We start from the raw sequence: 47439 nt of genomic DNA on the forward strand, positions 1-47439 counted from the left end.
TGCTCTCTGATCTGGGCTTTTATTACTGTCATGGCACTGTTATGAGTGATTGTTGCCAGAGCCGACAGGAATTCTGCACTCAAATCTTGCTGGGCGGAATCCGGAAAGAGCGTGGCCGGCGTGCCCCTGTTGTGGACTGGCCTTCCAGAATCTGTATAAATTTTTACCAGGCACGATAGTGAGCTCGTCTCTCAGATCGAGGTATAGTATCTATATGTAATATTTATTCATAACTTATACTAATTAATAACTATTTTAGCTTTATTTCTCCTGACTTCTGGCTCCTGATTTCTGACTTCCGGTTTCTGACTCCTGACTTCGCTCTCCTGACCACGGACCATTGACTTTTGGCTCCTGACTCCGGGCTTGGATCTCCTTAACTTGTAATTTACTAAATTTTACAATAAGTTTCTTACATAGCTGTCTGAAAAACTAGTTGACAAAGGGGTGGGCATGGTTTAATATACGTTCCGAAAAGCTGGCAAGAAATTATTACAATTAATTCAACTTCTACACTATAGTATGTCAATTATCAAATGAGCTTCCTCGGGTGACAATTATCAACTAATTTTACTCACTTTTTTCTCGCTGTACAGAGTTTCGCGGATATTTTTGCCTGGAGGAGAGATTTCCCCGGTCACGAGTGCCCAATACGATAACTCCAATACGGGAAGGGGATGAGAATGCTAACTATACTTATATTTATGCCTATGCTCCTGAAGGTCGGCTTATTTTCCTGGGCTAGAGCTTGCTTTTTCTTCTCTGTTCAATTAAGGCGTCTGGCAGCGGTTCTCTTTTCCCTGGTTATCACCTGCCTTATCTCATCATCTTCCATCTCCATAGAGTTGAAGGATTATTCTATAGGTCCTCAGGATGTTTTAAAAATCGAGGTCTGGGATAATCCCGATTTATCGAGGGAAGTGACGGTCTCATTGAAAAATACCATTTCCTTCCCGCTGATAGGAGAAATGCAGGTTGAAGGGTATACCGTAGAGAATCTCCAGCAGAAGATCCGGACCCGTCTGGCAGATGGTTATCTGGTTAATCCCCAGGTTACGGTAACGGTCAAGGAATATAACAGCAAAAAGGTTTATGTGCTGGGAGAGGTCGAGAAGCCCGGCTATTATCCCTTCTCCAAAGTAACCACCATGGTCGAGATCATCTCGATGGCTGGCGGACTTACTCCCGATGCCGGGCAGGAAGCTTATATTATCCGGTCTCCGGAGAAAATTGACCCTGACGATATCAAACACCTCATTCAGGGAGGAAAAAACGACCTTCCCTCCGAAACTGCAATCAACAGCTCAAACACCATCCCCGGCAAGGGTTCTGCATCCGAGGGTGCAGTCAAAAACCAGGTTATTACTCTTAACCTGAACGACTTTAATCAGGGCATCAATCTCAATTTCGAGCTTCAGAATAATGATACTCTCTACATTCCCAAGGCCCAGTTTTTCTATGTGATTGGGGAAGTGAAATCTCCCGGACGGTTCAAGCTGGAAAAAGAGGTTAATGTACTGCAAACCATCTCGATGGCAGGCGGGCTTACTCAGAAGGCCAGTGAAAGAAAGATCAGGATCATCAGGACCCTGGATGGCAAGGAGCATGAGATAAAAGCCAAAATGACGGATCTGGTTTTGCCGGATGACATAATCAAGGTTCCTGAGAGTTTCTTTTGAATTTAGCTGTTTATCCATCAAAGTTTATCTCCTCATAAGTTATATCTCAAGGTTTGGGTTTTCCCTTTCAGCATCACCATGCAGCGTTTTATTTGAAGTATGTATGTGCAGGAATAATTGTCGGTGTGGTTGTATGGCCGGGTTATCATTGCATCAGGTAACTCACAGGGCGAAGCTATTTTCAGGAGTCAGAATCCAGAAGTCAGAAGTCAGGAGAAGAGGATTGCTTATTCTGACTCCTGACTCCTGACTCCAGGGTACGATATAGTTCAAACTTAAGGATAGTTGCCACAATCAGTATAGGGGAATACTTATCTATGGAGCATCAACAATTGAGCTTTCAAGAGGAAGAGATACATCTTCGGGACTATTGGCGGGTCGTCATGAAGTATCGATGGACCGTCGTCACCCTCTTTATCATCGTGTTCGTAACCGTAGCTATAGCTACTTTCAGCGCCGAGCCGGTCTACAAGGCCACTGCCCAGATTCTCATCGATAAGGAAAACCCCAATGTTCTCTCAATCCAGGAGGTCATGTCCCTGGATGCTCAGGATCTTGACTACTATCAGACGCAATATAAAATTCTCCAGAGCCGGTCCCTGACCAGGGCGGTCATCAAGGCCATGGACCTTGCCCATCACAAGGAGTTTGACAGTACTCAGCAGGAAAAAGGGCTGATTGCCACAGTCGCCAGCTCTATCAGGGAATCGCTCAGCTCCCTGCTGCATACCTTCTTTCCTTCCCGGCCTGATTCTTCGGCAACAGCCACTCTGACTCCTCAGGAGATCCGTGACCGGGAGGAAGGCAGGCTGATCGATGCCTTTCTCGACAAGCTGCAGGTCGAGCCGATCAGAAACAGCCACCTGGTCAACATCAGCTTTCTGGCCCATGACCCGACCCTGACGGCAAGGGTTGTCAATGTCCTGGCCGATCAGTACATTCAACACAACCTGAAGCTCAAGTTCGAGGCCTCGATGGATGCCTCCGAGTGGTTGAACCGGAATGTGGGCGAGCTCAAGAAGAAGGTGGAAACCTCCGAGGAGGCCCTTCACTCCTATAAGGAGGAGAATAAGATTGTCTCTCTTGAGGAAAAGCAGGACATTATCGTCCAGAAGCTTTCCGAGCTCAACACCGCAGTCACGGATGCCAAAACCAAGAGGATCCGTCTTGAGACCCTCTATAATCAGGCAAACAAATTTAAAGCCAGCGGGGAGATGCTCGAATCCCTCCCTTCGGTCATGAATAACCCTCTCATCCAGGAGCTGAAAAAGGATTATATCTCTCTTCTGGCCGAGTATAACCGGGAGTCCAAACAATATGGTTCCAAGCATCCGCACATCATCAAGATCAGCTCTCAATTGACCTCTCTCAAGAACAGGATTCAGTCCGAGGTTCAAAAGATTGCCAACAGCATCAAGACCGAGTATGAAATCGCCGTAGCCCAGGAGCAGGTCCTGATCGAGGCCCTGAACGAGCAAAAGGAAGAGGCCCTGGAGCTGAACAAGAAGGCGATTCAATACAACGTCCTGAAGCGGGATGCCGAAAGCAACCAGCAGATGTTCGAGGTGGTCCTGAACCGCCTGAAAGAGACCGATCTGACCCGCGGCCTGAAGAACAGCAACATCCGGATCATCGACCGGGCCGAAGTGCCCGAATTTCCGATCAAGCCCAATAAAAAGCTCAACCTGTTACTGGGTGCGATCGTCGGGCTGTTTGCCGGTATCGGGCTGTCCTTCTTCTTTGAATATCTGGATAATACTATCAAGACCCCGGAAGACCTCAAGCGCTATCTTAACCTTACCTTTCTCGGTCCGGTTCCCCATCTGGATTTATCCGAAACAGAGGGACTTCCCTGCCCTGAGATGATAGCCCTGCACAAACCCAAAAGCCATACCAGTGAGGCCTACAAGGGCCTGCGGACCAGCGTCCTGTTCTCCTTCCCCGACCATGATCCCAAGGCATTGCTGATTACCAGCGCCTCTCCTTCTGAAGGAAAGACCATTACATCGACCAATCTGGCCATCACCATGGCCCAGGGAGGCTCGCGGGTGGTCATGATTGACTGCGATATGCGCAAACCCCGTCTTCACCGCCTGTTGAATATGAAGAATGAAAAGGGAATTTCGAACCTGCTCATCGGCCAGTGCCCGATCGAGGATGTTCTGCAGAATGGACCGGTGGACAATCTCAAGATTATAACCTGCGGCCATCGCCCTCCCAATCCTTCCGAGCTTCTGGTTTCTGATAACCTGAAAAATATCCTGACTGAGCTTAAAAAACGGTTCGATCATATCATCATCGACTCACCCCCGCTGGTTGCGGTAACGGATTCGGTAATCATCAGCCGCATTGTCGATGGTGTCATTCTGGTGATCCACGGAGGTGTGACCAGCAGGGAAGTCATCAAGCGGGGTTATGACCTTTTGAAAAATGTCAATGCCCCGATGCTCGGTGGAATCATAAATAATATTGACCTTGGCAAGCGAAGCTACTATTATTACTACCAGTATTATTATTACCAGTATTATGGAGACGGGGAAACGAAAACACACAAGCGGCGCACGAGGAAAAAACGCGTACAGCATGCTGAGCACGAGGTAAACGAAAGCCGGGAGGTTGCCTGGAAATAACCCGTGCAGGATAAGGCAAAATACGAAATACAAAATGAAAATACAAAGGACACCACAGAGACACAGAGGCACAGAGAAAAGCGAAGATAGATCAGGGAGATCATGGTGAAAATTTTGCTGATTGGATCCGGCGGCCAGGTTGGATGGGAGCTTGACAGGACATTGCAGGTTCTGGGCGAGGTCATCGCCCTGGATTATCCGGCAATCGATCTGACCAGCCCGGAGCAGATACGGAAAACGGTACGGGATATCCGTCCCGCGCTCATCGTCAATGCCGCCGCCTACACAGCCGTGGACAAGGCGGAGGAAGAGCCCGATGTCGCCCTGGCGATCAATGGCCGGGCACCGGGCATTCTGGCTGAAGAGGCAAAAAGGGTCGGGGCCGCTATCGTGCACTACTCCACCGACTATGTGTTCGATGGCCGGGGAAGCTCCCCCTATACCGAAAACGATACACCCAATCCCCTGAATACTTACGGTCGCACCAAGCTGGAGGGTGATCTGGCTGTCCAGGCGGCGGGTGTGCCGCATCTCATCCTGCGGGTCAGTTGGGTGTACGGAGCCCGGGGGAAGAATTTCCTGCTCACCATGCTGAAGCTGGCCGGGGAGAGGGAGGAAATCCGGGTGGTGGATGACCAGATCGGCAGCCCCACCTGGTGTCGGATGATCGCCGAGGCCACGGCCCAGATTCTGGCCCAGGGAGTGAGTGACCTTTCGGGGTTCCTCCGGGACCGGGGCGGGCTCTATCACCTGACCGCCGCAGGAAAGACAAGCTGGTTTGGCTTCACCAGGGCGATTCTGGCCGCAGATCCTCACCGGAATGAGCACAAAGCCGTGCGGCTCATCCCGATTTCAACGGCTGAATATCCCACCAAAGCCAGGCGGCCTGCTTATTCGCTGTTATCATCCGAGGCTGCCCGTGCAGCGTTCGGTATCCGGCTTCCCGGATGGGAAAGCTCACTGAACCAGGTGTTATCAACTACAACCTAATAGAGTCAAGATAGAGTAAAGATAGAGTAACGCCAATGGGAAGATCATCTTTTGTGCAATTTTCGCCAATACCCCGGTCTCCGCAATCTCATCAGGTTATTCTGGTCACCGGCGGGGCGGGATTCATCGGATCGAATTTCATTCGCTCCGCGCTTGCCAGCCGGCCCGGCTGGCGGATCGTCAACCTCGATGCCCTGACCTATGCCGGGAATCTGGCCAATTTCAGCGACCTCCCCCCCCAAGATGCGCAGCGGCACCGCTTTGTTCAGGGCGATATCAGGGACACGAAGTGTCTGAAGCAGATTTTCGAACAGGAAGCGATAAGCGCAGTCGTTCACTTTGCCGCCGAGTCCCATGTTGACCGCTCCATCCTCGGCCCCGATGCCTTTGTCGATACCAATGTCCTGGGAACCTTCCGGCTGCTGGAAGCGGCACGGGCCTGTTGGGAAGGCAGGGGCAGGCCCGAAGCTTTCCGGTTTCTGCATGTCTCGACCGATGAGGTATATGGAAGCCTCGGCCCCACGGGCCGCTTCCATGAGGACACCCCCTACGATCCTTCGAGTCCGTACTCGGCCTCGAAGGCTTCTTCGGACCATTTCGTGAGGGCATATTACCGCACCTTCGGTCTGCCGACCCTGGTCACGAACTGCTCCAATAACTACGGACCCTATCAGTTTCCCGAAAAGCTCATTCCGCTGATGATCATCAACATCATCGAAAAAAAGCCCCTCCCGGTCTACGGGGACGGGAAAAACGTCCGCGACTGGCTCTACGTGCTCGATCACTGCGAGGCCCTGCTCAGGGTTCTTGAGGCAGGGGTGCCGGGTGAGACCTATAATGTCGGCGGAGGGGCCGAGCGGGGGAACATCGATATCGTCCATCAACTGTGCGACCTTCTCGACCGCCGCCTGATGAGACCGGCAGCGGATTCGAGCCATCAGCTCATCCGCTTCGTTCCCGACCGCCCCGGCCACGACCGGCGCTACGCCATCGATTCCTCGAAGATTCGGCGGGAGCTGGGCTGGTCGCCGCAGCATGATTTCGAGCAGGCCCTTGCGGCCACGGTTGACTGGTACCTGAACCACCTCGATTGGGTCGAGGCTGTCCGCAGCGGAGAATACCGCACCTGGATCAGCCTGAATTACCAGAACCGGGAGGAATGGTGTAAAAAAGAAGACACGGTGGGGTAGGTATAATCCCTCCCCGTGGAGGGCACCCTCATCTCGTGGAAAATACACTCCCTCGCCCCTTGGGGGAGAGGGTTGGGGTGAGGGGGATGGCAGTTAGCAGGGTTTGGGGAAGGATTTTCGTCAGGAAGGAAGGATAAGGAAGGATTATGAAAGGTATCATTCTTGCCGGGGGGTCGGGAACACGGCTGTATCCCATCACCCAGGTTGTGAGCAAGCAGCTTATGCCGGTGTATGACAAGCCGATGATTTACTATCCCTTGTCGGTACTCATGCTGGCCGGGATCCGGGAGATTCTGGTCATTTCCACGCCGTCGGATTTGCCCCGGTTCCGGGAGCTTCTGGGGGACGGGACCCAATGGGGTCTTTCCTTCTCGTATGCCGAGCAGCCCCGTCCGGAGGGCCTGGCGCAGGCTTTTATCATCGGCCGGGAATTTGTCGGCAGCGACTCGGTTTCCCTGATCCTGGGGGATAATATCTTCTATGGCCATGATCTGGTGAAAATCCTCCGACGGGCAGCAGCCCAGAGCGAAGGAGCGACCATTTTCGGCTATTGGGTGCGGGACCCGGAACGCTACGGGGTGGTGTCCTTCGATGAGAGCGGGCAGGCAATAAGCATCGAGGAAAAGCCGGCCCGGCCGAAATCTCACTATGCCGTGACCGGCCTGTATTTCTATGACAGCCGGGTCCTGGACATAGCCCTTGGCCTGAAGCCTTCGGCCAGGGGAGAGCTGGAAATCACCGATGTCAATCGGACGTATCTTGCATTGGGGGCTCTCAAAGTGGAAAAACTGGGCCGGGGCATTGCCTGGCTGGATACCGGGACCCATGAGTCCCTGCTTCAGGCATCGAACTTTATCGAAGTCGTCGAGCACCGCCAGGGGCTGAAAATTGCCTGTATCGAGGAAATCGCCTACCGCCTCGGCTATATCGATGCCAGCCAGGTGGAGAGCCTGGCCGGATGTCTGGCCAAGAACAGCTATGGTCAATACCTGCTGCATATGCTGCAAGCAACTGACCGGGAACAGGACATAGCGCCATGAACGTTTTCCGTACGTTAGATGTTCCCCATCTTGTATAGAAGTATCCAATACACTATAATGATACAAGCAGTGGAGAACTTTCCAGGAGGCAAGCTATGAAACAGGATATAAAAATCACTTCTCAGCACGAGCAAAGCCTTGTTGAGAAGATCCGCAGTCTTTCGCCTGAGAGGATTGCCGAGGTGGAAGACTTTATTGACTTCCTGTGTCAGCGCGACCTGGATCATCGTCTGACCCAATCGGCTGCCAGGCTCTCTGAACCAGCATTTCAAAAGGTATGGGATAATCCTGACGATGCAGACTATGATCAGCTATGAATTTGGTGATGTTGTCCTTGTCCCGTTTCCTTTCACCGATCAGTCAGTCAGCAAAAAACGCCCGGCCATAGTCGTCAGCTCCAGCGCTTATCACCGGGAGCGTCAAGATATTGTCCTCATGGCGGCGACGAGCCAGATAAAACCATCGGCATCTTTTGGCGAAGTTACGATCGCTCAATGGGAGCAAGCCGGTCTCCTTAAACCATCAGTAATTAAGCCGATCTTTACCACGATCGAGAAGCTGCTTGTCTTGAGAAAGCTCGGAAGGCTCGATAAACGAGACAGGCGGAATCTTCAAGAGAGCCTTCGAGAGATTCTGGGCGAAGACGATGGTCACGGTTAACCAGGTAAGTTTAGTAGGATAGGAAAGAGCATGAATATTTATCATACCTCACTCGAAGGAATACTGCTGATCGAGCCGCGTGTTTTCGAGGATTACCGGGGGTTCTTTCTGGAAACTTATCACCAGCGAAGGTTCCAGGAAGCGGGAATCAATCAGGCTTTTGTCCAGGATAACCATTCCCATTCCGTGCGGAATACGCTGCGGGGCCTGCACTACCAGCTTCAGCACCCGCAGGGGAAGCTGGTCTGGGTGGTGCGGGGCACGATCTTTGACGTGGCGATCGATATCCGCCGGGGCTCTCCGACCTTCGGCCAATGGCTCGGCGTCCACCTGAGCGCCGAGAACCACCGCCAGATATTCATCCCGGAAGGATTTGCCCACGGCTTTTGCGTCCTCAGCGACCAGGCTGACGTTATCTATAAGTGCACGGACCTCTATACCCCCGGAGACGAGTACGGCATCCGATGGAACGACCCTGCCCTGGCCATCAACTGGCCGGTGCAGGAACCTGTCCTGTCGGAAAAGGATGCCCGCTACCCCGCCCTCGTCCAGGTGGAGGAAGATATGCTGCCCCGGTGGAAGGGGCGCACAGGGGCAGGGTTTTAGGCAATGTATTGAATTTGCTGGCATTAAAGTTCCTCCCCCTTGAGGGGGGAGGTCAGGTGGGGGTGAATGATAGAATCCACCTTGGATAGAGGAATAATTGGGAGTTCCCTTAAGTGCCTGGACCTGGAGAGTCCCTGATTGCTGAGCAAGGCTCCCAACGGTATTTCCTTCGAGCCGAACCGCTGTTGTCAATGCGGTGTCTGCCTTTCCGTATGCCCGCACGGTGCCCTTACCGCCTGCATCGACGATAAGCTGCTCATCTACCGGATTGACTGGCAGCGCGAAAAGTGCAGCCTGTGTGGAAGGTGTGTTAAAACCTGTCCGGCTTCTGTCACCAGCACCTGGTCGGTGCAGCAAAACCCGCCTGAAATACCGGCGACATATCTGGCCTGGATAACCGATGAACGGTTGAGATATTGTTCCTCGTCAGGGGGTGCATGCCGGGGATTGATTCAGGCGGCGCTCGATTGCGGGCTGGCCGATTACGCTTACACCCTGCTCAAGACCGACGCCTTCCCCTGGGCACAAGGCCGCTGGATGCGGAGCATCGAGGACCTGTCGGCAATAGCCAACTCCCTGTATCTTCCGCTGATGTTCGGGAAGAACCTCTATCCTCTCCCTGCAGGAAACCGCCTCCTGGTGGCAGGGCTCCCCTGCCAATTGGCAGCTTTCACCAGGTCCCTGGGCGGCAGCAGGAGCCTGAGCAGCAACAGGAGCCTGAGCAGCAGCAAAGTAAAGGGTGATCTTTTCACTATAGCTATCTTCTGCAAGCAGCAAAAGACCTTCGGCTTTGCCAGATTTTTCGCCTCGCTGGCCGGGTATGAATTCCCCTCCTGCCCCCCGATAACTTTTCGGGGAAACGGCTGGCCGGGCCAGGTTTCCATTGGCTCTTCCCCTGGCTCTTACTCTGAGCCCTGGGAGCAAATAGCAGGCCTGATCTTCGGCAAGAAACTGTGGCGGCTGCCTGCCTGCGCCCTGTGCGCCGACCCCTTTGCCAGTGGCGCAGACCTTGTTCTCGCTGACCCCTGGGGTATTTCCGGGCAATCCATCGATGCCGGTAAAACCCTGGTCTTTGCCATGTCGATGAGGGGCCGGTCTTTCCTTGAGTCTCAAAAAGGGCAAGAGGCTGGGAAAAGGCAGGAGGGTGGAAAAAAACAAATGGCCTGGAATGAAATTCCCGGCAAGGTTGCCTTTGATTCAATAGACTGGCCAGGCATGGTGAGGAAAGCCCGGTTGAAGAAACTGTATGCCGGGCAAGCCACCGGCGCTGGCACTGGAACTGGCGATGATGCTGGCACTGGTACTTCCGGCATGGAAAGGTTGTTCTTTTTCCTGGCAGAAAAGCAAAAACGAGTCTACGAAAGCCTCCTGGACTGTTTCAAACCACCAGTATGGTTACAGAAAGTTATTGGCAAATTACCCGATCTGGAGCGATTGGTAAGGTAAGGGGGCGGTGCGGCTTGTGCGTTCTCAGCGCCCTCTCGCACAATCCATGTCATGAAGCTTGTGTTTTGAGTAATCAAGAAAGAAGAAGAGGAGGTACTTATTCATGGTCGTAGCATCACCCATCCGTTCCAAAGAGCGTTTCCTCGTGTTTGGTTCTCCTGCTATAGAAGATGCCGAGATTCAGGAAGTTGTTGCCAGTATGCAGAGCGGCTGGCTGGGTACCGGCCCAAAAGTGGCCCGGTTTGAAAATGATTTCAGGATTTATAAAGGTATAAAACATGCGGTAGCTGTCAACTCCTGCACCGCAGCCCTGCATTTGAGCATTCTGGCTGCCGGACTCAAGCCGGGTGATGAAGTCATTACCACGGCCATGACGTTCTGCGCTACGGTCAATGCCATCGTTCACGCCGGTGCTACCCCGGTACTGGTAGATATCGATCCCGTAACCATGAACATGGACCCGGAGCAGGTCGAGGCCAGAATCACTCCCAGAACCCGGGCCATTCTCCCGGTGCATTTCGCCGGTTGGCCATGTGATATGGATGCCCTCTGCGCCATTGCGAAGCGGCACGGTCTGAAGCTGATCGAAGATTGTGCTCACGCCATCGAGGCAGAGTACAAGGGCCGCAAGAGCGGCTCATTCGGAGACTTTGGCTGTTTCAGCTTTTATGTCACCAAAAATATCGTGACCGGTGAAGGCGGCATGGTCCTGACAAACCGTGAAGAGGACGCTGCCCGGATTAAGGTTTTGGCCCTGCACGGCATGACCAAAGATGCCTGGAAGCGGTTCAGTGACGAAGGATATAAACATTACCAGGTCGTAGAGCTTGGATTCAAATACAATATGATGGATATCCAGGCTGCAATCGGGATTCATCAACTGCAGCGCATTGAGCAGTACTGGCAGAAACGAAGAAAAATCTGGCAGCGGTATAACACGGCATTTCGCGGCTTGCCGATCGGTTTGCCGGGAAACCACGGACCGGAAATCCGGCATGCCTATCACCTCTATACGATCATGGTCGATAAAGCCCGCGCCGGTATCAGCCGCGATAGTTTTCTGAACGCCATGACCGCCCATAATATCGGTGTCGGCGTGCACTACCTGAGCATTCCCGAACATCCCTACTATCGAGAGACCTTTGGCTGGAAACCGGAAGATTACCCGAATGCCCTGCGCATTGGCCGCCAGACAGTCAGCCTGCCGCTCTCAGCCAAGCTGACGGATGAGGATGTCGAGGATGTGATCGAGGCGGTCAGGAGCTCTTTGAGTTGAGTCATTGGACTAACAGTATTGCTTTTGCTGGCCGGAACCAGATGAGAAACCTTAAGAATCTGGTGTTAGGCAGGCCGGTGATACTGCCTTCGCTCGGTTCAATGACCCTGGACCAGGATGATGTTGATCTTGCGCGGAATTGGTTGCAGAACCGTTCACAGTGGATGGACCCAGGACTTGTTACTCAATACGAGACTCGGTTTGCTCATTGGAACGGTTCAAAGCATGCTTTTGCCTTTATGGGTGGGCGAGTGGCTCTCAGCGCATGTATCCATGCGCTTGGGCTGCAACCCGGAGATGAGGTAATTCTGCCTGGCTATACCTGTGTTGTTGTTCCCAATGCATTTCATTATGCTGGAATCAAGGTAGTTTATTGCGACATTGAGCTCGATACCTATGGATTGGATGTTGCCCAAATTAAAAGCAAAATTACTGCCAAAACCCGTGCTATCTTACTGCATCACCTGTATGGCCTGGTTTGCCGAGACTATGAAGCTATTATCGAGTTGGCGAAACACCATGGGTTAAGAGTAATTGAAGATTGTGCACATTCAACAGGAGCAGAATATCGAGGGCGGAAAGTTGGTAATTGGGGCGATGCAGCCTTTTACAGTAGTGAACAATCAAAGGTTTTTACTACTATTCAAGGGGGAATAGCCGTTACTAATGATGAGAAAATTGCAGAAGGACTCAGGGAATATTATGATCAGGCCCCCTTGCCGGATGAGGATTGGCTAGACAAGCAACTGCATAATGTAATCTTGAACTATTATCGATTCAAGCATCCTCATCGCTGGTGGCGTGGAGATCTGATCAACATAAGATATGGTGACAAATCCCTTGTCTCTACCACCTGTGAGGAAGAGCAAGGGATTTGTCCCGGTCACTACGGACGGAAAATGATAGCGCCTATCGCTGCCATTGGGATTAACCAACTTAAAAAAATTGACCACTATAACGAGCGGAGACGACAGACCGCAAAGAGGTGGGATCAATGGTGTATGGCGAGAGGATACAAGCAGCCAGTGGTAATCGATGGTTCGGTTCCGGTTTATCTGCGCTACCCGGTATTAGTTGAACCAGAAAAGAAGCAAGATCCATTATGGGCTGTTAAGGAACTCGGTGTTAACATTGGGGTCTGGTTTGTTACCAATATCCATCCTGCACAGCGGGTGGTAGAAGGGTGTCCGAATGCGAATTTGGCTGTGAAGCAGTGTATAAATTTTCCGTGCCTGATCGAATAATGTTAAAACGGATTGTGCGCTTTTTGTTTAAATGCCTTGAATTTGCTTACCAGCTTTTTGGGGGAGCAATAAGAGGTAATGATTCCGCGGCCGCGTCATTTGTTAGGAAGAAGGTGTACGGTAGTACATGTGAGATTGATACTAACGTTTTTATAAAGAATAAACGCAATTTTATAACTGGCTCTGGCTGCTGTCTCTATCATTCGTGCTATATTTTAAATAACAATGGTAAGTTTACCATGGGCAATAATTCGCACCTAGGTGCTTTTTGCTATGTAAATGTGTGCTTTGGAACGGTAACTATAGGTGATGATGTCGCTATTGGTCCGGGGACAAAAATAATTGCTTACTCTAATCATTATCAGTATGGAAAGAAAATCACGGAGGTAAGAATCACCGAGGATGTTACCATTGGAAACAATGTCTTTATTGGAGCAAATTGTATTATTCTCCCGGGAACGATTATTCCTGATAATACCATTGTTGGTGCTGGCTCTGTAGTGAAAGGTAAACTGGAGTCAAACTCCATATATGGCGGTGTTCCCTGTAAAAGGATAAAAACTGGCTGGTATGAATAATTTTAACTTTCTCATAAATGATATTAACCACAGGATTGCGCAGTCCCTTCCTTATAAAGGTCGTGTGATTGACCTTGGATGCGGTACAGCACCTTATAAGAAATACATATTAAAAGTAGCCGATAAGTATATTGGTGTAGATTGGAAAAGTAGCTTTCATGACCAAAGTAATGTCGATGTATTCTGTGATCTTTCCAAGCAATTCCCTTTCGAAGACAATTGTGCCGACACGATTGTATCCTTTCAGGTTATAGAGCATTTGCCGGAACCAGGCTCTTTTCTAGCCGAATGCTACCGAATCCTACGGCCGGGGGGCAGGTTATTTTTTACCGCGCCATTTATGTGGCATATTCATGAAGCGCCTTATGACTACTATCGGTATACCAGGTATGGATTTATTCATTTACTTGAAAAGAGTGGATTCGTTAACATTAAGGTGCATGAAAATACGGGATTTTGGCAGATGTGGGTACTTAAATTCAACTATCATACAAGTCACTTTACCCACGGACTGCTTAAGTACTTATTAATTCCAATCTGGTATATAGGGCAGATCATATCTCCAATCCTAGACAAATATGATAGCCATCCGCAGGAAACTGCCAGCTATACTGCTTTTGCGAGTAAGCCTTAATGTCTCTTAAACGGTCCGCTGTTTCTGGAGTCAAATGGATGGGCATGTCCAAGGCTCTGGCTACTGGTGCTGATTTCCTCAAGCTGGCTATTTTGGCTCGTTTATTGACCCCATCGGATTTTGGTCTGATGGGTATGATAAGGGTAATCATTGGCTTCGCGCAGGCCTTCAGTGATATGGGTTTTAGTAATGCTATTATCTACAGGCAAGATGCTAATCAGGATCAGCTTTCCACAATCTACTGGCTCAGTATATTGACCGGCGTGTTAGTGTTTGCTCTGGTGTGGGTGGCAACACCGCTCTTGGTTTATTTTTATCATGAGCCCAGACTGAGGGATTTACTCTTTTGGGCAGCGTTAAGTTTTATCATTACTTCCATTGGTAATCAATTCCAGGTTTTGCTACAGAAGGAATTGCACTTTAATTGCTTGGCTGGGATAGAGGTAACAGCAGTCATCATTGGGGCTACTATTGCGGTCGTATCGGCTGTAGCTGGTCAGGGTGTCTTTTCGCTTATTTGGGGTCAATTAGCCTCGGCTGGTTCAATGGCTCTCTTGCTGACAGTGTTTGGAAGTAAGACGTGGCGCCCTCATCTACATTTTAAACGAGATGATTTAAAAGGCTATATGAGCTTTGGCCTTTATCAAATGGGTGAACGGGCAGTAAATTACTACACCGCCAATGTAGACTATTTGATAATTGGCCGGTTTTTAGGAGCTGATATCCTCGGAATTTATACTATAGCCTATGAGCTGGTGGTTAGACCTATTTCAACCATAAATCCAGTTGTGACTCGTGTCGCCTTTCCTCTCTTTGCCAAGAAGCAGGCAGACAATGCAGCCTTACGTCGGGGCTACCTTGAAGTAATCAGGCTGCTCGCTTTTATTATCTTTCCTCTCTTGATAGGACTAGGAGTGACTGCTCCCTTGGCCATACCCGTATTTTTCGGGAAACGCTGGGTGTCAGCTATTCACCTCGTTCAAATTTTAGTAATACTCGGGATGCTAAAGTCCATAGAGAATCCAATAGGTTCTATTCTATTGGCCAAAGGACGGGCAGATATAGGATTTGGTATGAATGCCTTTTGTGCCGCAGTGAATACTTGCGTATTTTGGTTTGTAGTGCGGTATGGCGTATATGCTATGGCTTGGGCAGAAGTTGCTTTATGCTTGGTTTACTTTATAGTTGGCTTAACGATTTTGTATTTTATCATCGGACTTGGCCAGTCTGAATATTTTGCTGCTTTAATCAAACCAACAGTGGCAAGTTCAGCTATGGGTGCAATTGTGTTTAATGCTTATTTTTTACTTTCTAGGTTGGCTTTGAGCAGATCCATCCTGCTGCTTGGGTTGGTTATGCTCGGCATGACGGTGTTCGGATTATTGATGTCAGTTTTTGAGCGCAATTACTTAGTAGGGGTATGGAATTTAGTGACTAACAGGAAACAGGAGATACACTGATGCCAGGGCTGGTAGGATTTGCGATTCTCCATAGTAAACGGATGATGAATCCGATTGGCCAGGTCGATCCCAAGAAGGTGCTTTACAAGATGCAGGATTTAATCACTCATGAGGATTTCTATAAAAGAGATGAACTCTTTTATGACGGTTATCTCGGTGCAACGCGGTCTCATATCAATATTATTCAAAAAGAATCTCAGCCTTATTGCCGTGATGGTATCTACATATGGCTGGATGGAGAGTTTTATAATCGAGAAGAAATATCCAGGCGGCACCGGATCACCGCAAAGACTGACCTTGAGTTACTTCATGTACTTTTTAGGCAAGAAAGCACTTTCTCTTTCCTTAAAGGAATAGATGGTATTTTTTCAGCTATTGTTTATGACTCACTTCAGCAGAAGGTATATTTGATAGCTGATCGCTATGGATTGCGGCATTTATATTGGACTGTATATCGGGGGTGCCTTGCTTGGAGTACAGAAATAAAAGCCATAACAGCAATACCTGGCTTTGAACCAAAAGTTGATCATCGGGCTATGAAAGAATTTTTAGGCATCGGCTATATGCTGGAGAACCGTACTTGGTTTGAGCAAATTGAATTGCTGCCATCAGGGACTGTCCTGGCTTGGGATATTAAGAATGGAGATATCTGTAGCAAACATCGCTACTGGTGGTGGGATGAAATTAAACCTATGACCGGAAAGATTAATGAAGATGATGTCGCGAGGGAATTAGGGCGACTTCTGGTCGATGCGGTTGAGAGGCGATGCTATAGAGGGGATCGCGTTGGATTAACGTTGAGTGGTGGGTTAGACTCGAGGGCATTGTTGGCTGCTATGCCAGATCAGGGGAATCAAATCCATGCAGTTACCTTTGGCAGAGCAGGCTGTGATGATGTGCGGATTGCAGCCTTGGCCGCCAAGGTCAAGGGTGCTGTACACCATAATATTGAATTAAATAGTACCAATTGGCTAATGCCACGCCTTGCTGGAATATGGTGGACTGATGGGCAGTTGAGCCTTATGCATATGCACGGTATAGAAGCAAGAAGTATGATTAGAAATATATTCCAGGTAAATCTTAATGGGTTTGCTGGTGACCTTATCTTGGGTGGAAGTTATCTCAAAGATAGAAGGTTCTTATCTGTCAATAATGATAGAAATCTGATCGCCAGTATTATGGATTGTGATCCTTCTCTTATTGAGAATTTTCCTCAATATTCACCATTAGGTAAATTTGATTTTTATTTCCTTCAAAATAGGGTTAGAAGGTTCACTTTCTGTGGAACGAAACATTGGCTGACCTCCGTGGAGCAAAGAAAACCATTTTATGATAATAAACTTATCGAGTTGGTCTATTCTTTGCCAGATGCAATGAGGTTTAACAGTCACATCTACAGGCTTATGCTCCTTAAAACATTTCCTGACTTTTATCAAAGGATTCCGTGGCAAAGAACGGGTGTTCCTATCAGTAGGTCCGCCTCAATGGTGGAAGCGGTCACACTCCTTCGTAAAACCAGGAATAAGGTTCAGCGGAAATTGAGTTCGCTTGGTATTCAATGTAATAACCTTATTAATTATACAGACTATCCAAATTGGTTACGGCAAGAGCCAGCCCGCTCTTTTTTTGATAAGGTTCTAAATAGCCCATCAGCGATATATCCTGCCTACATTTCAAAGGAACAAGTATATGATAAGTTGGCAAGACATCAGCATGGCGAAGATCATGCTGAGATGTTGTGTCGATATGCAACCTTTGAAATTTGGCTGCAACAGATATATGAAAATCACCATAGACCGGGTAATGAGGCGATTTGTGAATTAACTGCTTGTTAATGCATTTGGAAGTTGAGTCACTTGAAAAGGCTGTGACTCAATCCTCAATTCAACCAGAGAGACTTCCCAAGGCCACAATAAATAAAGCACAACAACTAAAAAGGTAATAGTTTATGAAAGCATTACATTTGGTAACCATGTATTTACCCCTTACTGAGGGGTGGATATATTCTCAGATAGCAGACCAAAATTCATTGACCAGCACCGTAGGAGCCATCCATCGGTCTGATATTGATTACTATCCATTTCCCGACACCCATGTATTTACTGATCAGTGGCCGATTTTTAAAAGAGGAAAAATGAGGAAGCTATTGTACAAGTTTCCCCAAATTGCTATTTATTGGCTTAAGCATAAGTTAAAACAAGGTTCTTTTGACCTTTTGCACTGCCATTTCGGCGACTTAGGATTTTATGCCCTCCCTTTGAAAAAATATTTACAGATTCCCATGGTCACCATGTTTTATGGATATGATGCAACGCAACTCCCTGCTCAAAAACCGATCTGGCGTAAACGGTATTTAGAATTGTTCCAGCATGGGGAAATATTTTTGGTCGAAGGAAACCATATGAAAAAAACCTTGATGAAACTGGGATGCCCCGAAGAGAAGATCAAAATTTTTCATCTTGGGGTTGACCTCCAAGGTATTCCTTCACAAGCAAAGTATGTTCAGAAAGGGGAAACACTGAAGCTGCTGGCAGCGGGCGCCTTTCGTGAGAAAAAGGGGCTGCCTTATGCAATTGAAGCATTTGCCCAAGCTAAGCAAGAATGCGAAGACATGACGCTTACCGTAATAGGCGACTCTCCTGGAGGCGATCGGGAAGAAAGGGAAAAGGAAAGAATTTTACAGGTTGTAAGTCACTATAATATATCAGATTCTGTAACTTTCCTTGGGTTCCAGCCACATCAAAGGTTCATTGAAGAGTTACAAAAGCATCATCTATTCATCTCTCCGAGCGTTGTAGCCGAAGATGGAGACACAGAGGGTGGATCACCCGTATCCATCACTGAGGCATCCGCTGCTAGTCTCCCGATAATCAGTACTTATCACTGCGATATCCCTGAAGTAGTACTCCATGAGAGTACAGGACTTTTAGTAAAGGAGAAAGATATTAACGGACTTAAAGAAAGCATATTATACTTTGCAAGTCACAGAGACAAGGTTAATACTTTCGGTTTGAACGGCCGCCAGCATATAGCTGACGAGTATAACCTCAGTAAACAACTCATCAAATTACAGAGTATTTACAAGGATCTTCTGAGAAAAGAAAGTATGACATACAACTGATCCTGATGAATATAGATGAGAAATTATCTACCATGCCCTATTGGCAACATTTCCGAACAGGAATCTAACTTTAGAGAAGATGTTATAAGAGAGGAATGAATGCTGGAATGAAAATACTTTTTCTCTATGAAACTATCACTGACCCGCTTTATGAGCTTGGCTCCCAAAACCACAATGCTCGTGTGCAGGAGTCTTTTCGAAAGATAGGACACGATGTTGTTCTTCTCGACGACTCTCACGACAATAGTAACGGAAAGGTTGCCTCGTATAGAAATTTATATCAGAGAATCATAAAAAGGTATCTACCGGAACAATTAGCTGTTATCCCCCGCGACATTTATGATATTTATAGAGACAAGGTAATATATAGAAAAAAAGTCGAGAGTTTTGTGGAAAAAAACCAACCTGAGATGATATTCGAACGATTTACTCCTATGCATACGGCTGGCTTGGAAGTAGCTAAGAGAAAAAAAATCCCTATAATAATGGAAGTCCACTCCCCCTGGGAAGAGGTAGGAGAGTATTTTTCTACTGAAAGTCTTCCGTGGTACTCAAAGAATGTGTATAAAAACGCTTTACTTGGGGCAGACGCTATTATCGTAGTGTCGAGTTCGATGAAAAAATATCTCTGTGACAGGTGGGGAGCTTGTGAAGACAAGATTCATGTGATACCCAATGCTGTGGATCAGGAATTTTTTCACCCGGTAATACCCGGTAAGATTGAAAAGATAAAAGATAAATATCATTTGCATGGGAAAAAAATAATTGGTTTCATTGGTAGCATGGCGCCATATCATGGTCTTAATTATCTTATTGAGGCTTCCAAAGAGGTAGTTCAGCAAGAAAAAAATGTTATTTTCTTGCTGATTGGGTCTTTCAGAAAGGAGGAGGCTAAAAAAGCGGTCCTGGATGAAATTGATAATTACGGATTGCAGGATTATTTTCTCTTTACGGGAAAAGTAAATTACCTTGATATCCCCTCTTATATTGATTGTATGGACATTTGTGTTCTGCCATCAGGCAATAATTGGTATGGCTCCCCTATCAAACTATTTGAGTATGGGGCACGAGGCAAACTGGTAATTGCAGGGCGACTATCGCCTATCGAAGATGTCATTGAGGATAGCCGGGAGGGTATTCTTTTTGATCCAAAGAGTCCGAAAGATTTGGCCAGGAAAATACTGTATGCACTGAGGGAACACGACAACATCAAAGATATGGGCTTACAGCTTCAGAGGAAAATATCAGCTAACCATACATGGGCGCATAATGCGAGCCGGATCCAATCTATTGCTAACGGGTTGATGAGACGAGATCATTGACCGTTACCGTAAAGGGTCCTTTCGTTCGTATGCGGAAAATTAAACAGGATCATCAAATAAATTAAATTAGTGAGAGTATACTAATGATACATATTCTTCATGTCGTAGGTGCCCGTCCTAATTTTATGAAAGCGGCTCCGGTCATAGCCGCTTTGGATCAATATAACGGTTTTCGGCAGACATTGGTTCATACCGGTCAGCATTATGATACCAACATGTCAGACATTTTCTTTCATCAATTAGGGATTCCGAAGGCCGACTTTAATCTGGAGGTTGGTTCAGGGTCTCATGCCCAGCAGACATCCCAGATTATCTGCCGCTTTGAGCCGGTAGTGCTTGAGCAAAAGCCCGATCTCGTTCTGGTCTATGGTGACGTTAATTCTACTGTGTCTGCGGCCATAGTCTGCACAAAGATCGGCATTCCCGTAGGGCATGTGGAGGCAGGCCTGCGTTCATTCGACCGCACGATGCCGGAGGAAATCAACCGCTTGCTCACGGATCAAATGGCTGATCTGCTTTTTACCTCGTCGATAGATGGTAACGAAAACCTGAGACGGGAAGGCATTGATGATAAAAAAGTCCATCTGGTGGGTAATGTCATGATTGATACATTGATTCGCTTGCTGCCGAAAGCAGATGATGAGATATTCAAGTGGCTGACAGGAAATGGACAAAGCCCAACGGCAGCCAGCGAAAAGAGTTGGCTACATGAACTTATCAATGGCCCCTATGCTCTGGTCACTCTGCATCGTCCCTCGAATGTTGATGATCCTGTCATGCTGCGGAAAATTATCCTGACCCTTAGTGAGATCAGTCACTCCGTGCCGGTTATTTTCCCTATCCATCCCCGCACCCGGCAAAGACTTCAGGGCTTACAACTCGATCTCGACTATGAACAGTTTAAGCTGATCGAGCCGATCGGCTATCTTGAGTTTCTTGCCTTGCAGCGCCGGGCAAAGGTAATCATTACCGACTCAGGGGGCATCCAGGAAGAGACAACTTTTCTGGGCATCCCCTGCCTGACTGTGCGGGAGAATACCGAGCGTCCGGTTACTATCACAACAGGCACCAATATCCTGGTAGGGCAGGATATGAAGCGGCTTAAGGAAGAGGTGGAAAGATTGCTGGCCGGAGCAGGGGGAAAAGGTACAATACCTCCCTTATGGGATGGTAAAGCAAGTGAGCGCATTGCGATGGTTTTAAAAGAATGGCTGTGCTCCGCTTAACCAATGGAGATTAGAGGGGTCGGAGGGCGTTTTTTCATAGTTGTTGCCCGAAAATTAATAAAGTACACTCTTATTTGGCTAACTTCACAAACTATCACGAAAACTATGATCCAAATACAAGACTTAGTTTATAAAAAAAATTATAGCTCTCTTGTTTTTATTTTGATGGCTATAGGAGGAATATTAGTTGGTAATTTCCTTGCAAAATATCCATTAACCACAGTAGTCTTTTTAGGAATATTGATTGTGATGGTGTATTTTATTTTACACCCCAGGAGGATATCAGTTTATTACTTATCCTTTTTTATTGTGTACTGTATTGTTTCCGGGAATTTGACTTTTCCCACCCTTTTTTTTATAGGCTCCATTGGAATTTATCCTCATGATTTCTTCATTGCAGGAATACTAAGCCTTAATTTATTTTATTTTATAAGAGTAATTTTTTTTAATGTAAAATACAAACTTAATATTGAATCATTTTTTATTATTGCCTTTTTAGGTTATTTAATATTTCTATTTTTAATGCCTTTACTCCAAAAAAGCGGGCTTCACGAAGGTGCTGGTAATGAAACTCGTTTTATTATCCTCTATTCGACCTTCTTTACAGCAAGTTTTTTTCTCAGGGACCAGAAAGATTGCCTCTCTTTACTTTGGGTATGTTTCTTAGGGGTTATGCTTTATTGCATTATTTACCTTAGTATGTATTTCTGGCCTGGTAATCCTTTGAGAGCTTTTCTTCCTGATTATGGCTATGCCGACTATAGACTATCTTATGCTTCCAAGAGTATACCTACTTTGTTCCCGTTCTTTCTTTCGGCAATTTTCCTCCAGTCAAAGATAATTAATAAGAAAATAGTATATCTAGGTTTTCTTTTATCACTATCCTATATATTCTTATCCCTATCCAGAGCGACATGGTTAGTTTTAATGTTTTTAGTTCCTCTGCAAATTATGTTTATAAAAAGAAAATCAATTAGGTTTTCATTTTTAAAAAGCCTTAAAAAGTTATTCATTATAGGATTCATCATATCTTTTTTGGTACATATCCCTTTTCTCATAAATAATAGCTATTCTGTCGTTCTCAAGGACAGGTTTTTTTCTGCAATCAGGGTTCTAAACATGAACTTAGATGATATATTAACAAGCAACGATAGTACTTATTCCAGATGGATCTCATACCAATTAATTTGGGAAAATATTAAAGAGTCGCCGATATTCGGCAAAGGGTTGGGAGCATTCATTTCTCGAGGTCAAAGTTTTAAATTTCAGCATGCTTTTTTAAATAAAGTTGATTCAACATATCTTGTTTACTGGTTTAAGGGAGGAGTCATCTGGTTAGCAATTTTTATTGCTATGATTCTATCCATTATGAAAAAATCCTATAGTAATATGAAAAATGCAAATAACGAGGTAGAATTACTCCTTGCAGTATCTATATTTTTCGGTCTGTTGAATACTGTGATCATAGCAGGTCAAGATTTGATTTTATTTTATGGTTTGCAGATTAATTCTATAGCGGTCCTTTTCGCTATTGTGGTTCAATGGGACGAAATATTTAAAGAGAATCGTAAGGTAACATTTGTAAATACCTATTTAGATGGACAATCCTGCCAACGATACTCATAAATAGTAATATTCATGCCTCCCATACTCCTCGCCAATAAATTCTTTTACCTCAATGGTGGCTCGGAAACCGTTTTCTTCCAGGAGCGTGACTTCCTCAAGCAAAAAGGGTTCAAAGTCATCGATTTTTCAATGCAGCACCCCAAAAACCTTGAGTCGGAATACGCTGATTTTTTCGTCTCCAATGTAGATTACAATACAGCCGCTCGTGGCTTCCGCCACCGGGCAAAGATTGCCAGGGATTTCATCTCAAATCCTGAAGCGATACGGAAAATACAAACCCTTGCCGCACAAGAGCGCCCGGCGCTGGCTCACCTGCACAACATTTACCACCAGCTCACTCCCTCGATTATCCCTGCCCTCCGCGAAAGCGGGGTAAAGGTAATTCTGACCCTGCATGATTATAAGCTGGTGTGTCCCTCCTATCTCATGATAAGTAACGAAGCCATTTGTGACCACTGTCAGGGGCAGTACTTTTGGAAGGCTGTGAAAAACAGGTGCCTGGATGGCTCCCTTTTTAAGAGTTTGATATTGAGTTGTGAGGCTTACTGGCACGCATGGGCAAAGAGCTATGAGGCAGTAGACCTTTTCCTTTCTCCCAGCCGGTTTTTAGCTGATCTGGTCAGTCAGAACCGGCTCAAGGGGCAAAAGGTTTTCGTACTTCATAATGGGATCGATCTTCAACGGTATTCACCGAGCGGGAAAGATGAAGGATATATTCTCTACTTCGGGCGGTTGTCGAGAGAGAAGGGAATTGAAACTTTACTCAAGGCATACACCCAATTTCTCTCATCCTCCTTCCCCATCAGGATTATCGGAACCGGCCCTCTGGAAAGTGCGCTGAGATCAGAATACCGGAACGTTGAATTCTGCGGGTACAAGGCTGGTGAAGAGTTGAGAAGGTATATTGATGAGTCTTCCTTTGTAGTTGTGCCTTCTGAATGGAATGAAAACTGCTCTATGGTGGTTCTGGAATCTATGGCTATGGGAAAGCCTGTTATTGGTTCGCGGATAGGAGGGATTCCCGAACAGATCGAGGATGGAGAGACGGGATACCTGTTTAGCATGGGGAACATTGAGGAACTGGCGGCCAAAATGGAGGATTTGATTACTCACCCGCAGTTGCGGCGGGAAATGGGGTATAAGGCCAGAAAGAAGGTTGAGCGGGAATACTCCCTCACCCGGCATTGCTCGGAACTATTGAAGATCTATGATCAGGTTCTTGGAGGGAATTTATCCGACAAGAGGCAGGATGAGGAAAGTTCAGTAAGAAATCAAGGCGTTCAGATATGAAAAAAATAGAGCTTAGCAGTCATGCCGTATTAAAAGTAGAAATATTAAAAAAACATGGTATTATAATTGATGAGGATTTTGTGAATGAGGTGATAATTTCGCCGGATAAAATCGATAGGGGATATAAAGGGAGATTAATTGCTCAGAAGGAATTAGATAAAGAGCATGTTTTGAGAGTTGTTTATGAGAATAAGCCGGAGCATATTTTAGTAATAACTCTGTACCCCGGCAAAAAGGAACGATATGAGAAAGATTAGATATAGCAAGGACGTAGATGCCCTCCTGATAGAATTATCCGATAAACCCATTGATCATGCCGAGGAATCGGGACGGTTTATTCTTCACCTCACTAAGGATGGAGAGCCAGTGCTTTTAGAAATTTTAGATGCAAAAGAGTTTGTGATCAATTCTTTTACGAGCGTGGTAGAAGAGAGAGAAGTAGCTATTTCCTGACTCTGTGCTGGCTGGTCGAGCATGCTTACAAGAAAAGTGCACAATCAGGGATCGCCCTTCGGGTAGCCTTTGGAATGCGGGCAGCAGCCGTAGTTATCGTGGAAGCGGCTTCCATCCGCTTGAATAAGGCCAGGGGGATGGGCTTGAGTTTTAATCCCGAACAGTGAATTTCTCTCTTGATATAGAGGTAAAAATAGATTAAAGTGATGAAAGATGATAAAAAATAATCGTTTTAAAAAGCAAAATTCAATGAATAAACAAAGAACTATGACCACATCAGAAACTATGGAGTGCTTGCAAACTTCTAAGCCTGCTCTTTTGAAAATGGTTCATCAGGGTAAGATAAGAGCAAATAAGGCAGGACGTGAATACCGTTTTTTAAAATCTGAGTTAGACCGATTTCTTTTAGGCGAAATCGAACCATTAAATGCTGCATCGAAATGATACCTAAGATCACATTCCCAAAAGAAATGGCTAAAAAGGTAGTCAAGAAAGTATCGCTGGAAGTAATCTATGAGGTACTTGAAGAGCGAAGCGCGGAAATCAAGGCGGATGTAGCTGAATTAAAAACAGATGTAAGGGAGCTTAAGCAAAAGCGGGAAGAGGATTTCCGGTGCCTGAACCAAAAGATTGATACTGAAATCGGACAGGTAAGGCAGGAAATCGGACAACTGAACCAAAAGATTGATACTCAGATCGGGGGAGTAAGACAAGAGATAGGCCAGTTGAACCAAAAGATTGACACTGGAATCGGACAGGTAAGGCAGGAAATCGGCCAGTTGAACCAAAAGATTGATACTGAAATCGGACAGGTAAACCAGCGAATTGATACCCTTGGACAAAGAGTTGACAACTCAGGTACTCAATTAAATCAAAGAATGGATACCATCATACAGATGCTCATAGATATGAACCGGCAGTTAGTTGAAATAGCCAAACAGAAAAGCTAGTCGGTCCCGGAAGGTGTCGTTACCACCATTCCGAGACCTGGCCTGCTCGACATGAGACTGTCGATACGGCGTATACACATCATTGCCCAAGAGCAAGAGAAGGGCAAAGGAAAATCCTTTCCCATCAAAACACACCAAAACGCACTATTTTCTCTGGGCGGATATTCCCTGAGGCCCTGGTTGGCAATACCAGCAGTGACACACACAGGGTGAGAGGTGTCGGGCCTATCCCATAAGCCAGGGCTGAAACCTGGATAAGTTATTGAGGGATATCCCAATTATTACACTACCCAAGGTGGATTCTCTCATTCACCCTTACCCAGCATCCCCTGCCACAGAGGCTCCCTGCCTCAAGAGCATTTTCATTTGCATGAGGCTACTTACCAAAAAGCCCCCTCACCCCAGCCCTCTCCCCAAAGGGGCGAGGGAGAATTGTAGCCCTCTGAGCGGAGCGAGGGAGAAAAACATCTTCCTGAGCTCAATATCTCCTGGGCGAGAATTCCATCATAAAGCGAAAGCCCCCCATAATCCACAGAGAGACACAAGGAGCAGAGTACATACATGGAAGCCTGTATTATTGTGACCTATCGATGTAACGCAAAGTGCTATATGTGCAATACCTGGCAGTACCCGACCAGGCAGGAAGCCGAGATTACGCCGGACATCATGGCCAGGATCCCTTCCGGCTTGAAATTTCTCAACATCACCGGCGGCGAGCCGTTTCTGCGAAAAGATCTGGAGGAAATTATCAAGACTGTTCTTCCCAAAACCGCCCGTCTGGTAATCAGCACCAACGGGTATTTCACTGACAGGATACTGTCCCTGGCTGAAAAATACGGCAACCGTATTGGCATCCGTATCTCTATAGAAGGGCTGCCTGCGGCCAATGACGAGCTTCGCGGGATCAGGGATGGCTTCGATCATGGGCTGCGAACGCTCCTGTGCCTGCATGATATGGGAATGAAAGATATTGGATTTGGCATTACGGTCTCGGACAGGAATGCCAGGGACATGAAGGAGCTTTACCGGCTGGCCAAGGCCATGAGAATAGAGTTTGCTACTGCGGCGACCCATAATTCCTACTACTTCCACAAGAAAGACAACGGATTCCAGGATCCGGAAATGGTTGCCGGTGAATTTGAATGGCTGGCTGAGCAGATGCTGAAATCACGGAGAGTCAAGGAATGGTTCCGGGCATATTTTAACACCGGCCTGGCCAATTATGTCAGGGGCGGAAAACGCTTTCTTCCCTGTGAAGTGGGCACCGATGTATTTTTCCTGGACCCTTGCGGGGATATCCTGCCGTGTAATGGTCTCGATGAGCCTTTGTCGATGGGCAATCTGAAAGAGCAGTCTTTCGAGGAGATATGGCATGGCAGGAGAGCGGAGGAAGTCAGGGCCAGTATCAGGAACTGCCAGAAGAACTGCTGGATGATCGGAAGTGCAGCCCCGGCCATGAAGAAGCGGATCGGGATTCCCCTCCAGTGGATTATCAGAAAAAAACTCCATCTGTCCACAAGTCACGCCCCCCAGAAGGCGCATGAATGTTGAGTGGTAACGATAAATTGAAAATCCTGGTGTTGGGCACCCGCGGGATACCGGGCATCCAGGGAGGGGTTGAGCGCCACTGCGAGCAGCTTTACCCCAGAATCGCTGCCAGAGGCCACTCGGTTTTTCTCTGTACGAGAACGCCCTATGTGAAAGACAAGACACCTTTCTATAAGGGTATCAACTTAATCCATTGCTATGCTCCCAGAAATAAAAGCCTGGAAGCGATCACTCACACCTTCATCGGGTTGATGAGGGCGCGGCTGATTTCGCCTGACGTCGTCCATATTCATGCTATCGGGCCATCGCTTCTGACTCCGGTGGCCAGGCTGCTCGGCCTGCGGGTGGTTGTGACCAATCATGGCCCGGATTATGACCGGCAAAAATGGGGGAAGGGAGCAAAGTTTATTTTGAAGCTCGGAGAGAAATTGGGAGGGCTGTATGCTGATGAAGTGATTGTCATCTCCCGGGTGATTCAAAATATCATCCGCACCCGGTGCCATCGGGAGGCGGTTATCATTCCGAATGGGGTAGAGTTTCCTTCTCAGAGCAGCCGGACAGATTTTCTTGCCAAATGTGGCCTTTTTCCCGGTAACTATATTTTAACCGTGGGCAGGTTTGTCCCTGAAAAAGGCTTTCATGATCTTATCGACGCTTTCACGGGAAATTTCACCGATAACTTCGGCAACTTCGGGAGCGATTTCAAGCTGGTAATCGCAGGTGATGCCGATCATGAAACTCCCTATAGTGCATCCTTACGGGAGAAAGCCAGGCAGGATAAGCGGATCGTTCTTACCGGCTTTATAACCGGCGAGGAGCTCAACCAGATTTATCATCACGCCCGCTTGTTTGTACTGCCTTCCTATCATGAAGGGCTGCCCCTGGCCCTGCTCGAAGCGTTGAGCTACGGCCTGTCAGTGCTGGTGTCGGACATTCCGGCCCATAGGGAAATCGGGCTCAGCAGCCGCAGATACTTCCATCACGGGAATATTTCTGATTTGCGGGCAAAGATAAAGCTTCTCCTCAAAGAGCCCCTGCCGGAGGATGAGAAGCAGGCAATGATGCGGCAGATAGAAAAACGATACAATTGGGACCGAATAGCCGATCAAACGCTCGATGTCTACCGAAGAGCAATTAATGGAGGCCTTGTTTCGAAGGAAATACATCCCTGTTCCGACAAGAATACTATACGGATCTGAGTTTCCTTCCGGGATTATGGCCTGATGTGATTGGATTGTCTTTGAATTTTCTCATGAACAGACCCTGCTGAACATTTCCAGATAAATTATCCATTATCGAGCACGGTATACAAGAACAGTTACACCAGCCCATTACTAACTTATAGCGGTCACAGGGGCAGGTAAGGGGGGACACCGATAATGCTCAAGCACTACTCATACGGGATCAAGCGGGCGATCATGCTGGTCGATGTGATGATACTCCTGTTTGCCTATTACGTCTCGATCATGTTACGCTCTACCCTCCTGGGGGGTGTGGGCAACAGTCCGGGGTTTGAGAACCTGGTCTGGGTGCTGCTCGTTTCAGCTTTCATTGTCCCGTACAGCTTTTCGATGAACGGGGTATACGATTTTCACTACAAGACATTCTGGCAGTGCGCGAACAAGATATTGTTTTCACACCTCATTAATCTTATGGTTATCACTCTGATAGTCTACCTGCTGCGGGTTCAGCATTTCAGCCGCTTTTTCATGCTGGACTTTGTCCTGATCTCGGTGAGCCTGCAGTCGCTCTTTCGTATCTGCATCAAACGAAGGCTGACTGATCTTCGGCTTCGGGGGTACAATTACCGCCGGACATTGATTGTCGGCATGACCGAGGCGGCCCGCAGGATCACTTCGAGTATCGAACAGAATATTCACTGGGGTCTTCGGGTCGACGGCCTGATTAAAGAGGATGACAATGACGATGAAGGCAACTTCCCTCCAGCCCAAAAATATCCCATATTGGGCACGCTTGCGAATCTGAAGGAAATCCTGTTGCGGGAGGTGGTGGACAATGTCATTTTCTGCACCAGCCGGAAAGAGATTGCCGACCTGAAAGGCATTATCCTCGACATCGAGGCCATGGGCATATCTTCGCATGTGGCCATTGCCAATCCTGCGGTCAGGATTTCCAGCACGTTTTTAGGCAATATCGACGGGATACCCCTCATTACCTATTCTCCGGTCAAGCTCAGCCCCTTTGATCATATGGTGAAAAACATTGTTGACCTTGTGGGCGGGATTATGGGTTTTACGATTTTCCTCATCCTGTATCCGGTAATCGGGGCAGCCATCAAGCTTGAGTCCCGGGGGCCGGTGCTGTTCAAACAGAAGCGGATGGGAGAGAATGGCCGGATATTCACCCTGTATAAATTCCGGTCGATGTACCAGGATGCCGAGCGGCGCAAAGCGGAACTGATGGCCAAAAATCAGCTCCAGGGAGCGGTGTTCAAGATGGTGGATGACCCCCGGATCACCAGGGTCGGCAAGTTTTTGAGAAAATTCAGCCTGGATGAGTGGCCCCAGTTCATCAATGTCCTGAAACGGGAAATGTCGCTGATCGGCACCCGCCCTCCGACGCTGGATGAGGTGGAAAAGTATGACCTGTGGCATAAACGGCGGCTGTCCATGAAGCCCGGATTGACCGGACTGTGGCAGATCAGTGGGCGAAACACGATCACCAATTTTGACGAAATCGTCAAGCTGGACCTGAAATATATCGATAACTGGTCTTTGTGGTATGATTTCTACATTATGCTTAAAACCGTACTTGTCACCTTGAAGCGGGAAGGAGCATATTAACTGCTTGAGCTGGTTGAAGCAGAGTATTTGCCTGATGCTTGATTTCCGGAGGAGCCAAAGCCAGAGGGTTTTGGCTTTTTTCTTGCCGGTTCTGCTCTGGGTGGTACCGATTCTGCTCACCGTGGTGTTAGTTCTCTTCTCCGTGCTGCCACTTTTTCTCTTCATGCCTCCTGATAGTGTGGCCAAGACGGCTCAGTCGGCGATCCAGGCAGGAACGTCCCCGGCCCGGCAGTCAGAAATGTCTCTGGCACAGACAGGAACGTCCTTGGCACAGGAGGGCAATGTAAGTCACTTTAGGCTACTTACCAAGAAAGCCGCCCCTCACCTGCCACAGGGTCTCCCTGCCAGCCCTCTCCCCAGAGGGGCGAGGGAGAAAAACGCTGCCCCGGACTCAATATCCACCTTTAAGTTAATAACAGTGGCACAGGCAGGAGGAACGTCCCCGGCCCAGGCAGAGAGGGGACCCCTGACCCGGCCGGGAATGGTCCTGAACCAGGATTGGGAAGTCGCCGAAGCACCTGATCTTGACTATGCTGCCTATTGCTCGCAATGGCAAACGCTTGCCTGGAAAAGGATCGGCCGCCTGCCGCTTATTCAGCATTACCGGGAACCAAACCACTGCGCCTGGTACCGAAAAAAATTCTCCCTGGATAACCGCCTCCTGTCAGCGGAAGGAAAGGGAAAGTCCCTCCGGCTGACCTTTACCGATGTTCGCCACCTGGCCAGGATTTACCTGAACGGCAGGCTGGCAGGTGAGCATTTTGGCGGATACCTCCCCTTTTCCCTGGAGTGCGGCCACCTGCTGCAGACAGGGGAAAACGAGCTGGTAGTCGGTGTGCAGGACTGGACATCGGCCATCAGCGCAGAGGCCATCGGGGCAGGGAAATACCAGGGGCAGGGGCAAGGCTATGGGTCTTCCTCCGGGAACATCAATCCCCTGCGGGAAGCCCAGGGCATCCCGGCGGGTGATTATGCGGTGCCAAGCTATCCGGGATTTCCCGAACCGGGAACGATCATTGCCCCGATCGGCAGCAGTCACCGCAGGGCTGGAATCTGCGGCCAGGTGTATCTGGAAGCCATCCCCGATATTCGTATCGGGGAAGTGATCATCGAGCCGAAGCTTGACCAGCACAAGATCAGGGTGAAGGTCGGGATCGAGGCCAACCTCACAGGCGGCGGGCAGAGGGCAGCAAAGCCTGACGGGAAGGCGGACGAGAAGGGTGAAAATAACCATCACCCCCACCCAGCCTCCCTCCTCAAGGGGGAGGAGAGTAATGGAGGCTCACTCCTCAAGGGCAATGTCATTAACTTAGAGCAGCGATTTTCCTCCTCGCCCCGGCCCTCTCCCCTCAAGAGGGATAGTGAATGCTCCCATACAAGATGGGGAATATCCGAAAGGAAGCCATTGACTGTGACCTTTTGGTTGCGGGAGGTGGGGCTGTTGAATGAAGCCGGGGCAGGAAAACACCGGACCCCACAATACCGGAAAATCGGCCAGGCCACCGTCGAGCAGTTTGAGCAGAATCTGCAGGGTGAGCAGTATGTACAGGCTGCCGAAGGACAGACCTGGCTCATCTTCGAGGCAGAGCTTGAAAATGCGCAGCTCTGGGACCTCGATCACCCATTCCTGTACCAGATGAAAGTTACTCTTCAGGAAGGCACCGGCCAGGGGAAGTCTCTGGATGAGGGGAAATCGCCGAATCAGGGGAAAGGCGTTGCTGAGAACGTCATTGATGAGATGGAGGTCCGGTACGGATTGCGGGACTGGCGAACCGAAGGGCCGTATTTTATTCTGAATGGAGACAGGATCAATCTTAAGGCGGCATCCATCATTTACGACAACAGCCTGACGGAAGATGAGCTGAGGCGAAGGATTCATCATCTGAAGGAGGCTCATATCAATCACCTTCGTTTCCATAGTGAACCGCCGCCACCCTTCATACTGGATGTGTGCGATGAAGAAGGAATGCTGGTAACTGTGGAGTCGGCCATCTATGGATCATACGTGGGCAGATACGATACCTCATTTACCAGCGAATTCTGGCAGCATGCCAGAGAGCATTGGCAGGGGCTGGTCAGAAGAGACAGAAATCACCCCTGTGTCATCATCTGGTGCATCGAGAACGAAAGCGTGGAATACGATGCAGGCCGCGGCGGAGAGGTCCGGTTCATGGAGCTTGGCATGGAGGTCAGGCGGCTTGATCCCCAGCGGCCAATCATGTATGAAGGGGGTATGGATTGCTTTGGCCTGGGTGATATCATTAACCTGCATTACCCCCACGAATTTCCCTTCTGGAACTGCCTGCCGAATGACGCATGGTGGCTGGAGCAGGCAAAGGGAGGGGGAAGCCGGAAAGGAAAGAAAAAGGCTGCCCCGGCTGCAGGTGGTGAGGCGGTGGACCGGAGCGCCGTGGCCGGTGATGAGCCAATGGACCGGAGCTCCGTTATTGGGGAAGATACAGTGGGCGGCAATGCCATTGCAGGCGACGGGTCAGCGGTCTGGAATGCCAGAGCATATGACGTCTGCCTGCAGGAAGAGTGGCCAAAGCGGGATTGGGAGGGTAAAGGGATATACCTTGACTCCCTGTGGCGATGGCAGCCGGAGTACAGGTTCTGCTGGAAAAAAGATAAGCCGCTCTATCTGGGAGAAGAGCTTTACCTGCCAACCACCACACCTGACCCGTATACCATTTTAATCGGTGATGATGCATATACGAGTAAGGACTGGAGAGCGGATAAAGATCAGGGGCAAGGACAGATGGAGTCGCAGCAACGACACCAAGAGCAGCAGCAATGGCAACGGCAGGAGGAGCGGAAAGGAGCTGTCTGGCGGTATTACCTCGAGGCCTACCGGCAGGCAGGTGTCTCAGGGGTCTGTCCCTGGGTGATAACCGGCGAAGAGAGAAAGGATAACCCCTTGTATCGTGCCTGTCAGGAGAGTTTTCAGCCGGTTGCGGTTTTTATCAAAGAGCATAATAACCGATTCTGGGAGGATGAGGAAGTCACCAGGACTGTTACTGTCTGCAATGATGAACGAAGAGACAGAAGCAAAGGTTTTCCTCTGGAGTCCCTGCCTCTGAAGTATCTTTCCCCAGTTGGGGATAACCGGCAGGCTGGAGATGCCTTCATCCTGGAGTGGCAGGTAGTATCATCATCGCCAGCTTCGGATAGCGGGACAGATAAGAGCGGTATAGCCTGCATAGCCCAGGGCAGGCAAACCTTTCTTCTTCCTCCCGGGCACAGGAAGGCAACAGCCATGAGGTTCAAAATCCCCAAAGTCACCCAGCCAGGGCTTCAGCGGGAAAGATGGCAATTGCAGGTCAAGGTGAGCAAGAATGGACGGATACGGGATGAAAAGTCATGGGACATATGGGGATACCGGAAAGATGTGGGAAAAATTGCCAATACCCTTTGTGGGACGCCCATTTTCCTGTACGATCCGGATGGCACGACAGCCGAAGTTTTGACCAGGGCCGGAGTCAAGTATCAAAGGATAGAACCCGATGGTTCCCATTTCCCCCTTATCGAGAGGAAAGTTGATAATAACCATCCCCCCCACCCAACATCCCCCGCCACATCTGAAGCTGGCCTGTTGATTCTGGGCAGAAATGCCTTCTCCTGTCTGGAAGGGAAAAAGACATCGATCGGCGTCAAGCCCCCCTGGCAGGAGCAGATTGACCGCTTCGTAAGCCGGGGAGGGGTACTGATCGCCTTTGAGCAGGAATTTCTCCCTGCCTGGCTGCCTGGCGGGATTACGGCAAACGCTCTGCACCATTCAACTATGGCTTTCCCCGGACGATGCGGCCATCCCCTTCTCAATGAAGAAATGACGGCTGAAAACCTGCGGTTTTGGGGCAGCGATAATTTTATCTCGCGCTATGATCTTAACCTGCCGGAGTCCGGGAATTATCGGAGCATTGTGGATAGCGGCGGCATGGGAGGACTGATTTATTCCCCCCTTCTGGAAATCACCCGGCAGGAAGGGGCCATGATTTTTTGCCAGATGCTGGCCATAAAGAAATGGGAGCCCGAACCGATGGCCAGGGTGCTGTTAAAAAACATCCTGTCGTATGCGGCGGAAAAAGCACGCGCAAAAAGTAGCCCGTACCAGGTTGCCGCTCAGGAGCAGGAGAGGATAGAGACTCGATCCTCCAGGAGCGGGACGTCCTCCTCGATCAGGGTGGGCGGGATATTCGGCAGGGGCGAAAATATCATGGTGTTTGACGGCCAGGGCGCAAACTGGGAGCACTTTGGCCAGGACCGGGATGAAATCCTGGCCTTTGTCAAAGCAGGAGGAAAGGTTCTCCTGCGCGAAATCGATGAAGAGAGTATCCGGTGGGTGCAGAAGGTTCTGCCGGTCGATTTGAAAAAGATACAGCCGGAGGAGATGCCGGTAGGGGTAAGAGAAAGGGATGTGGCCGCCCCTGCAAACTGGCCGGGCAATTTCCGCGCCGTGTACTTGGCCCTTTACAACAGGGACGTATACTGGGTCGAGCCGCACTCGGAATTCCGGTACGATCGGGCTGACTTTGACCGGGGAATTGCAGATTATGCACTTGAGGTTCAGGATGCAACTAACGATGGGGATGGGGATATCGGAAACAGGGATTTTCGGGTGATCTCCTGGACCAGACCAAACGTCCTGATCGAGCTGGACTATGGCCAGGGATTTTTTCTGATCGATCAGGTAAAATGGCCCGCAGAATGGGCGCGGGGAGGATTTAACGAAGCAAGGGCAAAAAGATACGCATCCTCGGTCCTGCACTATCTTGGCGTGACAATGCAGGAGAAAAAAGCCCCGGCAGAGGAAATCCTCATTCAGGCGGAGAACATGAGCTGCCGCACACCCGGCCAACCCCTCATCAGATGCCGCAGCCATGACTACTGGACCCTGTGCAGCAATAATTATATCAGCGATACCGTATATTTTGGGGCTCCCGGCGAGTATGCCTTTACCGTCAGAGCCAAATGCCGACGGCCCGATTCACCGCCTGTCATGGTTTTGACGATAGACGGTTTAACTGCCGGCATGCAGGTTGTTCCCTCGCTCTCCTGGGACAGTTTCCGGTTTGCTGCCTGGGTGGAAGAGGGGGAACACGAGGTTTCTTTGAGCCTGGTGAATGCAGAGAATCCATATGGGGAAAAATATCTGTATGTGGACTGGCTCAGGATCGGAAATACACCTTAAAGGAAGGAAGTTTGCGTGAATTGCTGAAGAGGTAAGCTGCTTGTCGGATAGAATAATAAAATACGGCTTGATATTCCTGATTATTTACTGCCCGCTGGCCTTTGGGTCGGTGCACATTTTTTCTTTTACCCTGATGGAGATCGTGGTCCTTGGGCTCTGTCTGTGCTGGCTGATGCAGCAGCTCTTTCAGCGCAGGGTGATGAGGTCTGAATCCAGGGGAGGGGTGGTGTGCGGGGGCGGGAGAGAGCTTGCGGTACGCAAAAGTCCATTGAATTATTTTATTCTGTCATTCATCGGCCTGATCGTTATTCAATGCCTGCCCTGGCCTGCCTCGTGGGTGAAGATGGTTTCTCCGGGAACATACGGGCTTTACCGCCAGGCATGGGGGAAAGTGCCTGCTTTCATAACCCTGTCTATCTATCCTTACGGCTCGAAGATCGGTCTTTTTCAGGTCCTGGCCTATGCGGGAGCTTTTTTCCTGATCATCAACTGGGCGGACACAAAGGAGCGGATCAAGGCCCTGGCAGGCTCTTTTGTGCTGATCGGCTCCATCGAGGCAATCTATGGGCTCTTGATGTACCTGGGAAAGTATCATCGGATTTTCTGGTATGAAAAGATCTGGTACCGCGACAGTGTCACCGGCACCTATATTAACCGCAATCACCTGGCAGGGTTACTGGAAATGGCCATACCGATTGCCTTTGGGCTTCTTGTGGCCATCTCCGGCGGCGGGGGAGAGCGGGAGAATCAAAGAAGGGGAAAAGGCGGCGGGCCGGGCGGGATCAGGGGCTTTCTGCTGTCTTTGAATATCGACGATCATGAGCAGGCCAGAAAAGTGCTGCTGATCTTTCTCATGTCCATCATGACCCTGGCCCTTATGCTTTCCGGGTCCCGTGGCGGCATCCTTTCACTGGCAGCGGCCTTTATCGTTATGAGCACCCTCCTGTTTTTCCGGCGCAGGGGAAGGAAATATGCGCTGGCAGGACTGGCCATCGTGCTCATCGCTCTGGGATACGGGCTGATAACCGGCCTGAATACGACCATCAAACGGTTCGGGCAGATAAACGACGATGCTCAAACGAGGCTCCGCTATGCCAGTACATCTCTGGATATTGTGAGGGATTTTCCTCTGCTTGGTACCGGCTGGGGGACCTTTGGAGAAGCCTACCGGAGATATCAGGGGCCAAAGGACAGTTATCTGGTGATCGACCACGCACACCATGACTGGGTGGAATTGGGTGCCGAGATGGGCTGTATAGGACTTGGGATGGTGATTCTTTCCCTCCTGTTCTGCCTGGGACATTTTCTCTCTCTCTGGAAAAACAGGAAAAACAGTGTCAGCCTCGGAATCGGCCTTGGCGGTATCGGGGCCATCCTTTCCCTGGCCCTCCACAGTTTTACCGATTTTAACCTGCACATCCCGGCCAATGCCCTGCTCTTTGGCATGGCAGCGGGAATCACGCTGAGTGCGCTCACCTGCAACCGCCACTCCAGGAGAGAGGAAAGCACGGCCCCGCAAGATCAGCAGCGGATACAGAGGAAATCGGATAAGATGAGCCTGCATCTTCCCGGCTGGCTTCGCTGGCCGCTTGCCGTGCTCGGCACAGCGGGTTTTAGTCTGGCGGCAGTACTGGTGTGGAAGCCCTATCAGGCTGAAAAGGTTTTGCCTACTCTGCCCGACAGTACCCTGGGAAAAAGCAAAGAACCTGCTCTGGAGGAAGTTTGTACAGCGATTTCCCGGGAACCCGGCAATGCAGAGTACTTCTACCGGCTGGCTTTACTTTTGGAACAGAGCGAGCAACAGGGGGGCCAGCAGCAGCATGAGCGGCAGCAGGATGAATATGATCGGGCACTGGTTGACAGGGTGTTTGCTCAGTTGAAGGATGATGCGGCAAAACGCGGGGAAACAGGGGATGACCCCATATTTCTGGCCTTACGGAAAGCCATCTTGTTGAATCCGGCAAACCCTCACTACCATTTAAATATGGCCTGGCAGAAAGTCAGGCCCGAAAAGCTGATCGATGCGGACCAGCGTACCTTATCGTCCTTACTCGCTGAGGCCGAAGAGGGGTTTGGCCGGGCGGTGTATTTTATGCCGCAGTCGGCACAAATCAATCTTTCCGTAGGAAGCTACTGGCTCTGGAAGTCAAAAGTGGTGGAGGAGGAGACAGCCTATCTCCATGCTTTTGACCAGTTTGTCCGCTGCTTCCGGACAGCCTACAGGATCAACCCCGATTACAGGACGCAGATTCAGCAGATGGTCCGGCAATACTATCCGGTCGATGATATTCTGGCCAGAATTTTTTCGACGTGACAGGACAGGAATCGGTGTCTTCCGCCTGCTGGACATGGACACTCAGACCCGCGATTTCTTCCTCGCTGTGTCCCTCACAAGGCTCTTCCCTGCCGGAGGAAAGCAGGCTTATCGAAAGACCGCGCCGGTCCAGGATTAACAGCAGCGGCCAGAGGGCCATAGAGATAAGCATACCGGGCACATCCAGTGAGTGATTCCGATAGAATTGACCGGGCTCCATGATGATGCAATTGATTCCGATTATCACGTACAGGATGGCAAGAGCAGCTATAATGTTCATGGTATGCCTCTCAGATGGTGTTTTTATTATGATTGAGTTTACTTTTTATTATACAGCTTTTTGGGAATCCGGCCAAATAAATTTTTCACTCTTTTATGAAAAACCGCCTTCTCTTGTTGATCGTTCAATCGGGTAAAATGCAAAATCAGTACCAGCCAGGCTATTGAACAGAGTGAATATGTTCAGAGCCTGGGAGGTGGCAGAATACAGGGCTTCCCCCGGCAATCCCCCGATTCCCTCAACCTTCGCCCGGAAGCAGGGCATGACTCTTCCGGGGTCAGAAATTGAGCACGCTGATGCCCAGGACGTGCTCAAACGCTGCCGGAAGCCAAACCGGGCACTGCCGTGGTGCTCCGCTTCCCGTCGTCTGTTTCCTGCGGCTCTCTTTCAGCTTCAGCTATCAACGCTTGTATTTCCGCCTCACTGAGGACTTCCCGCTCGATCAGTAATCCGGCCAGTCTATCGAGTGTCCGGCGGTTTTCCCTGAGAATGCTCTCTGCCTGCCGCAAGGCGGCTTGCAGCAGGGCCTGTACTTCCTGATCGATAATTACCGCTGTGCGCTCACTGTAGTCCTTTTCCTGAGCAATCTCCTTGCCGAGAAACACATGCCCTTCCCCGTGCCGGAACGCTACCGGCCCCAGCCGCTCACTCATTCCCCAATGGCAGATCATGCGCCGGGCAAGCTGTGTGGCCTGCTTGAGGTCATTTTCTGCACCGGAGGTAACATCATTGAACACCAGCTTTTCAGCAGCCCTGCCCCCCAGGTTGATCACCAGCCGGTGCAGTAAATAGGATTGAAAATAGTTGTGCTGGTCCTCCTTGGGAAGCTGTTCGGTAACACCCAGCGAACGTCCCCGGGGAATGATGGTAACTTTATGGATGGGGTCCGAATCAGGGAAGGACTTGGCCACCAGGGTGTGCCCGGCCTCGTGGTAGGCGACAATCCTTTTTTCCTCTTCGTTGAGCAGATCCTCCCGCAAGCCCCCCAGAATAACCTTATCCTTGGCCTTTTCCAGATCTTCCATATATACCTGGTCCTTGTTCTGCCGGGCGGCATCTATGGCTGCCTCATTGACCATGTTCTCCAGATCCGCTCCCGAAAATCCGGGTGTCCCCTGGGCCAGAAGCTCCAGATTGACATCGGGAGCAAGCCGCACCTTTCGCGTGTGGACCTTTAGAATCTGCAATCTGCCTTCCCGGTGGGGCCGTTCGATAACCACCTGGCGATCGAACCTTCCCGGCCTGATCAGAGCAGGATCAAGAACATCCGGACGATTGGTGGCTGCAATAACCACCACCGAGTGATGCTCACCAAATCCATCCATCTCGGCCAGAATTTGATTCAGGGTCTGTTCCCGCTCATCCTGGCCGCCTCCCAGCCCCGCCCCCCGATATCGTCCTACCGAATCGATTTCATCAATGAACACAATGCTCGGAGCATTTTTCTTGGCCTTTCCGAATAAGTCCCTCACCCGCGATGCCCCGACTCCCACAAACATTTCAATGAACTGCGAGCCGGAAATGGAGTAAAAAGGAACATCGGCCTCTCCGGCCACAGCGCGGGCCATCAGGGTTTTCCCTGTCCCCGGCGGCCCCATCAAAAGCACCCCGCGCGGGATTTTCCCCCCTAACCGCTCATACCTTTTCGGCTCTTTCAAATAGGATACAATATCCATCAGCTCCTGCTTGGCATGGGTCAGGCCCGCCACATCGTTGAAGGTAATATTGCTCTTGGTCTTCTTATACAGACTGGCACCCGATTTGTTGAATCTGTTGAACAGGGCAGTCTGGCTGCTGTTCAGTTTCTTGCTGGTGTACCAGAAGAATCCGAGGATCAGAAACCAGGGCACGACAAAAATCATCAGGCTTAAAATCCATTCATTTCCCTTGTCTGTCCGGACCGTTGCTCCAGCCTTGATCAGCTCCCGCATCAGGTCCTGATCACCGAATTTTGGAATCCGGGTCGAAAAATACCGGAATCCCTTCTCATCGTCCACAGGCGGAGCTTTGGACAGGAAGATCGCCTGAAAAAACTCCCCGGTGATTATTTCATTCCGGGTTATAACCTCCTTAACGTTTCTTCTCGCCAGTTCCTCCTTGAATTCGCTGTAGGGGATTTCAAGATATTCCTTTTTCTGGCTTCCAAAGAGAAAAAGCTCATAGAAGATTATGGTTAATATGAAAATTACCAGAAGATGCTTCCAGATTCCTCCCCCTGGAGAGGATTTTCCTTTCTCGGGATCTTCCGGCTCATCGTTCCATCGGTCGTTTTCTGCTCTCATGGACTCTCTCCTGTGTACCTTGTGTCTGCTGTGTCTCTTGTGTTTCTTGTGTTTCTTGCGTCTCCTGCTCCCTTTTGATTGTGCATAGCTTAAACTCGGTTGATTTGGATTCCTGCTTGCATTCCTCCCTGTATTCCTGCTTTCACTTTTCGTCCCTATCTGGATATTTCGAGTATATTTCAAAAAATGATGTGAAAGATTCTCTTGTCTGGAAAAGGGCTCAGAATATCTGGCTAAAGTCACACTATCGGCCCTCTTATCAGTTCAACTATACTAAAATATACTAGAGGGAATTAACTTGCTATCATACCTTGCAAAGAGTTATTCTATAATTATAATTGATAATCTGCTTTTGTGCCTTGCCACATGATAATATACAAAAGAGTATATACTTCCTTGAAGGTATCAAATAAATCAGTCATGAGTTTGACAGAAAACGGAGAACATAATGAGTACTTCATCGAATATTATGAGTTACTGGGATTACTGGGGTAAGGCCCGACCTTCAGAGGGGAGTGGCCCGACCTTTCACTTATTGCCATATCATTCTTTGGACGTAGCTGCGGTAGCTGCCCACTGGCTGAAAGCGGATGAAGCCCTGATGCGCTCTTTTCTTCGCAGTGGCGATGGTATTGAAGAGCATATACTCAAGGCATGGGTATTGTTTTTTGTTGCGCTCCATGACTTGGGTAAGTTTGACATACGGTTTCAGCTTAAGGCACGAGATGTTGCACTTAACCTCAATCCGCTATTTTCTGAAGCCGACGCTTCTGAGGCGAAAGATTTTGACCATGGATCAGCAGGATTGAATTGGTTTATCAGAGAATTGCCTGACCTTGGATTCGATGGCGAGGTTATTGAAGCCCTGCAGTATTGGATGATAGCCGTTTTCGGGCATCACGGAAGAGGTTTGTATACAGGAAAAATTTCTCGACCAGGAGCCGATGATGCGGTAATTGAACATAATCGGCAAGCCCGGCGTGAGTGGAGTGAGATGCTTCGCAAGCTCTTCCTTACACCTGGAGGCATCCAGCGAGGGGATGTTCCGCCTGTTATTCCTCTTGTTCCTGAGCGCTTGGCTGGGTTCTGCTCTGTTTGTGATTGGCTGGGGTCGAATACTGATTTTTTCCCTTATGAAGATAAGCCGGACCAGGACTTAAATGAGTATTTCCTGAACCGTCAAACGCTGGCTGAAAAGGCGCTGTATGCCAGTGGTATGTTAAGAAGCCCCTGCCGGACAGGCGGCATGAATAGGCTATTCCCTGAACTTACAGCGAGAGGTATCCAGTCCCTTGCGGATGAATGGCCCAAAGAGCCTGGACTGACCCTCATTGAAGCCCCTACCGGATCGGGAAAAACCGAAGCTGCACTTGCCTATGCTTCAAGGCTCTTAGCCGCAGGATTGGCTGACAGTATCATATTTGCCCTGCCTACCCAGGCCACCGCCAATGCCATGTTGTCAAGGCTTGAAAAAGTCGCTGGGAAGCTTTTCCCTGGAGGTGGGAATGTAGTTCTGGCACACGGGCAAGCCAGATTCAACCGCGACTTTATTCAGTTGAAAGATAGAGCCTATGGAACATCTGTCCAAGGTGGGGAAGAAGCTTTCGCCCAATGTGCCAAGTGGTTAGCCGCCAGCCGCAAAAGAGTATTTTTAGGACAGGTTGGAGTTTGTACGATCGATCAGGTGCTTTTGTCTGTTTTACCCATTCGCCATCACTTTATCAGAGCATTCGGGGTCCGCAAGAGTGTCCTGATCATTGATGAAATTCATGCCTATGACAGCTATATGAATGGCCTTTTGGACATTGTTTTAAAAGCACAGCGTATGGCGGGTGGTTCTGCCATTTTACTATCCGCCACTTTGCCGTCCAGACGCAGGGAACAACTCTTTGCAGTCTGGGGTGTGCAGAGCAATGAATCAGAAAAGGGAAATGCCTATCCATTAGTCAGTCATGCTGGAAATAGCGGGCAAAGCGGACAGAGTGGGCAAAGTATATGGGAGTCTCCTGAGCTTCTGGAAGAGTACAAGGTGGAAGTCTTGTGCGAGAAATCTGAGGAAATGCTGCCACAGCAGTCTTTGCTTGATGAAATTGTCCATGCAGCCAGATCAGGGGCGAGAGTAGTCGTTATCTGCAATCTGGTGGCCGAGGCGCAAAAGCTGGCTCGAAGGCTCAGGGAAATTTCTGGTATCGGAGTAGACTTGTTTCACTCCCGCTTTCGTTTTTGTGATCGGCAGAGAATCGAAGCACAGGTTTTATCAGGCTATGGGAAAGAGCGAAAAAATAACGAGGGGCGCATTCTGATAGCGACGCAGGTAGTGGAGCAAAGTCTGGATCTTGATTTTGATTGGATGATCACTCAACTTTGTCCTGTGGATTTGCTCTTTCAGCGTCTTGGCAGGTTACACCGCCATTCCCGGCAGCGCCCTGCCGGTTTTGAACCGGCCCGCTGCATTGTCCTGGTTCCAATCGGAGAGGATTACGGCAGACATACGGCAATCTATGGAGACATCCAGGTCCTTTGGCGTACTCAGAAACTCCTGGAGCGCTCCCCAATAATATCTTTCCCTGGCGCTTATCGCGAATGGATTGAGGCAGTTTATGGTGATGAGAGCTGGCCACAGGAGCCTGAATATATTACTATGGCGCATCAAACCTTTATGGATAGCGAAGACGCAAAAAGGTTTTGCGCTCTGAACCTGGGCAGAGCGGATGCCAATCTGCTTGCTGATACTGACGGCAATGTGGCTGCTCTTACCCGCGATGGGGAAATGAGTCTGAGTGTCATACCGGTGGTGATGAAGAAAGGAAGACACTGCTTCCTTGACGGTACTGCGCTGGACAGCATTGATGAGCGGGAAGTCGACGAGGCTCTGAATCTGCAAGCCATTCCTGCCCCTCACTCATGGCGGTATTCCCTGCCAGAGAGTGAGGATGGGTTGTATTATTTGCCTATGGAATCAGACTCACATGGCGGATGGATATCCAGAATAAAAAAATCCACGTTTACTTATCATCCGGATTTCGGATTAGAAAGAGGTGAACTATGAATCTACTCATTGACCCATGGATACCGGTACTTCATCAAGGCCGGTTTCAGCACGTCACCCTGAAAGATGTGCTGTGCCAGGATGCTGATTGGCAACTGTGCTCTTTCAGGGATGATATGGAATTGGCTGCGCTGCAGCTTGTAATTTGCCTTGTTCAGGTGATTTTCCCGCCGGATAGCCATAAGGAAGTTCGCCAGCGGCTGGCAACCCCAATGGATGAGGAGGAGTTTTCCTTAAGGGTATCCAAATACCTCGACATGTTTGTTTTGGATCACCCAAAACATCCTTTTATGCAAACACGCGGAGTCAAAGCCAAGGAATCTACACCCATGCAAAAGCTTTTTATCGGTTACGATCGCTCATTTTTTAATGATCCCGATGAGATTTCCCGTGCCTGCCCTGCCTGTGTGGCTGTTGCACTCTTCAATCAGGCCAGTAACTGCCCAAGTTTTGGAGGTGGATTCAAAGGGAGTCTGCGCGGAAGCGCTCCGCTAACCACCCTGGTGTATGGTGAAAGCCTGCGTTCAACTATATGGCGAAACATCCTGAGTCGAAATACCGGGGATCAGCAGTCGATGTCCTCTCTTGATGGCAATAACCAGCCAGGGTGGGTGGATCAGATAAAGAGTCAGGAAGTCATTTATCCCCATAAAATAGGGTTGTTGAGAGGACTTTTCTGGCAGCCTGCACATGTAGAGGTGGAATGGCAAAATAGCAAGAGCCAGTGCCAAGCCTGCAACCAGGTCACGCATAAGCTGGCCATAGGGTTTAAAAAGGAAAAATTTAAATATGAAATTCAAGGCATATGGCTTCACCCCCACAGCCCCAGAGAGTGGAAGCTGGCCAAAGGCACACGAGAGGAAAAATATGCATCCTTTACCACTACAGCCCCGGCATGGACCCAGCTTAACACTTTCTTAACAGAGAGAGAAATTGGATCTGCAAAGGCAGGCCAACCTGCAAAGGCAGGTTATGTTCCATCGGCAGTGGTCAGTCAATTTCGGAAGGTATTTTTTGGTGAAGAGATCAATCTCATTGTTGGCGGCTACCGGGTAAATCAGGCATCTGTTCTGCAGCGGCGGCATGAGATGTTCAACTTGCCTGCAGGCTGGACTGAAAACATGGACAAGGTGGAGGAGTTGATTGCTTTGGGCCTTAAGGTTAAGGATGAACTGAGAAAAAAACTCTTCGGCTTTGCCAAAAAGGTCCATGTACCTGGTCTTCCATCCCAGGCTGAAGAGCGTTTTTATCAAAGTTCTGAACCCCTCATTCACAAGACCCTGCGCACCATGAAGTGGCAGGAAGGGGAAAGGATCAAAGCAGATTTACTGGAACAGTTGAGCTCTCTGGCCAGGCAGATTTTCGAAGAGGTAACTCAATCCTACCGCCACGATCCGAAAATGATCAGAGCATTTGCCCTGAGCCGCCGAAGCCTTAACAGCGCTTTGAACAAATTATCCATCAGCTAAAGAAAGGGTTGCCTATGAGTGAACAGGCTTTAACAACCAAGGATCAAACTAATTTTGTTGAGTTTAACTTTGCTGAGCTGAAAACCCGCTTCGACAGTGCCTTGAGCAATGGTCAGCGTGCCGAAATTCGCAGAGTGCGTGATCCTGATGAACTGGATTGGCTGCCTTCCTTCTATCGCCTGCTGCCGACAGGAGCACATGCGGACAGGCAGTGGCGACGCATCATCTTTCTGCTGCCATTTGCCAGGCAGACCGACGGTGCCGCCAGTCTGGGCGCACAACTGGCTAAGGCCAAGGTAAGTGAGGCGCGTCTATTTCAAATTATCAGGTCCAATTATCCCAATGATTTTCTTTACCTGCGGCGAATCCTGCAACAGGTCCAGCCCTCTCTCGATTGGCAGCAGTTTGGGAAGATGCTTTATTATTGGGGGGACAACACCAAGCGGCATATTCTTGAGGATTATTTTCTAGCAGCCAAACCTGAAAAATAATGAGAAAAACAATTGACTTGAGGAGAGAAAGATGAGCGAAAAAAACTTCCTTAATATTCACGTAATTATATCCCATAACCCCTCCTGTTTGAACCGCGATGACATGAATATGCAAAAATCCGCCATATTCGGAGGTGTCAGGCGGGTACGGGTCTCAAGCCAGTGCCTGAAGAGAGCCATACGCAAGAGTGAGTATTACCTGAATAATCTGGGCGAGCCCTCTGTTCGGACGCGGGATTTGAACAGATTGAAAGAGATTTATGCAAGACAGCTTAAAGATAGCTTTTCTCCCGACTTCGTGTCCGAAGTGATAGACAGGATTGCTGGTGCAGGAAAGTTTAACAAAAAAGATAAAGATAATGATAAAGGTGAAGAAGACTCCGATGATAAAGATACCAAGGGAAAACAGGCAGTTGCCCCCTGGAGTATAATGGAGGTGGAGAGGATTTGCAAAGTCATACAGCAAGCCCAAGCTCAAGGTGAAGATTTAGATGAAAAAAGCCTGAAAAAACTGCTTGAGAAAGAGTCTGGACCCTTACTCAAGGCCATGTCAAACTCTATTGATATCGCTCTGTCAGGGCGGATGGCTACTTCCGGCCTCATGAGTTCCATCGACGGTGCGCTGGCACTCAGTCATGCCATAACCACACATGCCGTTGATGCGGACATTGACTGGTTTACTGCAATTGATGATCTGGTGGTAGACGAAGGTGAAGTTGGTGCCGGACATCTGAATACCCAGGAATTCAGTGCCGGAGTCTTCTACCGATATGCCAGTTTGAATATCCGGCAACTGGCTGCTAATATGGGAGGAGCCACAAGACCGGAGGCACTTGTCGTGGCAGCTCACCTGGTGCATCTTTTATCTACAGTTGTACCGACTGCCAAACAAAATTCTTTTGCGGCTTTCAACCCAGCGGATATGGTCATGACCTCATTCAGCGACATGCCGCTTTCCGCAGCCAATGCTTTTGAGCAGCCAGTTGAAAGAGACCGGAAAAAGGGAGGATATCTGATACCCTCTATCAAGGCTTTCGAAGATTACATGGATCGGGTTTATACTGGCTTTGGCCTTGATGATCGAAAGGCGGCCTTTTCCCTATGGAATACTGCTCTTGAGCCTAAAAAAGCCACTTTGGAAGAACTGAAAAAATGGGTTATGAATGACGGAGTATGAGGTGTATGAGATATGAGAGAGTATTTAATTTTGCGATTACAAGGGGTAATGCAAAGCTGGGGGGGACATACTTATGAGGACTATCGGCCAAGCAGCCTTTTCCCATCCCGCAGCGGCCTGATTGGTTTATTAGCTGCCTGCCTGGGAATAGACCGGCAGGATAATGCAAGGCAGCAAGCCTTATCAGACAGCTTCATCTTTGCCGTTCGTTCTGATGAGAGCAAACACCCGGTCCGAAAGGTTATTGATTTTCATACGGTTATGGATGCCCGCAAGGTGGATGGAACGGTTAACAAGAATCCGGTAGTTTCAAGGCGTGAATATCTCTATGATATTTGCTTTACAGTGGCCATGCAATTCAGGGAAGGAGCTTGTTTTAGCCTGGAAGCTGTTAAAAAGGATATCCAATGTCCTGTCTACACACCCTTTTTAGGGCGGCGGTCCTGTCCTTTGGGACAGCCGTTATTCCATTCCGTTGTTTCGGCCAATAGCCTTTTAGCTGCTTTATCCATGATTGAGCCCAAACGCGGCACTGTTTACAGCGAAGAAGCAGAAGGGAGCTCAAATCGTCTGGTTATGCGGGACATGCCTCTGTTCACCGGAAAGCGGCAATTTTCCACACGCTCCGTTTTTATTCATGCACAAGGAGGCCAAGATGCACTTAAGTGAACTTTCCATGGATTGGTCATTGACTCAAAATCCCTATAAAATTCATCGGCATCTCTGGCAGGCTTTTCCTGGGATGCCCGATAGCAATCGCCCGTTTTTATTCCGCGTAAATCCAGGGAAAAAGGGAGAACCCTCACAGGTTATAATGCAATCGGATGTTACTCCTAATCGAGCGTCATTGCCTCACGGGTGTTCACTGCTGCGAACCAAGGGAGTAAGTCCTTCTTTCAGAGAGGGCCAATTCCTGCGCTTTCTCGTATGCGCCAACCCGACGAAACGGCTGAATCAAGCCCGCTGTCGAGTACCCCTCATTGATGAAACGGCATTAATCGATTGGCTGGCAGGTAAACTAAATGAGGCGGCGGAACTTGAAGAAGCCCAGGTTTTCAGCAAGAGAATCCTTTACTTTCGCAAGGATAACCAGCCGGGTAAGATAGTAACCGTAACCTTTTCCGGCATCCTTCTCGTCAGGTCTCCTGAAAAACTGCTTAACCTCGTGCAGAGGGGAATAGGTCCTGCCAAGAGTTTTGGCTGCGGGCTTCTTTCCCTGGCGAGGGCGTGACCATGCTGCCGCCGGTTAAGCCTATTCCGACGAAGGATCGTATCTCTATCCTATTTGTCGAAAAAGGGAACCTCGATGTTTTGGATGGCGCTTTTGTCCTGGTAGATAAGACTGGTGTCCGCACCCATATCCCGGTAGGAGAGGTGGCTTGCCTTATGCTTGAGCCGGGGAGCAGGGTTTCTCAT

38 protein-coding genes are annotated in these 47439 nt (G+C 49.0%); 36 read left to right on the forward strand and 2 right to left on the reverse strand.

The window, feature by feature from the left end:
* The first annotated feature begins 683 nt into the window (after positions 1–683).
* The 29 genes from AB1611_13255 to AB1611_13395 all read left to right on the forward strand — a co-directional run bounded on the left by AB1611_13255 (position 684) and on the right by AB1611_13395 (position 37275).
* The gene (locus AB1611_13255; protein MEW6380555.1) at positions 684–1679 is read left to right on the forward strand and encodes a polysaccharide biosynthesis/export family protein; all 996 of its coding nucleotides are present in this window, start codon (positions 684–686) and stop codon (positions 1677–1679) included.
* Between the two features lie 317 nt (positions 1680–1996).
* A complete protein-coding gene (locus tag AB1611_13260) occupies positions 1997–4309 on the forward strand; it encodes a polysaccharide biosynthesis tyrosine autokinase (GenBank protein MEW6380556.1) in 2313 nt (770 codons plus the stop codon).
* Between the two features lie 105 nt (positions 4310–4414).
* Positions 4415–5299, forward strand: a complete 885-nt coding sequence (rfbD, locus tag AB1611_13265) for a dTDP-4-dehydrorhamnose reductase (protein MEW6380557.1) — start codon at positions 4415–4417, stop codon at positions 5297–5299.
* 35 nt (positions 5300–5334) lie between these two features.
* The gene (gene rfbB, locus AB1611_13270) at positions 5335–6489 is read left to right on the forward strand and encodes a dTDP-glucose 4,6-dehydratase (GenBank protein ID MEW6380558.1); all 1155 of its coding nucleotides are present in this window, start codon (positions 5335–5337) and stop codon (positions 6487–6489) included.
* Between the two features lie 146 nt (positions 6490–6635).
* Positions 6636–7529, forward strand: a complete 894-nt coding sequence (gene rfbA / locus AB1611_13275) for a glucose-1-phosphate thymidylyltransferase RfbA (protein ID MEW6380559.1) — start codon at positions 6636–6638, stop codon at positions 7527–7529.
* 95 nt (positions 7530–7624) lie between these two features.
* Positions 7625–7846, forward strand: coding sequence for a toxin-antitoxin system, antitoxin component, Xre family protein (locus tag AB1611_13280; GenBank protein MEW6380560.1), 222 nt, complete (start codon positions 7625–7627; stop codon positions 7844–7846).
* Positions 7824–8189: a type II toxin-antitoxin system PemK/MazF family toxin gene (locus AB1611_13285; GenBank protein ID MEW6380561.1), complete on the forward strand. Its 366-nt coding sequence runs from the start codon at positions 7824–7826 to the stop codon at positions 8187–8189. Before AB1611_13280 ends, AB1611_13285 begins: the two co-directional genes overlap by 23 nt.
* 30 nt (positions 8190–8219) lie before the next feature.
* Complete coding sequence (gene rfbC, locus AB1611_13290; GenBank protein MEW6380562.1) at positions 8220–8795, forward strand: dTDP-4-dehydrorhamnose 3,5-epimerase; 576 nt, start codon at positions 8220–8222, stop codon at positions 8793–8795.
* Between the two features lie 138 nt (positions 8796–8933).
* On the forward strand, positions 8934–10241 hold the full coding sequence (locus AB1611_13295) for a Coenzyme F420 hydrogenase/dehydrogenase, beta subunit C-terminal domain (GenBank protein ID MEW6380563.1): 1308 nt from the start codon (positions 8934–8936) through the stop codon (positions 10239–10241).
* A 103-nt stretch (positions 10242–10344) separates the two neighbouring features.
* Positions 10345–11517 carry a DegT/DnrJ/EryC1/StrS family aminotransferase gene (locus AB1611_13300; GenBank protein ID MEW6380564.1) on the forward strand — a complete coding sequence of 391 codons (1173 nt, stop codon included), beginning with the start codon at positions 10345–10347 and terminating at the stop codon, positions 11515–11517.
* A gap of 41 nt (positions 11518–11558) precedes the next feature.
* Positions 11559–12761 carry an aminotransferase class I/II-fold pyridoxal phosphate-dependent enzyme gene (locus AB1611_13305; protein MEW6380565.1) on the forward strand — a complete coding sequence of 401 codons (1203 nt, stop codon included), beginning with the start codon at positions 11559–11561 and terminating at the stop codon, positions 12759–12761.
* Between the two features lie 239 nt (positions 12762–13000).
* On the forward strand, positions 13001–13339 hold the full coding sequence (locus AB1611_13310; protein MEW6380566.1) for an acyltransferase: 339 nt from the start codon (positions 13001–13003) through the stop codon (positions 13337–13339).
* Positions 13332–13973, forward strand: a complete 642-nt coding sequence (locus AB1611_13315; protein MEW6380567.1) for a class I SAM-dependent methyltransferase — start codon at positions 13332–13334, stop codon at positions 13971–13973. Before AB1611_13310 ends, AB1611_13315 begins: the two co-directional genes overlap by 8 nt.
* A complete protein-coding gene (locus AB1611_13320; protein ID MEW6380568.1) occupies positions 13973–15433 on the forward strand; it encodes an MOP flippase family protein in 1461 nt (486 codons plus the stop codon). Before AB1611_13315 ends, AB1611_13320 begins: the two co-directional genes overlap by 1 nt.
* Positions 15433–17268: an asparagine synthase-related protein gene (locus AB1611_13325; protein MEW6380569.1), complete on the forward strand. Its 1836-nt coding sequence runs from the start codon at positions 15433–15435 to the stop codon at positions 17266–17268. The genes AB1611_13320 and AB1611_13325 overlap by 1 nt, the downstream gene beginning before the upstream one ends.
* Before the next feature lie 113 nt (positions 17269–17381).
* A complete protein-coding gene (locus tag AB1611_13330) occupies positions 17382–18554 on the forward strand; it encodes a glycosyltransferase (GenBank protein MEW6380570.1) in 1173 nt (390 codons plus the stop codon).
* Between the two features lie 107 nt (positions 18555–18661).
* The gene (locus tag AB1611_13335; protein MEW6380571.1) at positions 18662–19876 is read left to right on the forward strand and encodes a glycosyltransferase family 4 protein; all 1215 of its coding nucleotides are present in this window, start codon (positions 18662–18664) and stop codon (positions 19874–19876) included.
* Positions 19877–19959: 83 nt separating this feature from the next.
* Positions 19960–21102 carry a UDP-N-acetylglucosamine 2-epimerase (non-hydrolyzing) gene (wecB, locus tag AB1611_13340; protein MEW6380572.1) on the forward strand — a complete coding sequence of 381 codons (1143 nt, stop codon included), beginning with the start codon at positions 19960–19962 and terminating at the stop codon, positions 21100–21102.
* Between the two features lie 3 nt (positions 21103–21105).
* Positions 21106–22728: an O-antigen ligase family protein gene (locus AB1611_13345; protein ID MEW6380573.1), complete on the forward strand. Its 1623-nt coding sequence runs from the start codon at positions 21106–21108 to the stop codon at positions 22726–22728.
* 12 nt (positions 22729–22740) lie between these two features.
* Positions 22741–24018: a glycosyltransferase family 4 protein gene (locus AB1611_13350; protein MEW6380574.1), complete on the forward strand. Its 1278-nt coding sequence runs from the start codon at positions 22741–22743 to the stop codon at positions 24016–24018.
* The gene (locus tag AB1611_13355; protein MEW6380575.1) at positions 24015–24275 is read left to right on the forward strand and encodes a DUF4258 domain-containing protein; all 261 of its coding nucleotides are present in this window, start codon (positions 24015–24017) and stop codon (positions 24273–24275) included. Before AB1611_13350 ends, AB1611_13355 begins: the two co-directional genes overlap by 4 nt.
* Positions 24262–24471 (forward strand): DUF2283 domain-containing protein, encoded by a 210-nt coding sequence (locus AB1611_13360; protein ID MEW6380576.1) that lies wholly within the window; start codon positions 24262–24264, stop codon positions 24469–24471. The genes AB1611_13355 and AB1611_13360 overlap by 14 nt, the downstream gene beginning before the upstream one ends.
* Positions 24472–24684: 213 nt before the next feature.
* The gene (locus tag AB1611_13365) at positions 24685–24915 is read left to right on the forward strand and encodes a helix-turn-helix domain-containing protein (protein ID MEW6380577.1); all 231 of its coding nucleotides are present in this window, start codon (positions 24685–24687) and stop codon (positions 24913–24915) included.
* Between the two features lie 26 nt (positions 24916–24941).
* Positions 24942–25421: a LeoA/HP0731 family dynamin-like GTPase gene (locus tag AB1611_13370; protein ID MEW6380578.1), complete on the forward strand. Its 480-nt coding sequence runs from the start codon at positions 24942–24944 to the stop codon at positions 25419–25421.
* Between the two features lie 561 nt (positions 25422–25982).
* A complete protein-coding gene (locus AB1611_13375; protein ID MEW6380579.1) occupies positions 25983–26972 on the forward strand; it encodes a radical SAM protein in 990 nt (329 codons plus the stop codon).
* Positions 26966–28168, forward strand: coding sequence for a glycosyltransferase family 4 protein (locus tag AB1611_13380; protein MEW6380580.1), 1203 nt, complete (start codon positions 26966–26968; stop codon positions 28166–28168). The genes AB1611_13375 and AB1611_13380 overlap by 7 nt, the downstream gene beginning before the upstream one ends.
* Positions 28169–28348: 180 nt before the next feature.
* Positions 28349–29773, forward strand: a complete 1425-nt coding sequence (locus tag AB1611_13385; protein MEW6380581.1) for a sugar transferase — start codon at positions 28349–28351, stop codon at positions 29771–29773.
* A 4-nt stretch (positions 29774–29777) separates the two neighbouring features.
* Positions 29778–34961 carry a glycoside hydrolase family 2 TIM barrel-domain containing protein gene (locus AB1611_13390; GenBank protein MEW6380582.1) on the forward strand — a complete coding sequence of 1728 codons (5184 nt, stop codon included), beginning with the start codon at positions 29778–29780 and terminating at the stop codon, positions 34959–34961.
* Positions 34962–35001: 40 nt separating this feature from the next.
* Positions 35002–37275, forward strand: coding sequence for an O-antigen ligase family protein (locus AB1611_13395; GenBank protein ID MEW6380583.1), 2274 nt, complete (start codon positions 35002–35004; stop codon positions 37273–37275).
* Here the strand turns inward: AB1611_13395 and AB1611_13400 are convergent.
* Both AB1611_13400 and ftsH read right to left on the reverse strand, forming a co-directional pair.
* A complete protein-coding gene (locus AB1611_13400; GenBank protein ID MEW6380584.1) occupies positions 37187–37555 on the reverse strand; it encodes a hypothetical protein in 369 nt (122 codons plus the stop codon). The genes AB1611_13395 and AB1611_13400 overlap by 89 nt on opposite strands.
* Before the next feature lie 311 nt (positions 37556–37866).
* Positions 37867–39837 carry an ATP-dependent zinc metalloprotease FtsH gene (ftsH, locus tag AB1611_13405; GenBank protein MEW6380585.1) on the reverse strand — a complete coding sequence of 657 codons (1971 nt, stop codon included), beginning with the start codon at positions 39835–39837 and terminating at the stop codon, positions 37867–37869.
* A 448-nt stretch (positions 39838–40285) separates the two neighbouring features.
* Here ftsH and cas3 point away from each other — a divergent pair, with 448 nt between their 5' ends.
* The 7 genes from cas3 to AB1611_13440 form a co-directional block, all read left to right on the forward strand.
* A complete protein-coding gene (gene cas3 / locus AB1611_13410; GenBank protein MEW6380586.1) occupies positions 40286–42886 on the forward strand; it encodes a CRISPR-associated helicase/endonuclease Cas3 in 2601 nt (866 codons plus the stop codon).
* A complete protein-coding gene (casA, locus tag AB1611_13415) occupies positions 42883–44355 on the forward strand; it encodes a type I-E CRISPR-associated protein Cse1/CasA (GenBank protein MEW6380587.1) in 1473 nt (490 codons plus the stop codon). The genes cas3 and casA overlap by 4 nt, the downstream gene beginning before the upstream one ends.
* A gap of 14 nt (positions 44356–44369) precedes the next feature.
* Positions 44370–44846, forward strand: coding sequence for a type I-E CRISPR-associated protein Cse2/CasB (gene casB, locus AB1611_13420; protein ID MEW6380588.1), 477 nt, complete (start codon positions 44370–44372; stop codon positions 44844–44846).
* 31 nt (positions 44847–44877) lie between these two features.
* Positions 44878–46023 (forward strand): type I-E CRISPR-associated protein Cas7/Cse4/CasC, encoded by a 1146-nt coding sequence (gene cas7e / locus AB1611_13425; GenBank protein ID MEW6380589.1) that lies wholly within the window; start codon positions 44878–44880, stop codon positions 46021–46023.
* A 12-nt stretch (positions 46024–46035) separates the two neighbouring features.
* Positions 46036–46692: a type I-E CRISPR-associated protein Cas5/CasD gene (gene cas5e / locus AB1611_13430; GenBank protein MEW6380590.1), complete on the forward strand. Its 657-nt coding sequence runs from the start codon at positions 46036–46038 to the stop codon at positions 46690–46692.
* Positions 46679–47254, forward strand: coding sequence for a type I-E CRISPR-associated protein Cas6/Cse3/CasE (gene cas6e / locus AB1611_13435; protein ID MEW6380591.1), 576 nt, complete (start codon positions 46679–46681; stop codon positions 47252–47254). Before cas5e ends, cas6e begins: the two co-directional genes overlap by 14 nt.
* Before the next feature lie 2 nt (positions 47255–47256).
* A partial coding sequence (locus AB1611_13440) for a subtype I-E CRISPR-associated endonuclease Cas1 (protein ID MEW6380592.1) occupies positions 47257–47439 on the forward strand: 183 nt, incomplete at its 3' end.

The sequence above is a fragment of the bacterium genome (assembly GCA_040755755.1).
Taxonomy (GTDB): Bacteria; SZUA-182; SZUA-182; order DTGQ01; family DTGQ01; genus DTGQ01.

Coding starts and splice junctions, on each gene's coding strand:
- cas3 (MEW6380586.1), top strand. CDS start 40,286: ATGAGTACTTCATCGAATATTATGAGTTACTGGGATTACTGGGGTAAG.
- ftsH (MEW6380585.1), bottom strand. CDS start 39,837: ATGAGAGCAGAAAACGACCGATGGAACGATGAGCCGGAAGATCCCGAG.
- AB1611_13255 (MEW6380555.1), top strand. CDS start 684: ATGCTAACTATACTTATATTTATGCCTATGCTCCTGAAGGTCGGCTTA.
- AB1611_13260 (MEW6380556.1), top strand. CDS start 1,997: ATGGAGCATCAACAATTGAGCTTTCAAGAGGAAGAGATACATCTTCGG.
- AB1611_13320 (MEW6380568.1), top strand. CDS start 13,973: ATGTCTCTTAAACGGTCCGCTGTTTCTGGAGTCAAATGGATGGGCATG.
- AB1611_13365 (MEW6380577.1), top strand. CDS start 24,685: ATGATAAAAAATAATCGTTTTAAAAAGCAAAATTCAATGAATAAACAA.
- AB1611_13305 (MEW6380565.1), top strand. CDS start 11,559: ATGAGAAACCTTAAGAATCTGGTGTTAGGCAGGCCGGTGATACTGCCT.
- rfbA (MEW6380559.1), top strand. CDS start 6,636: ATGAAAGGTATCATTCTTGCCGGGGGGTCGGGAACACGGCTGTATCCC.
- AB1611_13350 (MEW6380574.1), top strand. CDS start 22,741: ATGCCTCCCATACTCCTCGCCAATAAATTCTTTTACCTCAATGGTGGC.
- casB (MEW6380588.1), top strand. CDS start 44,370: ATGAGTGAACAGGCTTTAACAACCAAGGATCAAACTAATTTTGTTGAG.
- AB1611_13345 (MEW6380573.1), top strand. CDS start 21,106: ATGGAGATTAGAGGGGTCGGAGGGCGTTTTTTCATAGTTGTTGCCCGA.
- casA (MEW6380587.1), top strand. CDS start 42,883: ATGAATCTACTCATTGACCCATGGATACCGGTACTTCATCAAGGCCGG.
- wecB (MEW6380572.1), top strand. CDS start 19,960: ATGATACATATTCTTCATGTCGTAGGTGCCCGTCCTAATTTTATGAAA.
- cas7e (MEW6380589.1), top strand. CDS start 44,878: ATGAGCGAAAAAAACTTCCTTAATATTCACGTAATTATATCCCATAAC.
- AB1611_13300 (MEW6380564.1), top strand. CDS start 10,345: ATGGTCGTAGCATCACCCATCCGTTCCAAAGAGCGTTTCCTCGTGTTT.
- AB1611_13280 (MEW6380560.1), top strand. CDS start 7,625: ATGAAACAGGATATAAAAATCACTTCTCAGCACGAGCAAAGCCTTGTT.
- AB1611_13330 (MEW6380570.1), top strand. CDS start 17,382: ATGAAAGCATTACATTTGGTAACCATGTATTTACCCCTTACTGAGGGG.
- AB1611_13385 (MEW6380581.1), top strand. CDS start 28,349: ATGCTCAAGCACTACTCATACGGGATCAAGCGGGCGATCATGCTGGTC.
- AB1611_13325 (MEW6380569.1), top strand. CDS start 15,433: ATGCCAGGGCTGGTAGGATTTGCGATTCTCCATAGTAAACGGATGATG.
- rfbC (MEW6380562.1), top strand. CDS start 8,220: ATGAATATTTATCATACCTCACTCGAAGGAATACTGCTGATCGAGCCG.
- AB1611_13360 (MEW6380576.1), top strand. CDS start 24,262: ATGAGAAAGATTAGATATAGCAAGGACGTAGATGCCCTCCTGATAGAA.
- AB1611_13310 (MEW6380566.1), top strand. CDS start 13,001: ATGGGCAATAATTCGCACCTAGGTGCTTTTTGCTATGTAAATGTGTGC.
- AB1611_13375 (MEW6380579.1), top strand. CDS start 25,983: ATGGAAGCCTGTATTATTGTGACCTATCGATGTAACGCAAAGTGCTAT.
- AB1611_13355 (MEW6380575.1), top strand. CDS start 24,015: ATGAAAAAAATAGAGCTTAGCAGTCATGCCGTATTAAAAGTAGAAATA.
- cas6e (MEW6380591.1), top strand. CDS start 46,679: ATGCACTTAAGTGAACTTTCCATGGATTGGTCATTGACTCAAAATCCC.
- rfbB (MEW6380558.1), top strand. CDS start 5,335: ATGGGAAGATCATCTTTTGTGCAATTTTCGCCAATACCCCGGTCTCCG.
- AB1611_13380 (MEW6380580.1), top strand. CDS start 26,966: ATGTTGAGTGGTAACGATAAATTGAAAATCCTGGTGTTGGGCACCCGC.
- AB1611_13335 (MEW6380571.1), top strand. CDS start 18,662: ATGAAAATACTTTTTCTCTATGAAACTATCACTGACCCGCTTTATGAG.
- AB1611_13315 (MEW6380567.1), top strand. CDS start 13,332: ATGAATAATTTTAACTTTCTCATAAATGATATTAACCACAGGATTGCG.
- cas5e (MEW6380590.1), top strand. CDS start 46,036: ATGAGAGAGTATTTAATTTTGCGATTACAAGGGGTAATGCAAAGCTGG.
- AB1611_13400 (MEW6380584.1), bottom strand. CDS start 37,555: ATGAACATTATAGCTGCTCTTGCCATCCTGTACGTGATAATCGGAATC.
- AB1611_13285 (MEW6380561.1), top strand. CDS start 7,824: ATGCAGACTATGATCAGCTATGAATTTGGTGATGTTGTCCTTGTCCCG.
- AB1611_13370 (MEW6380578.1), top strand. CDS start 24,942: ATGGCTAAAAAGGTAGTCAAGAAAGTATCGCTGGAAGTAATCTATGAG.